The organism is Rhodococcus sp. NPDC077669, assembly GCF_040686915.1.
GTDB lineage: Bacteria > Actinomycetota > Actinomycetes > Mycobacteriales > Mycobacteriaceae > Rhodococcoides > Rhodococcoides fascians.
In genome coordinates, this window is the sequence record NZ_JBFBMD010000021.1 from 1 (window position 1) to 57,671 (window position 57,671).

The 57,671-nt window shown below is 64.9% G+C and carries 48 protein-coding genes and 1 pseudogene (1 of these 49 running past the window's edge); 23 read left to right on the forward strand and 26 right to left on the reverse strand.

What is annotated here, in order from left to right; all coding sequences use genetic code 11:
- Positions 1–263: 263 nt before the first annotated feature.
- The 6 genes from AB0P23_RS19685 to AB0P23_RS19710 form a co-directional block, all read right to left on the reverse strand.
- Entirely contained in the window at positions 264–4,076 is a 3,813-nt protein-coding gene (locus AB0P23_RS19685; RefSeq protein WP_363798911.1) for a multifunctional oxoglutarate decarboxylase/oxoglutarate dehydrogenase thiamine pyrophosphate-binding subunit/dihydrolipoyllysine-residue succinyltransferase subunit, read from the reverse strand.
- A gap of 110 nt (positions 4,077–4,186) precedes the next feature.
- Complete coding sequence (locus AB0P23_RS19690) at positions 4,187–7,924, reverse strand: ABC transporter ATP-binding protein (RefSeq protein ID WP_363798964.1); 3,738 nt, start codon at positions 7,922–7,924, stop codon at positions 4,187–4,189.
- Positions 7,925–8,175: 251 nt separating this feature from the next.
- Positions 8,176–8,946, reverse strand: coding sequence for an ABC transporter permease (locus AB0P23_RS19695; protein WP_363798913.1), 771 nt, complete (start codon positions 8,944–8,946; stop codon positions 8,176–8,178).
- Complete coding sequence (locus AB0P23_RS19700) at positions 8,943–9,983, reverse strand: ATP-binding cassette domain-containing protein (RefSeq protein ID WP_032375502.1); 1,041 nt, start codon at positions 9,981–9,983, stop codon at positions 8,943–8,945. The genes AB0P23_RS19695 and AB0P23_RS19700 overlap by 4 nt, the downstream gene beginning before the upstream one ends.
- 105 nt (positions 9,984–10,088) lie before the next feature.
- Positions 10,089–10,928, reverse strand: a complete 840-nt coding sequence (locus AB0P23_RS19705; RefSeq protein ID WP_032375503.1) for an LLM class F420-dependent oxidoreductase — start codon at positions 10,926–10,928, stop codon at positions 10,089–10,091.
- 43 nt (positions 10,929–10,971) lie between these two features.
- On the reverse strand, positions 10,972–11,691 hold the full coding sequence (locus AB0P23_RS19710; RefSeq protein ID WP_032365401.1) for a hypothetical protein: 720 nt from the start codon (positions 11,689–11,691) through the stop codon (positions 10,972–10,974).
- A 97-nt stretch (positions 11,692–11,788) separates the two neighbouring features.
- Here AB0P23_RS19710 and AB0P23_RS19715 point away from each other — a divergent pair, with 97 nt between their 5' ends.
- Together AB0P23_RS19715 and AB0P23_RS19720 are read left to right on the forward strand one after the other, a co-directional pair.
- Entirely contained in the window at positions 11,789–11,923 is a 135-nt protein-coding gene (locus tag AB0P23_RS19715) for a hypothetical protein (RefSeq protein WP_257885960.1), read from the forward strand.
- Positions 11,920–12,300, forward strand: coding sequence for a VOC family protein (locus AB0P23_RS19720; protein WP_032365504.1), 381 nt, complete (start codon positions 11,920–11,922; stop codon positions 12,298–12,300). The genes AB0P23_RS19715 and AB0P23_RS19720 overlap by 4 nt, the downstream gene beginning before the upstream one ends.
- 9 nt (positions 12,301–12,309) lie before the next feature.
- On the opposite strand, the gene AB0P23_RS19725 is transcribed toward AB0P23_RS19720, so the two are convergent.
- Positions 12,310–13,323 carry a glutathione S-transferase C-terminal domain-containing protein gene (locus tag AB0P23_RS19725; protein ID WP_045840759.1) on the reverse strand — a complete coding sequence of 338 codons (1,014 nt, stop codon included), beginning with the start codon at positions 13,321–13,323 and terminating at the stop codon, positions 12,310–12,312.
- A gap of 63 nt (positions 13,324–13,386) precedes the next feature.
- Positions 13,387–14,130, reverse strand: coding sequence for a GNAT family N-acetyltransferase (locus AB0P23_RS19730; protein WP_080733434.1), 744 nt, complete (start codon positions 14,128–14,130; stop codon positions 13,387–13,389).
- Between the two features lie 194 nt (positions 14,131–14,324).
- Between AB0P23_RS19730 and AB0P23_RS19735 the strand changes: the two genes are divergently transcribed.
- The 3 genes from AB0P23_RS19735 (at position 14,325) to AB0P23_RS19745 (ending at position 16,877) form a co-directional block, all read left to right on the forward strand.
- A complete protein-coding gene (locus AB0P23_RS19735) occupies positions 14,325–14,528 on the forward strand; it encodes a cold-shock protein (protein ID WP_008714360.1) in 204 nt (67 codons plus the stop codon).
- Between the two features lie 271 nt (positions 14,529–14,799).
- Entirely contained in the window at positions 14,800–15,417 is a 618-nt protein-coding gene (locus AB0P23_RS19740) for a PadR family transcriptional regulator (protein ID WP_052054800.1), read from the forward strand.
- Entirely contained in the window at positions 15,414–16,877 is a 1,464-nt protein-coding gene (locus AB0P23_RS19745; protein ID WP_027498009.1) for a DHA2 family efflux MFS transporter permease subunit, read from the forward strand. The genes AB0P23_RS19740 and AB0P23_RS19745 overlap by 4 nt, the downstream gene beginning before the upstream one ends.
- Before the next feature lie 52 nt (positions 16,878–16,929).
- Here the strand turns inward: AB0P23_RS19745 and AB0P23_RS19750 are convergent.
- Positions 16,930–18,074, reverse strand: a pseudogene (locus AB0P23_RS19750) (acyl-CoA dehydrogenase family protein).
- 86 nt (positions 18,075–18,160) lie between these two features.
- On the opposite strand from AB0P23_RS19750, the gene AB0P23_RS19755 reads away from it, so the two are divergent.
- Positions 18,161–18,952 (forward strand): enoyl-CoA hydratase/isomerase family protein, encoded by a 792-nt coding sequence (locus AB0P23_RS19755; protein ID WP_032375185.1) that lies wholly within the window; start codon positions 18,161–18,163, stop codon positions 18,950–18,952.
- Between the two features lie 10 nt (positions 18,953–18,962).
- The gene (locus AB0P23_RS19760) at positions 18,963–19,904 is read left to right on the forward strand and encodes an adenosine deaminase (RefSeq protein ID WP_363798917.1); all 942 of its coding nucleotides are present in this window, start codon (positions 18,963–18,965) and stop codon (positions 19,902–19,904) included.
- A gap of 1 nt (position 19,905) precedes the next feature.
- Here AB0P23_RS19760 and AB0P23_RS19765 read toward each other — a convergent pair whose 3' ends face one another.
- Both AB0P23_RS19765 and AB0P23_RS19770 read right to left on the reverse strand, forming a co-directional pair.
- Positions 19,906–21,393, reverse strand: a complete 1,488-nt coding sequence (locus AB0P23_RS19765; protein WP_363798918.1) for a molybdopterin-dependent oxidoreductase — start codon at positions 21,391–21,393, stop codon at positions 19,906–19,908.
- 61 nt (positions 21,394–21,454) lie between these two features.
- Complete coding sequence (locus tag AB0P23_RS19770) at positions 21,455–22,768, reverse strand: D-arabinono-1,4-lactone oxidase (RefSeq protein WP_363798921.1); 1,314 nt, start codon at positions 22,766–22,768, stop codon at positions 21,455–21,457.
- Between the two features lie 75 nt (positions 22,769–22,843).
- On the opposite strand from AB0P23_RS19770, the gene AB0P23_RS19775 reads away from it, so the two are divergent.
- Both AB0P23_RS19775 and AB0P23_RS19780 read left to right on the forward strand, forming a co-directional pair.
- On the forward strand, positions 22,844–23,485 hold the full coding sequence (locus AB0P23_RS19775; protein WP_027498003.1) for a helix-turn-helix domain-containing protein: 642 nt from the start codon (positions 22,844–22,846) through the stop codon (positions 23,483–23,485).
- 83 nt (positions 23,486–23,568) lie between these two features.
- Entirely contained in the window at positions 23,569–24,783 is a 1,215-nt protein-coding gene (locus AB0P23_RS19780; RefSeq protein ID WP_363798923.1) for an alanine racemase, read from the forward strand.
- Here AB0P23_RS19780 and AB0P23_RS19785 read toward each other — a convergent pair.
- Positions 24,753–28,202: a TM0106 family RecB-like putative nuclease gene (locus AB0P23_RS19785; RefSeq protein ID WP_363798926.1), complete on the reverse strand. Its 3,450-nt coding sequence runs from the start codon at positions 28,200–28,202 to the stop codon at positions 24,753–24,755. The two genes, AB0P23_RS19780 and AB0P23_RS19785, sit on opposite strands and share 31 nt — an antisense overlap.
- Positions 28,203–28,283: 81 nt before the next feature.
- On the opposite strand from AB0P23_RS19785, the gene AB0P23_RS19790 reads away from it, so the two are divergent.
- Positions 28,284–28,901: an alpha/beta fold hydrolase gene (locus AB0P23_RS19790; RefSeq protein ID WP_032375181.1), complete on the forward strand. Its 618-nt coding sequence runs from the start codon at positions 28,284–28,286 to the stop codon at positions 28,899–28,901.
- Positions 28,902–29,007: 106 nt separating this feature from the next.
- On the opposite strand, the gene AB0P23_RS19795 is transcribed toward AB0P23_RS19790, so the two are convergent.
- Positions 29,008–30,795, reverse strand: a complete 1,788-nt coding sequence (locus AB0P23_RS19795; RefSeq protein ID WP_032375182.1) for a long-chain fatty acid--CoA ligase — start codon at positions 30,793–30,795, stop codon at positions 29,008–29,010.
- A 277-nt stretch (positions 30,796–31,072) separates the two neighbouring features.
- Between AB0P23_RS19795 and AB0P23_RS19800 the strand changes: the two genes are divergently transcribed.
- From AB0P23_RS19800 to AB0P23_RS19815, 4 genes are all read left to right on the forward strand, one after another.
- Positions 31,073–32,875, forward strand: a complete 1,803-nt coding sequence (locus AB0P23_RS19800; RefSeq protein ID WP_032364895.1) for a DEAD/DEAH box helicase — start codon at positions 31,073–31,075, stop codon at positions 32,873–32,875.
- A 98-nt stretch (positions 32,876–32,973) separates the two neighbouring features.
- Positions 32,974–33,474: a 2Fe-2S iron-sulfur cluster-binding protein gene (locus tag AB0P23_RS19805; protein ID WP_027497997.1), complete on the forward strand. Its 501-nt coding sequence runs from the start codon at positions 32,974–32,976 to the stop codon at positions 33,472–33,474.
- Positions 33,471–34,484, forward strand: a complete 1,014-nt coding sequence (locus tag AB0P23_RS19810) for a xanthine dehydrogenase family protein subunit M (RefSeq protein WP_032375183.1) — start codon at positions 33,471–33,473, stop codon at positions 34,482–34,484. Before AB0P23_RS19805 ends, AB0P23_RS19810 begins: the two co-directional genes overlap by 4 nt.
- Positions 34,481–36,547: a xanthine dehydrogenase family protein molybdopterin-binding subunit gene (locus tag AB0P23_RS19815; RefSeq protein WP_032375184.1), complete on the forward strand. Its 2,067-nt coding sequence runs from the start codon at positions 34,481–34,483 to the stop codon at positions 36,545–36,547. Before AB0P23_RS19810 ends, AB0P23_RS19815 begins: the two co-directional genes overlap by 4 nt.
- 16 nt (positions 36,548–36,563) lie before the next feature.
- On the opposite strand, the gene AB0P23_RS19820 is transcribed toward AB0P23_RS19815, so the two are convergent.
- From AB0P23_RS19820 to AB0P23_RS19835, 4 genes are read right to left on the reverse strand one after another with little or no spacing between them, the layout of a single operon-like run.
- Positions 36,564–37,310 carry an amino acid ABC transporter ATP-binding protein gene (locus AB0P23_RS19820; RefSeq protein WP_274611602.1) on the reverse strand — a complete coding sequence of 249 codons (747 nt, stop codon included), beginning with the start codon at positions 37,308–37,310 and terminating at the stop codon, positions 36,564–36,566.
- Positions 37,307–38,797 carry an ABC transporter permease subunit gene (locus AB0P23_RS19825; protein ID WP_363798934.1) on the reverse strand — a complete coding sequence of 497 codons (1,491 nt, stop codon included), beginning with the start codon at positions 38,795–38,797 and terminating at the stop codon, positions 37,307–37,309. The genes AB0P23_RS19820 and AB0P23_RS19825 overlap by 4 nt, the downstream gene beginning before the upstream one ends.
- Positions 38,798–38,836: 39 nt before the next feature.
- Positions 38,837–39,319, reverse strand: a complete 483-nt coding sequence (locus AB0P23_RS19830) for a RidA family protein (protein WP_032371653.1) — start codon at positions 39,317–39,319, stop codon at positions 38,837–38,839.
- Positions 39,320–39,333: 14 nt separating this feature from the next.
- Positions 39,334–39,888 carry a histidine phosphatase family protein gene (locus AB0P23_RS19835; protein ID WP_363798937.1) on the reverse strand — a complete coding sequence of 185 codons (555 nt, stop codon included), beginning with the start codon at positions 39,886–39,888 and terminating at the stop codon, positions 39,334–39,336.
- Between the two features lie 78 nt (positions 39,889–39,966).
- On the opposite strand from AB0P23_RS19835, the gene AB0P23_RS19840 reads away from it, so the two are divergent.
- Both AB0P23_RS19840 and AB0P23_RS19845 read left to right on the forward strand, forming a co-directional pair.
- Positions 39,967–41,142: an acyl-CoA dehydrogenase family protein gene (locus AB0P23_RS19840; protein WP_363798940.1), complete on the forward strand. Its 1,176-nt coding sequence runs from the start codon at positions 39,967–39,969 to the stop codon at positions 41,140–41,142.
- A 16-nt stretch (positions 41,143–41,158) separates the two neighbouring features.
- A complete protein-coding gene (locus tag AB0P23_RS19845) occupies positions 41,159–42,286 on the forward strand; it encodes an acyl-CoA dehydrogenase family protein (RefSeq protein WP_032375479.1) in 1,128 nt (375 codons plus the stop codon).
- Between the two features lie 69 nt (positions 42,287–42,355).
- Here AB0P23_RS19845 and AB0P23_RS19850 read toward each other — a convergent pair whose 3' ends face one another.
- Positions 42,356–43,165, reverse strand: coding sequence for an alpha/beta hydrolase (locus AB0P23_RS19850; RefSeq protein ID WP_032375544.1), 810 nt, complete (start codon positions 43,163–43,165; stop codon positions 42,356–42,358).
- A 158-nt stretch (positions 43,166–43,323) separates the two neighbouring features.
- Here AB0P23_RS19850 and AB0P23_RS19855 point away from each other — a divergent pair, with 158 nt between their 5' ends.
- Positions 43,324–44,235 carry a phosphodiesterase gene (locus AB0P23_RS19855; RefSeq protein WP_027497988.1) on the forward strand — a complete coding sequence of 304 codons (912 nt, stop codon included), beginning with the start codon at positions 43,324–43,326 and terminating at the stop codon, positions 44,233–44,235.
- Here AB0P23_RS19855 and AB0P23_RS19860 read toward each other — a convergent pair.
- From AB0P23_RS19860 to AB0P23_RS19870, 3 genes are all read right to left on the reverse strand, one after another.
- On the reverse strand, positions 44,232–45,653 hold the full coding sequence (locus AB0P23_RS19860) for a stealth family protein (RefSeq protein WP_032371933.1): 1,422 nt from the start codon (positions 45,651–45,653) through the stop codon (positions 44,232–44,234). The genes AB0P23_RS19855 and AB0P23_RS19860 overlap by 4 nt on opposite strands.
- Before the next feature lie 232 nt (positions 45,654–45,885).
- Complete coding sequence (locus AB0P23_RS19865) at positions 45,886–46,248, reverse strand: VanZ family protein (RefSeq protein ID WP_032401297.1); 363 nt, start codon at positions 46,246–46,248, stop codon at positions 45,886–45,888.
- Positions 46,249–46,258: 10 nt separating this feature from the next.
- Entirely contained in the window at positions 46,259–46,927 is a 669-nt protein-coding gene (locus AB0P23_RS19870) for a class I SAM-dependent methyltransferase (protein WP_206497802.1), read from the reverse strand.
- Positions 46,928–47,011: 84 nt separating this feature from the next.
- Between AB0P23_RS19870 and AB0P23_RS19875 the strand changes: the two genes are divergently transcribed.
- Complete coding sequence (locus AB0P23_RS19875; RefSeq protein WP_027497985.1) at positions 47,012–47,485, forward strand: phosphoribosyltransferase; 474 nt, start codon at positions 47,012–47,014, stop codon at positions 47,483–47,485.
- Position 47,486: 1 nt separating this feature from the next.
- Here AB0P23_RS19875 and AB0P23_RS19880 read toward each other — a convergent pair whose 3' ends face one another.
- Positions 47,487–48,521 carry an NADPH:quinone reductase gene (locus AB0P23_RS19880; protein ID WP_363798946.1) on the reverse strand — a complete coding sequence of 345 codons (1,035 nt, stop codon included), beginning with the start codon at positions 48,519–48,521 and terminating at the stop codon, positions 47,487–47,489.
- Between the two features lie 97 nt (positions 48,522–48,618).
- Here AB0P23_RS19880 and AB0P23_RS19885 point away from each other — a divergent pair, with 97 nt between their 5' ends.
- Positions 48,619–49,128: a DinB family protein gene (locus AB0P23_RS19885; protein WP_027497983.1), complete on the forward strand. Its 510-nt coding sequence runs from the start codon at positions 48,619–48,621 to the stop codon at positions 49,126–49,128.
- A 3-nt stretch (positions 49,129–49,131) separates the two neighbouring features.
- On the opposite strand, the gene AB0P23_RS19890 is transcribed toward AB0P23_RS19885, so the two are convergent.
- Together AB0P23_RS19890 and AB0P23_RS19895 are read right to left on the reverse strand one after the other, a co-directional pair.
- The gene (locus AB0P23_RS19890; RefSeq protein WP_032375476.1) at positions 49,132–49,626 is read right to left on the reverse strand and encodes an SRPBCC family protein; all 495 of its coding nucleotides are present in this window, start codon (positions 49,624–49,626) and stop codon (positions 49,132–49,134) included.
- Positions 49,623–50,447 (reverse strand): SDR family oxidoreductase, encoded by an 825-nt coding sequence (locus tag AB0P23_RS19895; RefSeq protein ID WP_032375475.1) that lies wholly within the window; start codon positions 50,445–50,447, stop codon positions 49,623–49,625. The genes AB0P23_RS19890 and AB0P23_RS19895 overlap by 4 nt, the downstream gene beginning before the upstream one ends.
- A gap of 101 nt (positions 50,448–50,548) precedes the next feature.
- On the opposite strand from AB0P23_RS19895, the gene AB0P23_RS19900 reads away from it, so the two are divergent.
- The gene (locus AB0P23_RS19900) at positions 50,549–51,595 is read left to right on the forward strand and encodes an iron-siderophore ABC transporter substrate-binding protein (RefSeq protein ID WP_052061705.1); all 1,047 of its coding nucleotides are present in this window, start codon (positions 50,549–50,551) and stop codon (positions 51,593–51,595) included.
- 179 nt (positions 51,596–51,774) lie between these two features.
- Here the strand turns inward: AB0P23_RS19900 and AB0P23_RS19905 are convergent, their stop codons facing one another.
- A complete protein-coding gene (locus tag AB0P23_RS19905) occupies positions 51,775–53,202 on the reverse strand; it encodes a DUF222 domain-containing protein (RefSeq protein ID WP_363798950.1) in 1,428 nt (475 codons plus the stop codon).
- A 279-nt stretch (positions 53,203–53,481) separates the two neighbouring features.
- Positions 53,482–54,954: a cryptochrome/photolyase family protein gene (locus AB0P23_RS19910; RefSeq protein WP_094716814.1), complete on the reverse strand. Its 1,473-nt coding sequence runs from the start codon at positions 54,952–54,954 to the stop codon at positions 53,482–53,484.
- Between the two features lie 127 nt (positions 54,955–55,081).
- Here AB0P23_RS19910 and AB0P23_RS19915 point away from each other — a divergent pair, with 127 nt between their 5' ends.
- The 3 genes in view from AB0P23_RS19915 to AB0P23_RS19925 are tightly spaced (at most 18 nt apart) and all read left to right on the forward strand, a layout consistent with a single transcriptional unit that may run on beyond the window.
- Entirely contained in the window at positions 55,082–56,734 is a 1,653-nt protein-coding gene (locus AB0P23_RS19915; protein WP_283551019.1) for an alkaline phosphatase D family protein, read from the forward strand.
- Between the two features lie 18 nt (positions 56,735–56,752).
- Positions 56,753–57,595: a rhodanese-related sulfurtransferase gene (locus AB0P23_RS19920; protein WP_222074028.1), complete on the forward strand. Its 843-nt coding sequence runs from the start codon at positions 56,753–56,755 to the stop codon at positions 57,593–57,595.
- Between the two features lie 3 nt (positions 57,596–57,598).
- A protein-coding gene (locus tag AB0P23_RS19925; protein WP_363798968.1) for a pseudouridine synthase crosses the window boundary here: on the forward strand, positions 57,599–57,671 show its start. 803 nt of this gene lie beyond the right edge of the window; the window shows 73 of its 876 coding nt (coding positions 1–73); the start codon lies at positions 57,599–57,601; its stop codon lies off the right edge, out of view.

Sequence of the window (57,671 nt, forward strand, 5' to 3'; positions counted from 1 at the left end):
TACGACTCGACGGCCTGAGCCCGGTGCAATACCGAGCCCAGGCCCTCGCAGCCTAGGATTTCCATTAACCGGTCCAACCCACGGGGTCCAGTGCAACTGAATCCCGCATTCATCCGAAGTGCGGCCGAGGCCACAGCCGAATGAATGCGGCTTTGTTGCAGTCTGACCGACTGAATCCCACATTGATCCCAACCCGGGTGCGCCCAGAAACGACGAAAGCGGCCCACCCCCGAAGGAGTGGGCCGCTTGTCGCTGTCGGAGATCTAGTCTTCGCCGACCTTGTCGAAGGCCTCGTCGATGATTTCGAGTTGCTCGACGGCGTGCACCTTGCTCGATCCCGAGGACGGTGCGGACATGGCGCGACGGGAAATGCGCTTGATGCCGACCAGCTTTTCGGGCATGAGTTCGGGCAGTGCGAGACCGAAGAACGGCCAGGCACCCTGGTTCGCAGGCTCTTCCTGAACCCAGCGGAATTCCGTTGCGTTCGGGTAGCTCTCGAGTGCTTCCCGGATTCGACGCGTCGGCACGGGGTAGAGCTGCTCGATTCGGACGATGGCGACGTCGTCGCGGTTGTCCTTCTGCTTGCGAGCGAGGAGCTCGTAGTAGAGCTTGCCGCTGACCATCAGCACGCGCTTGACCTTGCTGCGGTCGCCGGTGCCGGTGTCGTAGGTGGGCTCGTCGAACACCGAGTGGAACTTGCCGTCGGTGAAGTCCTCGATGTTGCTCACTGCTGCCTTGTTGCGCAGCATCGACTTCGGGGTGAAGACGATCAGCGGGCGACGGATTCCGTCACGCGCATGCCTACGCAGCAGGTGGAAGTAGTTCGCGGGGGTCGAGGGGAGTGCGACGGTCATCGATCCTTCGGCGCACAGCGTCAGGAAGCGTTCGATGCGTCCGGACGTGTGGTCCGGGCCCTGACCCTCGTGGCCGTGCGGGAGCAGCAGCACGACGTCGGAGAGCTGTCCCCACTTGGCTTCACCGGACGAGATGAACTCGTCGATGATGGACTGGGCACCGTTGACGAAGTCGCCGAACTGCGCTTCCCACATCACCAGTGCGTCCGGGTTGCCCACGGAGTAGCCGTACTCGAAGCCGACGGCCGCGAACTCGCTCAGCGCGGAGTCGTAGACCATGAACTTGCCGGGGTTGTCGCTGCCGATGTTCTGCAGCGGCGTGTACTCGGAACCGGTCTTGCGGTCGATGATCACCGAGTGCCGCTGCGTGAACGTGCCGCGGCGGGTGTCCTGGCCCGAGAAACGAATGTTGCGTCCCTCGTCCACGAGCGAGCCGAGTGCGAGCAGTTCGCCGAAGGCCCAGTCGACCTTGCCCTCGTACGCCATTTCCCGACGCTTCTCGAGCACCGGCTTGACGCGGGGGTGCACATTGAATCCCTCGGGGATGTCGAGGTGCGCATCACCGATGCGGTGCAGGACGGCCTTGTCGACGGCGGTGGTGAGCTTGGTCGGCAACTGCTGGTCGAGTTCGACCGATTCGCTGGGCTCCGGGGTGTACTTCTCGAGTTCGCGTACCTCGTTGAAGACGCGTTCGAGCTGCCCCTGGTAGTCGCGGAGCGCGTCCTCGGCTTCCTTGAGCGAGATGTCGCCACGGCCGATGAGCGATTCGGTGTAGCTCTTGCGGACGCTGCGCTTGGTGTCGATCACGTCGTACATCGCCGGCTGGGTCATCGATGGGTCGTCGCCCTCGTTGTGTCCGCGACGGCGGTAGCAGATCATGTCGATGACGACGTCCTTGTGGAACTTCTGACGGAAGTCCACTGCCAGCTGAGCCACCCAGGCACATGCCTCGGGGTCGTCGCCGTTGACGTGGAAGATCGGCGCGGCGATCATCTTGGCCACGTCGGTGCAGTACTCGGACGAGCGCGAGAACTCCGGCGAGGTGGTGAAGCCGACCTGGTTGTTGACGACGATGTGCACGGTTCCGCCGGTGCGGTAGCCACGCAGATCGGACAGGTTCAGCGTTTCCGCGACGACGCCTTGGCCTGCGAAGGCCGCGTCGCCGTGCAGCATCAGCGGCAGCACGGAGTAACCGCCCTGGCCGGTGCCCTTGTCCAGCAGGTCCTGCTTGGCCCGGACGAGGCCTTCGAGAACGGGGTCGACGGCTTCGAGGTGCGAGGGGTTCGCCGTGAGCGAGACCTTGATGTCGTTGTCGCCGAACATCTGGATGTACGTGCCCTCGGCACCGAGGTGGTACTTCACGTCACCGGAGCCGTGTGCGGCAGCCGGGTTCATGTTGCCCTCGAACTCGGTGAAGATCTTCGAGTACGGCTTGCCGACGATGTTGGCTAGCACGTTCAGGCGACCGCGGTGCGGCATGCCGATGACGACCTCGTCGAGGGCGTACTCGGCGCTCTGGTCGATGACGGAGTCCATCATCGGGATGACCGACTCGGCACCTTCGAGCGAGAAGCGCTTCTGTCCGACGTACTTGGTCTGCAGGAACGTCTCGAAGGCCTCGGCTGCGTTGAGCTTGCTGAGGATGTACTTCTGTTGCGCCACAGTCGGTTTGACGTGCTTGGCTTCGACGCGTTCCTGCAGCCACGAGACCTGCTCGGTCTCGAGGATGTGGGTGTACTCGACGCCGACGTGGCGGCAGTACGAGTCGCGCAGGACGCTGAGCACGTCGCGCAGCTTCATCTTGTCCTTGCCGTGGAATCCGCCGACCTTGAACTCGCGGTCGAGATCCCACAGCGTCAGGTCGTGGCTGATCACGTCGAGGTCCGGATGCATCCGGAACTTGTCCTTGGTGAACTGCAACGGGTCGGTGTCGGCCATCAGGTGACCGCGGTTGCGGTACGCCGCGATGAGCTCGAGCACGCGGGTGTTCTTGTCGACGGTGCCCTCGGGCAGATCCTTGCGCCAGCGGATCGGCTCGTACGGGATCTTGAGCGAATGGAACAGCTCGTCGTAGAACTCATCGCTGATCAGCAGATTGTGGATCGTCTTGAGGAAGTCGCCCGACTCCGCACCCTGAATGATGCGGTGGTCGTACGTCGAGGTCAGCGTCATGAGCTTGCCGACGCCGAACTCGGCGAGACGCTCGTCGCTGGCACCCTGGAACTCCGCCGGGTACTCCATGGCACCGGCACCGATGATGGCACCCTGGCCGTTCATCAGGCGCGGGACGGAGTGGACGGTGCCGATTCCGCCGGGGTTGGTCAGCGAGATCGTGACGCCCTGGAAGTCCTCGCCGGTGAGCTTGCCGTCGCGGGCGCGCCGGACGATGTCCTCGTACGCGTTGTAGAACTGCGTGAACGTGAAGTCCTGCGTGTTCTTGATGGCCGCGACGACGAGGGAACGATTGCCGTCCTTGCCGGGAAGATCGATCGCCAGACCGAGGTTGATCGACGCCGGAGTGACGGCATTGGGCTTGCCGTCGACCTCGGCGAAGTGGCGGTTCATGTTCGGGAACGCCTTGACGGCCTGCACGATGGCGTAGCCGAGCAGGTGCGTGAACGAGATCTTGCCGCCGCGGGTACGCGCGAGGTGGTTGTTGATGACGAGGCGATTGTCGACCATGAGCTTGGCCGGGATGGCTCGCACGCTGGTAGCTGTCGGAATCTGCAGCGAAGCGGACATGTTCTTGGCAACCGCTGCAGCTGCGCCGCGCAGAATCTTGCTCGACTCTTCACCGAATTCGGCAGCGGCGGGCTTGGCCGGGGCTGCCTTCTTCTCGGCCGGCTTGGCCGGGGCCGACTTCGCCGGAGCAGGCTTGGTTTCAGCAGCCTTGGGAGCTGCGGCCTTCGCGGGGGCTTCGGTCTTCTTGGGAGCTTCGTTCTTCGGGGCTTCGGTCTTCGCGGCCGAGGCGGCGGGCTTCGCAGGAGGCGCGGGTGCTGCGGGAGGAGCGGACTTGGCCGAGCTGCCGTTCGAGGCCGAGCCGTTGGAACCGGACTTACCGTTGGAGATGGGGTTCTCGTCGATCACGGCTTCGGGGTCGTAATCGGTGAGGAACTCGTGCCAGCTCGCGTCGACGGAGGACGGGTCCTGCTTGAACCGCTGGTACATCTCGTCGACCAGCCATTGATTTTGTCCGAATTGGGTAGTAGAGCTGCTGCTCACGGCAGTAGTTCGCCTCGTTTCTGTCTTCGTTCCCGATCAGCGCGCGTACGACTCCAGGCTAGACCTCCGGTCGAGATCGCGTGCGTCCGGGACGTAGCTGTGATACGTACTCACCGGTAACCATCGGCCTCGTTGTCGATGACCCCGTTGACTATCGAATTATTCCCCCGGTTCGTTTCGGCTGCAGCCCACAATGTGGCGTAGAAGCCGTCCCGTTTGCGAAGTTCGGAATGTCGTCCGACTTCCACGATACGACCACCGTCGACGACCACGATCAAATCCGCTCGTGCGGCGGTGGCCAATCGGTGCGCGACGACCACTGCGGTGCGGGTTCGCGCAACGGCGTTGCTGGCTTCGAGGACCTTGCGTTCGGTGGCCGGATCGAGGGTCGCGGTCGCTTCGTCGAGCAGGAGTAGATCGGGATCCACCAGTTCGGCGCGGGCCAGCGCGATCAGCTGTCGCTGGCCGGCCGACAACCCTTGGCCGCGTTCTCCGACAGGTTGCTGCATACCGCCGCGAAGTGCAGCGATGGTGTCGAGGGCTCCGACCGAGCGTGCCGCGTTCTCGATGTCGGCCCTGCTGGCGTCGGGCCTGCCGTACGCGATGTTCGACGCGATGGTTCCGGTGAACAGGTGGGCTTCCTGCGGTACGACGCCCAGCCGGTGGCGGTAGTCCGACAACCGGTAGTCGCGAAGGTCGTGGCCACCCACGCGTACCGATCCCGAGGTCGGGTCGTAGAACCGAGCGAGCAGCTTCACGACGGTGGATTTGCCTGCTCCGGTGCGACCGACCAATGCGACGGTGGTGCCGGCCGGGATGCTGAGAGATACCTCACTGAGCGCGTCGGAGTGAGCTCCGGCATACCGAAAGCTGACGTCGACGAGGTCGATGTCGGCGTGCAGGCGATCGCCGACGACTGCACCGGACCCGGTCGCTGTCGCTGTTTCGATCGAACTCGTCGTGCGTAGGAGGTCTCCGATTCGGCCGACGCCGACGCGGGCCTGCTGGTAGCCGTCGAATACTTGCGAGAGTTGCTGGATCGGGCCGAAGAGGAGTCCGAGGTACAACACGAACGCCACCAGGGTGCCCGCGGTGGCGGTGCCCGTGGCGATCTGATGCGCACCGACGAAGACGACGACGGCCAGCGCGACATCCGAGAGCAGCGTGATGAACGGGAAGAACACCGAGATCGCGGTCTGCGATCGCATGCGGCTCGCTCGGTAGCGGTTGCTGCGTTCGGCGAAGCGGGAGGCTGCGTACTCCTCACGTCGGTATGCCTGCGCTGCGCGCAGTCCGGTGACGTTCTCCTGGAAATCGGCGTTGACGATGGAGATGCGTTCGCGCGAGGTCGAGTACGCAGCCGAGGAGATGCGTCGGAAGACGACGGTTGCGACGGCGAGCGGCGGCACGACCGCCAGGGCGACCAGCCCGAGTGTCGTATCCGTGACGAGCAGCGCGATCGCGATGCCGACGACGGTCAGCACGCTGACCACGGCCGTGGACGCGCCGGTCTGGATGAACGACGACAGCGCATCGACGTCGGTGGTCATTCGCGTCATGATGCGCCCGGACAGCTCGCGCTCGTAGTAGTCCAGCCCGAGTCTCTGAATGTGCGCGTAGCTGCGTACTCGCAATCCGAACAGCACCCGCTCGCCGGCTCGTGCGGTGAGCACGGTCGTCGCGCAGACCACGAACCAGCTGGCAGCAGCCAGGGCGACGCCTATCGACGTTGCGATCCATAGGGTGTCGGAGTCCCCGCGGGCCACGCCGCTGTCCACCGCGTACCGGACGAGTGAAGGGAAGGCGATGGAGGCGATCGAGTCGAGCGCCAGCAGCACCACGACACCTGCCAGCAGCAGCCGGACAGGACTCAGCAGTCGTGAGAGCCGGAATTCCGGGTCGGGTCGACGCAACTGTTGTCCCGATCCGCCTGGTTCCTCCGTTGCCGGTGGCAGGGCTGCCACCGCGTCGGAGATGGCCTGCGTCGGTGCCAACGAGCCGAATGCGCCGGCCATCGCTGCGCCGTGGGTGCCTCCGCCTCCGGCACCTGCGGGCGGCATCGCGCCACCGGGGTTCGATGCGGCTTCCAGAGCATCGTCCGGCCAGAGCATCGCCGCCGACGGTTCCGTGCGCGGTTCCGGTGCGGCGTCGCTGTGTTCGTTCTCGTCTCCGCCGGCGAGGAGAGCGCGGAACAGTGGGCAGCGCTCGTCGAGTTCGTCGACTGTGCCGGTGTCGATGATGCGTCCACCGTCGAGGACGGCTACTCGGTCGGCCAACGTCAGTGTCGATCGGCGGTGTGCGAGGACGAGGGTCGCCCGGGTACGCACGCCGCGCAGTGCGTCGAAGATGGCGGCCTCGGTCTCGGCGTCGACGGCGGAGGTGGCGTCGTCGAGGACGAGAATCCGCGGCTCGACCAACAGGGCGCGAGCCAGGGCGATGCGTTGGCGTTGCCCGCCCGAGAGGGTGAGGCCGCGTTCGCCGACGAGACTGTCGTAGCCATCGGGCAGAGCGTCGATGAAGGTCGAGGCCTGAGCCAGCCGAGCCGCGTGTTCGATCTCCTCCGCGCTTGCCTCGGGCCTGCCGAGCGCGATGTTGGCGGCGATGGTGTCGGAGAACAGAAACGGCTCGTCGAAGACCAACGACACCGCTTCGCGCAGTGACGCGGAATCCAGGTCGTCGATGTCGATGGACGTGTCCCCGGAGGTCACCGCGATCCGGCCGCGAGTAGGGCGATAGAAGCGGGGGAGCAGCAGGGAGAGCGCGGTCTTTCCCGAGCCCGCGTGTCCCACGACGGCCACCGTCTCCCCGGGGGCGATGCTCAGGTCGAGGTCGCTGAGAACGTTGCGCTCTGCCTCGAATCCGAACGTGACGCCGGTGAGGTGGAGGCCGAGGGGGCCGTCGGGCAGTGCGATGGGGTGCGCCGGTTCCGGTGCGGTCGGCTCGGTGTCGACCACTTCGTAGACGCGCTCGACGGCCGCGCGGGAGAGCTGCGCCATGATCACCACCGACGACACGGTTCGGGTGACGGCCGACAGCGTGGCCACGTAGGTGGCGAAGGCGAGGAAGGTGCCGATGGTGATGTGGCCGTGCAGTGCCAACCAGCCGCCGAGAGCGATGACGCCGACCAGTCCGAGCTGAGGAATGGTTGCCATGGTCGGTGCGAACCGTGAATTGATGCGGGCCGAGCGCATACGTTCGGCGAACAGCCTGCGCCCGAGAGCTTCGATGCGATCCACCGCACGCGCTTCCTGCCCGAAGCCCTTGACCACCCGGACTCCGGTGACGGTCTCCTCCACGTGCTGGGCCAGATCGGCGGCGCGCTGTTGTGCTGACCAGGTGGCAGCGAAGAGGGTGGGTCGCATCCGGTAGACGACGACGCTGACCGCGGGAACGATGACGACCGCGACAAGGGTGAGCAGCGGTGAGAGGTAGGCCATCACGACCAGGGCCAGGACGAACTGCAGAATTGCCCCGGCCGACAGCGGCACCATGGCGAGCAGACCCTGCACCAACTGCAGGTCGGTGATCGATCTCGACACGACCTGGCCGGTTCGGATTTCGTCCTGCTTGCGACCGTCGAGTCGCTGCAGCGACGCCAGCAGGTCCATCCGCAGATCGTGTTGGACATCGATCGACAGGCGCCCGGCGAGCATGCGCCGACCGAACTGGCAGGCGAACCGGAGAGCACCCAGCAGTGCGATGGCTATCGCGACTCCGGCGATCACGTCGTTCTTGCCTGCGCTGGCGTCGTCGATCGCGAGGCGCGTCAGCAGCGGAAACGAGATGTCGATGAGCGCGGCGATCATCGTCACGCCCAGTGCGCCGAGTGCCGTCCGCCGGTGCAACATGCACTGCGCGAGCAGACGTCTGATCCAGCCACGCCGTGTGATCGACGACGCGGTGATCGACGACGCGGTGGTCGGCCGGGAGTCGGTGGGTACGCCGGACGAGCCGGGGGCGGTTTCCAGCAGACGGGTACTGCCCGTATTGCTGCCCGACGCTGCTCGATCCTTCACGTATTCGCTGTGTGCCATCGATTCACACGGTAGACCCGGCTACCGACAGCAGGATCGGGCGAACATCCCCACCGATGCGGTGGTCAGTCGATGTCCCGGGTACGGGCGAGGAACCAACCGCCACCGGTGAGGATCACGGCCCACAGGGCAAGTCCGAGCGGAGCCCACGGCCACGACGCGAGGTCGCCCGCATCGTCCAATTGTGTCGCGGCCATCGTCGGCAATGTCAGGTTCGACGGCAGCGCGGTTGCCACCGGTCCGAAACCGACTCCGAACAGAATCAGGGACCGCAGTCCTTCACCGAACGGCAGCCAGGCGACGAGCACGATGGCGGCCCAGGTCGGGGATTTGAGCAGCAACCCCAGCCCGGCTCCGATGAGCGACCACAGCACCACGGCGAGCAAGCACGACGCGACGACGCCGATGAAAGCGCCGTCGAGGACGATTGTTCGTTGGCTGAAGATCAGCAGACACACCAGGCTCGCCAGGAGCACGACGAGGCCGTACCCCAGGCCGAACAGGGCGGTGACGATGAGTTTGGCGGCAACGACGCCGTCCCTGCCGCGGGCCGTCAGGAAGCTGGTGGTGATGGTCTTGTGTCGAAACTCGGTTCCGGCGTTGACCGCGCCGAAGATGCCGGCGAACAGGATGGCGGCACCCGCGGCGACGTACAGGCCGATGGAGGCGACACCGCCGGCGATCTGAAGATCTTCCTCGAACTCGCCCAGCTGGTTCGCGATCACCGAGGTGATGACGGACGCGAACACGCCGACAACGATCGGTGCGATCGCCAGCGCCCACCAGAACTTCAGTGTGGTGACCTTGCGGATCTCGGATGTCAACAGCGCGTTCATCGCGAACCCCCGTTCCAGTTCTGCGGTGGTCCGTAGTTCTGTGGCGGCGGTGAGTACCCCTGGTTGTATCCAGGCGGCGGCCCGTATCCCGGAGGCGGTCCGTATGCAGTGGGTTGGACGGGTGCTGCGGTGTACTGACCGGCGGTCATGGAGAGGAACACCTGCTCGAGGTCGACGTGTTCGCTGGTGGTGCCGAAGACCGTGACCCCACCGTCGGCCGCGATGCGCGTGACGGTGGCAGCGTCGGCACCTGCGACGCCGATGCGTCCGTCGGGCAGCAGTTGGGTGTCGGTGAGTCCGGTGGACGCCAATGCCAGGGCTAGTTTCGCCGGGTCGGACGCGGCGACGAGCACGCGGCTCGGGCGGGTGGATCGCAGCTGAGCGATGGATCCCTGGTACATCAGGGTGCCGGCGCTGACGATGACGAGAGTGTCGACGGTCTGCTCGATCTCGCGCAGAATGTGGCTCGATACCAGGACGGTTCTCCCCGATGCCGCGAACGCTTTGAGGAAGTCTCGAAGCCAGGCGATCCCCTCGGGATCGAGGCCGTTCGCGGGTTCGTCGAGTACGAGGATCTCGGGATCGCCGAGTAGAGCTGTTGCCAACGTCAATCGCTGACGCATGCCGAGAGAGAACCCGCCTGCTGCGCGGTGCGCGGCGTCGCCCAGACCGACGAGGTTCAGGACGTCGAGGGCGCGGCTGTCGGGTACCCCGATCGCCGCGGTGTAGATCTTCAGGTGGTGCTCGGCGCTGCGTTTGGGGTGCAGACTCAGCGAGTCGAGAACGGCCCCGACGGTACGGGCCGGATGGGTCGCCGTACGAAACGGAACGCCGTTGACGAGGCCGACGCCCGAGGTCGGGGCGACGAGGCCGAGCAGCATCCGCAGTGTCGTGGACTTGCCGGAGCCGTTCGGCCCGAGAAATCCGGTGACGGTTCCGCGTGGAACGACGAAGCTCAGGTCCGAGACCGCGCGAACGGTACCGAATTGTTTCGTCAGAGCCTGCGCTTCCAGCGCCGGAGCCGAGTAGCTGGTCATCGTGCGGTGTCCCCCTGGCCGTCGGTGCACCTCGTGTGCCGGTTGCTTTGCGGCAACCGGTACACGAGGTTACGGGGTGGGACCGACGGGCGGGATGACCCGGTTTCAGCGATGCAACGCCGCAGCGATCTCCCGGTACGTCTCGAGCGGGTCGGCGTCGTCGGGCAGCGAGTGCAGCGTCACGTGCGACGCGCCTGCAGTGAGGTGCTCGTCGAGTCGCGCCGCGATGGCGTCGGCATCGCCGTGTGCGACGAGCGCGTCGATCAGTCGGTCACTGCCGCCGTCGCCGATTTCCTCGTCCGAGTAGCCGAGCCGGTTCAGATTGTTGGTGTAGTTGCGCAGATGCAGGTAGGGATTGTTCACCGGTGGCCGACCGATCGCGCGTGCCTTCTCCGGATCGGTCTCGAGCACCACCTTGTGCTCGGGAGCGAGAATCTTGTTCGGTCCCACTGCTTCTCGGGCTTCACGGGTGTGTTCGGGAGTGGTCAGATAGGGGTGTGCGCCTGCGGTACGGCTCGCGGCCAGCGCGAGCACCTTGGGGCCGAGCGCGGCGAGGACCCGACGCTCCATCGGGACTCCGGCCTCGTCGAGGTCGTCGAGGTAGCTCACCAATGCGTCGTACGGCTTCCGGTATTCCTGGGTGGCCTCGGGGTGACCGGCACCGATGCCCAGGACGAACCGTCCGGGGTGCTTGCTCTCGATGCGGTGATACGACGCGGCGACGTCGGCGGCTGCATCGGACCAGATGTTGACGATGCCGGTGGCGACGACGATGGTGTCCGTGGCGTCGAGGATCTCCTCGGTGGTCGTCAGGTCCGCGGGCGGGGATCCGCCGAGCCAGATGGTCCCGTAGCCGAAGGACTCGATGGCGCGGGACAACTCCGGCGTGAACGCCGAGTGCAGTCGCCAGACGCCGTACTTGCCGAGTTCAGGTGTGGAAGTCATGTTCGAAGTCAACGCAGCAGCCTCTCGAAGATTCCGGGCATTCTCATTCGTCCGGTTCGATGATGCGATTTTCCGGGAACCGTGCGGGCGGCGGGCCGAAGGCGTCACGGGCGTTCTTGATGACGCCTTTGCCGACCACTCGGTTGCCCGCGCCGCCGATCGCCGCGCCGATTCCGGCGGGAAGCATCTTGCCGACCAGCAGTGCGCTGCGCTTGGCCAGGTATTTGGTGACGAACTTCTTCACCAGCGATTTGTTCATGCTGGCCATCGAGCCGCCCGGAATGCGTGAGGTGATGAGCGGGCCCCAGTTCTTGGCTGTCTTGCCCACTGTTCGTTGAACGATCTGCATGCCTGATTCGCCCAGTGCCACCGAGAGCACCAGCGCGCGTCGCTGCTGGTGATTCTCGACGGGAATGCCGTGCACGGACGCGACCGACAACGTCAGCAGAGCCGACGACTCGATGAAGAACGCGGTCTCGGCACCGACGGCGGCGAGCGATGCGACCGTACCGATTCCGGGGACCGCCGCTGCGCCTCCCACTGCCGATCCGCTGCCGGTGACCGCCAGCAGGAATCGCTTCTCGAGCCGTTCGATGATCTGGGCCGGGGTGTCGTACGGGTGTGCTCGACGCACGTGCGCGACGTATTTGTCGACGGCGGGTCCCTGTAGGCGGCTGGCGTTGTCCAGGATGTTGACCAGGGCCCGTTCGAGCTTGCCTCCGCTCGAGATCTCGACCTGAGCGTCGTCCTTCTTGCCTGCCATCGGTACCTCTTTCGGTTGCGAGCGTCGGTGACGCTGGTCGGGGGAGTTACCCGCGAATTCTTCGTTGCACACGTACGGGGCAATTTAGACTCGTGGCGTGCAGATTCCTCCGAGCGAGGTGGTGTCCGGTGGCGCGCGCCGCGTCGGGGTGCGGGCGTGTTCGAGACCCTGGCGAGCGGCATCGCGGCCGGTGACGATCCGCGCGGCAGACGAGGAAGGTATGGCGTCATGACGACACACGTTTGGCCCACTCTGAAGTACGACAACGCACGCGACGCGATCCGATTCATCGTCGACGTGTTGGGATTCGAGGAGTGCGCGGTGCACGGCGAAGGTGACCGCGTCGATCATGCGGAACTGCGCTGGCCCGACGGAGGCGGGGTGATGCTGGGCAGTGTTCGCGACGGGAGTGCCATCGGCGAACTGCCGCCGGGTGTCGGGTCGATCTACATCGTCACCGACGACCCCGACGGCATCCACGATCGCGTCGTCGCGGCGGGCGGCACCGTCACGCAGGGCCTGCGCGAGGAGGACTACGGCAGCCGCGGCTTCACCTGCCGCGACGCCGAGGGGGTCTACTGGAGCTTCGGCACCTACGCCGGGGCATAGCCGTCACTGTTACACCCAGTGCTCGGGCGGGACCAGTTCGTCCGGCTTCGGCGGCTGCGGCGCGGTGCCGTCGCCGAAGGGCGATCCGCCGAGTGATTCGCGTCCGTGCGGTTCGAGCCAGCCGGCCAGATCGGGCCCCTTCGGCACGATGCCCGACGGATTGATGTCGGTGTGCACCTCGTAGTAGTGCCGCTTGATGTGATCGAAGTCGACGGTGTCACCGAATCCGGGGGTCTGGAACAGGTCGCGTGCGTAGTTCCACAGCACCGGCATCTCGGTGAGCTTGCTGCGGTTGCACTTGAAGTGGCCGTGGTAGACGGGATCGAAACGGACGAGGGTGGTGAACAGTCGCACGTCGGCCTCGGTGATGTGCTCGCCGACGAGATACCGCCGGGTGGACAGCCGTTCGACGAGCCAGTCGAGGCGAGCGAACAGGCGGTCGTACGCCTTCTCGTATGCCTCTTGCGAGCCGGCGAATCCGCAGCGGTAGACGCCGTTGTTGACGTCCTTGAACACCAGATCGGCCACCTCGTCGATCTCGCCGCGGAGCGCCTCCGGGTACAGATCGGGCGCGCCCTCGCGGTGGTACTGCGTCCACTCGGTGCTGAGGTCGAGGGTGATCTGTGGGTAGTCGTTGGTGACGACCTGGCCGGTGGGAACGTCGACGATCGCCGGCACGGTGATGCCTCGTTCGTAGTCCGGGAACCGTGCGAAGTAGGCGTCCTGCAGCCGAGGGATCTGTAGAACCGAGTCGACGCCGCCCGGCTCCTCCTGGAAGTTCCAGCTGCGCGGGTCGTGGGTCGGACCCGGAATGCCAAGGGACAGAACATCTTCGAGCCCGAGGAGTCGACGCACGATGATGGATCGATGGGCCCACGGGCAGGCCCGCGCCGCGATCAACCGGTAACGCCCGGGCTCCACCGGATACCCGTCCCGGCCGTCGGCGGTGATGCGCGTCGGGATGTAGTTGGTATCGCGCTTGAATTCCTCGCCCGGCTTCACGTAGGTGGCGTCCTCGGCCATGATCGAACTCCTCACATCGGTCGGTCTCACGAACGCTACCCAGTCCGGACCGGATTCAAGCGCCTAGGTTCGACGCACGGCGGTGTGGCAGGCGCCGATCTCCACGTAGTCGAGCCGGGCGGCAAGGCGTCGAGCGGTCGTGTTCTCCGGTCGCGCTCGCCACTGCGGTATCAGGCCGTCGTCGATGGCATCGTTGGTCGCGAGCCGCCCGACGACCGCGGCGTATCCGTGTCGTCGGTGTTCCGGGTCGGTGAGAACGCGCATGTCGGCCAGGATCATATTTTCTTCCGAGTACCCGGCCGAGGCCAGGGATCGCGCCGAATCCGCGGGTCGGTCGTCTCCGAGCAAAGTGAACCAGTGCCGCGACACCGGCTCGCCGAATGCCTCCGTCACGTCGGCCTCGCTGCAGTGCTCCGCCAGAGCACGGGCGTGCTCTGCGTCGTGGGAGATCAGCGGATCGTGGACGTCGATGGTGTGGCCGATCTCGGATCCGTAGGCCAGCGTGTGGGAGTCGATCTCGTACTGCTCGACGCGATCGCCCAGCAGCGTCGCCAACCACGTCCGACCGGTGTCTGCCTGGCCCTCGATGCCGCGTGCGGCGTCCACGGCCCAGGACGGCCCGACGATCAGAGTGGTCTGCGCCAGTCGGAGTACGACGATGTTCTCGGTGTCGGTCCGATGTTCGACGCGGTCTGCGGTGGTATCGAGGGCACGGTCGTCCAGCGACAGCCGTCGGCACCAGGCGAGTCGGACGATGTCGAGTCGGTGGGGATCGAATCGGTCGGCATCGTAGGCAGGCAATTCCACGGTTCGACAGTAGCGACGGCGCCGGAACCGACGGGCTGCGGCAGCTGTGGCGGCATTTCTGTTTCACCGTCCCAAAGCAATCTTTCGAACTTTTTCGCCCCCGGTGTTTCGCTCAGCGCCGATAGATGGCAGACTCGGTTTTGAGATTAGAGCTTCGACGTGAAGATCTAGCTCGCTTACAGAAGGTTTACAGAATGACGCAGGGCAGTGTGAAGTGGTTCAACGGCGAAAAGGGCTTCGGCTTCATCGAGCAGGATGGTGGCGGACCGGACGTTTTCGTTCATTACTCGGAGATTCAGGGTAGCGGCTTCAAGTCGCTCGACGAGGGCCAGCGCGTGGAGTTCGAGGTGGGCCAGGGTCAGAAGGGCCCCCAGGCTACCGGCGTCCGCGCCATCTGATTCAAGCTTCGTAACCCGATTTCTCCTGGTGGACTGAAACTCTAGACTTTTTCAGCACCAGAAACTCGGTGACAGGGCCGGATACACGGAAGTAATTCCGAGTATCCGGCCTTCGTCTGTTCGGTGAGGGCATCGACCGCGGTCGGTGCCCATTCTGTGTCGAAAGACGCCTTTGTCCCCTGGTGGGCGCATTGTCCGGGTTGCTCCGAGGCTACCGCCGGCCCTATATTCCAGTTGGAATAATTCGTGCGGGATAGGTGACGGGGGATCGATGCGAGCCGGAACCGTCAATCCGCTGGGCGTCTCGATTCTGGCTCTGCTCTCGGAGGGCCCGATGCATCCCTACGAGATGTATCAATTGCTGCTCTCCCGCAAGGAAGATCGAATCGTCAAGATTCGCCCGGGTTCGCTCTATCACGCGGTCGCACGTCTGCACGAGCAGGAACTGGTCGACGAGGTCGGAACCGACCGGGGTGGCAACCGTCCGGAGCGCACCACCTATCGGATCACCTCGGCCGGACGGCACGTGCTGACCGATCGGCTGACCGAAATTCTGAGAACCCCGGTGCGTGAATACCCGCAGTTCGTCCTCGGCCTGTCCGAAATGCACAACCTACCCGCATCCGACGCGACCGCCCTGTTGCGGGAGCGAATCGTGGACCTGACCGCGGACATCGACGAACTGTCGGGCTATCAACAGCTCGCAGCAGATCGCCAGATATCCGAAATCTATTGGGCCGGAATCGATTACATTCACCACATGCTGCGCGCAGAAGTGCAGTGGCTGACGCGCTACCTCGATCGGATCGACAGCGGCGAGCTCGACTGGCCGCATCACATCTCCGCACATCACACGAACCCGACTTCGGGGATAGGGAGCGCTACATGAATTCCGTCGAGACTGCCCCGTCGCAGCACGAGATCAGACCGTGGCCGGCGCTGTGGGCACTGTGCTTGGGCTTCTTCATGATCCTGGTGGACACGACGATCGTCGCGGTCGCGCAACCTGCGATCCTCACCGGGCTGAACACCGACATCAACAACGTCATCTGGGTCACCAGCGCGTATCTCCTCGCCTACGCCGTTCCACTGCTGGTCACGGGCCGATTGGGTGACAAGTTCGGTCCGCGGAATCTGTACATCGCCGGCCTGGTGCTGTTCACTCTCGCGTCCGTGTGGTGTGGGCTGTCGGGATCGATCGACATGCTCATCGCGGCGCGCGCGGTTCAAGGTCTCGGCGCGGCGATGATCACCCCGCAGACGATGGCGGTGATCACTCGTGTGTTCCCGGCGGAGAAGCGCGGAACGGCGATGGGGGCATGGGGTGCCGTCGCAGGCGTCGCTACGCTCGTCGGGCCGATTCTCGGCGGTGTGCTGGTCGACTCGCTCGGCTGGGAATGGATCTTCTTCATCAACGTGCCGGTGGGCATTCTCGCAATTGCGTTGGCGCTGAAGTTCGTTCCGGTGCTGCCGACCCACGATCACAAGTTCGATCTGCTGGGCGTTGCGCTCAGCGCTGTCGGACTCTTCTGCATCGTCTTCGGTATCCAGGAAGGTCAGAAGTACGACTGGGGTACCGGCGTGTGGATCCTCATCGGTGTCGGTCTGCTGGTCTTCGCGGGGTTCGTCTACTGGCAGTCCGTGAATACCAGCGAGCCGCTAGTGCCCTTGGCCCTGTTCCGCGACCGCAACTTCTCGCTGTCCAATATCGGTATCGCCGCAATGGGTTTCGCGATGTCCGGCATGATGCTGCCGATCATGTTCTACGCGCAGAGCGTCACCGGTCTGACGCCCACCCGATCGGCACTGCTGTTCGTTCCGATGGCGCTGCTCACCGGACTGCTCGCACCCAATATCGGCAAGCTCGTCGACAAGACGCATCCGCGGTACATCGCCGGATCGGGACTGTTCATCCTCGCCGCGTCGCTGCTGTGGTTCGCCTACGAGATGACGCCCACGACGGCCATCTGGAAGTTGCTGCTCCCCGTCGCTGCAATGGGTGTGGCGAATGCGTTGATCTGGTCTCCGTTGGCAGCGACGGCCACTCGCAATCTTCCGATGAGCCAGGCGGGTGCCGGTTCGGGAATTTACAACACCACCCGCATGATCGGCTCGGTTCTCGGTAGCGCGGGCATCGGCGCGCTCATCCAATCGCGCTTGGCCGCCGAACTACCTACCGGTGGATCGGCTTCGGGGGCAAACGAATTCGCCGGCCGAGTGCCCGAGATGCTGCGTGACGGCTTCACCACCGCCATGGCGCAGTCGCTGATTCTGCCCGCCGTCGTGCTCCTGGTCGGCATGGTCGCGGTCTGCTTCTACGCCCGGCCCGCGTTCGAGAAACCCATGTGAGTGGAACCTCGACCCCTGCTACGAAGTTCCACTCACATGCGGCGAAGCCGCTCTACAGCCCCAGATCCCGGCCGATCAGTTCCTTCATGATTTCGTTCGATCCGGCCCAGATCTTGGTCACGCGAGCGTCTTTCCACGCGCGGGCGGCGCGGTATTCGTTCATGAATCCGTAGCCGCCGTGCAGCTGGACGCAGTGGTCGAGAATTTCGTTCTGCACCTGCGAGCTCCACCACTTGGCCTTGGCTGCATCGATGGCCGTCAGCTCGCCCTGGCCGTGGGCGACGATGCAGTTGTCGATGTATGCCTGTGCCACATCGAGTTTGGTGACGAGCTCGGCGAGCAGAAACTTGTTCCACTGCAGCGAGCCGATCTGCTGACCGAATGCCTTGCGGTCCTTGGCGTACTGCAGCGTCTCTTCGAGAATGGGCCGTACGTGTCCGAGGTTGGCCACCGAGCAGCTGATGCGTTCCTGGGGGAGCAGCTGCATCATGTGGATGAAGCCGCCGTCGAATTCGCCGATCATGTTGGCGCTGGGTACTCGCACGTTCTCGAAGAACAGTTCCGCGGTGTCGGATTCGGGCTGGCCGACCTTGTCGAGTTTGCGGCCGCGGGTGAATCCCTCGGTTCCTTCTCGACGGCGAACAGCGTGATGCCCTTCGCCTTCTTCTCGGGCGTCGTGCGCGTGGCGACGATGACGAGGTCGGCGGAATTGCCGTTGGTGATGAACGTCTTCGAGCCGTTGATGATGAAGTCGTCGCCGTCCTTGACGGCGGTGGTCTTCAGCGCGGCCAGGTCCGAGCCGCCGGAGGGCTCCGTCATGGCGATGGCGGTGAGGATCTCGCCGCTGCAGAACCCGGGCAGCCAGCGCTTCTTCTGCTCCTCGGTGGTGAGCTTGACGAGGTAGGGCGCGACGATGTCGACGTGGATACCGAAGCACGACGCCACCGCGGCACTCGAGCGGGCGAGTTCCTCACCGAGGACGGCGTTGAATCGGTAGTCCTCGGCTCCGCTGCCGCCGTATTCTTCGGGCACCTCGAGGCCGAGGAAACCGTTGCGTCCTGCTTCGAGCCAGATCTCGCGGTCGATGTATCGCTGTTCGATCAGCTTTTCCTCGGCCGGTGTGATCGTCCTGGTGACGAACTCGCGTACCGATGCGCGGAAGTCGTCGTGGTCGGACTCGAACAGGCTGCGCTTCACTTACTTGTTCCTCTCGGTAACGGCTGATACGCGCACAATACTCGTCGGTAACTACGCCCCGGAACGCGTATGGCACTATGCGAGGCATGGCTGACGCACCTACCTCGCTCGTCCGATCGACCACTGCGGCCGGCGCCGAGGTCGCTGTCCTGACGTTCGATCACGGCCCCCTCAATCTGTTCGATCAGGCAATGTTCGACGCGGTGGCCGCGAACGTTGCCGATCTGGCCGCGAACCCGCCGCGTGCGGTTCTGCTGCGTGCCGAGGGCAAGGTCAACTCGGCGGGCGTCGACGTGCACGTGTTCGAGGGATTGTCCGCGGCCGAGGGTGCCGATCTGTGGCGTGGGTTGTTCGCCGGCATCATTCACCCGCTCGAGGCGTTGCCGTGTCCGGTGATCTACGCCGCGCACGGTTTGACGCTCACCGCGGCGTTCGAGATCTCGCTGGCCTGCGACATCGTTCTGGCCGGACCCAAGGCGAAGTTCGGTCTGGTCGAGACCGTCGTCGGGTTGACGCCGTCGATGGGCGGACCGCAGCGTCTGGCCGAGCGGGCCGGGTCGGGTCGGGCACGTGAATTCGTCATGACCGGTGATCTGTACGACGCCCAGACGTTGAAGGAGTGGGGCGTGGTCAACCAGATCCACGACGACGTCGATGCCGCGGCGCTCGCGTTGACACACCGACTGGCCGACGGCCCTACCGTCGCCCATGCGGCCACGAAACAGATTGTGGCGGCGTGGCGTTCGGGCGGTGTGGCGCACGCGGACGACATCACGTCGGAGGTGTCGGGCGCATTGTTCGAGACCGATGATCTGCGCGGTGCGGTGACGAGCTTCCTCGAGGTCGGCCCTGGTAAGGCGACGTACACCGGCAAGTAGAATCGTATGAGTGAGTAATGATCAACTGGCCGAACTGCACCTGCACATCGAAGGGTCGCTCGAGCCTCCGCTGATCTTCGATCTTGCCGAGCGCAACGCAATCACGCTGCCGTACAACGATATCGACGAACTGCAGGCGAAGTACGAGTTCACCGACCTGCAGTCCTTCCTCGATCTGTACTACGCGAACATGGCCGTGTTACGCACCGCCGAGGACTTCGCCGATCTGGCGCGCGCGTACTTCCGCCGCACCGCGCAGGCCGGGGTGACGCATGCGGAGATCTTTTTCGATCCACAGGCGCACACCGAGCGCGGTGTACCGCTCCAGGCCGTCGTCGAGGGATTGGCCGACGCCTGCGCGACCAGTGAGCGCGAATTCGGCGTCACCAGCGGGTTGATCGCGTCGATCCTGCGAGACAAGCCGGTGCTGTACGCCAACCAATTGCTCGACGACCTGTTGGCGATGAAGGCACCGATCATCGGTCTCGGTCTCGACTCCGCCGAGGTCGGCTACCCGCCCTCGCTGTTCGTCGACGTGTTCGCCAAGGCGCGCGCGGAGGGCCTGCACGTGGTCGCCCATGCCGGTGAGGAAGGCCCGCCCGACTACATCTGGCAGGCGTTGGACCTGCTGAAGGTCGAGCGCATCGATCACGGCGTCCGGTGCTTGGAAGACGAGGCGCTGGTGAATCGACTTGTCGAGGAACAGATTCCGCTCACCGTCTGCCCGTTGTCCAACGTTCGGCTCAAGGTGATCGACGACGTCGCGCAATTGCCGCTACGGCAGATGCTCGAACGTGGGTTGTCGGTGTCGATCAATTCCGACGACCCCGCTTATTTCGGCGGGTACGTCGACGACAACTTCTCGGCGCTCGAAGAGGGCATGGGTCTGACCGCGGACGAGCGCACACAGTTGGCGGAGAATTCGGTTCGCGCCAGCTTCGCGACAACCTGAATCAGTTCGCCGTCACCGAGATCTTCGGGTAGCCGGTTGCTCCGTCGGGGACGGTGTCTGCAGTCTTGTTGGTCTGCAGCTCCCCGGCGGAGTTGGTAGCGCGGGCGCGGATCGCGTGCTGGCCCGCCGGCAGGTCGAGCTCGATCATCCACTGCCTCCACGTGTCCTTGGAGTACTCCTCCGACAGGGTTGCCGGCACCCAATTGCCCTCGTCCACTTGCACTTCGACGGCCTCGATGCCGGTGTGCTGATCCCAGGCGACGCCCGCGAACACGGTCTTACCCGCGGATACGGAGCTGCCCGACCGCGGGGTGTCGATGCGGGCAGCTGTCTTGATCGGACCGAGTGCGCCCCAGCCGCGGTCGGTCCAGTAGGCCGTCACCTTGTCGAATCGGGTGATTTCGATGTCGGTGACCCACTTGGTGGCCGAGACGTATCCGTACAGTCCGGGCACGACCAGTCGGGCCGGGTAACCGTGCTCCACGGGTAGCGGGGCGCCGTTCATCCCGACGGCCAACAGTGCGTCGCGGCCGTCGAGCAGCACCTCGAGGGGAGTGCCCGCGGTGAAGGCGTCGCTGCTGGACGACAGGGCCATGTCGGCGTCGGGGGAGATGCCCGCTTCTTCGAGGATGTCCTTCACTGGGTAGCCGATCCACGTCGCGTTGCCGACGAGGTCGCCGCCGACGATGTTGGACACGCACGTCAACGTGACTGTTTTCTCCACCGCCTGACGCTGCGCCAGATCGGCGAACGTCAACTCGATCTCGCGGTCCACCATGCCGTGGATCCGCAGCGACCACGTATCCGACGCCACGCGTGGCACGACCAACGCGGTGTCGATGCGGTAGAAGTCCTCGTTCGGGGTGATGTACGACGCGAGGCCGTCGATCTTCAGGTCCGCCCCCGCCGGTATCGGCGTTTGCGGCGTCGGGGTCGGGAGCATGAAGCCGAGTCGATCGGCGGTGACCGCTCGCGCCGAGGTGAGCATTCGTCCGGCCGTCCCTGCGACGACTCCGAGTACTGCGGCACCGGCGGCGAGGGTCAGAAAACTGCGTCGGTTCATTCCGTCGGTCGCCGGGGTGGCGGATCCGATGAGGGCGTGCAGCACGACGATGCCGACGATGACGCCGCCGACGGTCGGGACTGCGTAGAACACCGTCGCGTCGGGTCGGGTCACCGCGGCGAGGACGCCGATTACGCCCAGGGCGGCGAACACCGCGGCCCCGATCGGTTTGCGAGCGATTCCTGCCGCGGCGGCGATAGCACCGATGACCACGGCCATGCCGATGAACAGGGCGAGCTTGTCGGAGGTGCCGAACGTGTCGATGGCCCATTCACGGACCGGTGCCGGACTGTTGTCGACCGCCGAGGATCCGACGGCGGTCAGTGGTGACGAGTTCGGTCCGATGGGGACGGCGATCAATTCGCCGACGCCGAGGACGACTCCGGCGGCGATGATGCCGGACAGCGCGCGTTTTCCTGTGCTCACCGAGTCCAATGTAAGCGAATCCGTCGTGCGCGGTATTTCGTAGCAGGGTACGAGATACCGCTCACGACAGCAGGTGGTCCAGATAGTCGTTGCGGAACAGCTGCGTCGGGTCCAGTGAATCTCGGATGCGCAGGAAGTCGTCGAAGTGTTCGTAGGAATCACGCAGTTCGGCGCTGCCGAGAGAGTGCAGTTTGCCCCAGTGCGGTCGACCTCCGACACTGCGGCAGATGGTCTCGACGGCGTCGAAATACTCCCGGTGATCGCGGCGGTGGTACTGGTGCACGGCGATGTAGGCCGTCGGGCGTCCATAGGCCGTGGAGAGCCAGATGTCGTCGGCGGCGGCAAATCGTACTTCGACGGGGAACGCGATGGAGATCGCCGAACGCTCGAGCCAGCGATCCACCTCGCGCAGCACCCAGGCGATCTCGGAGGCGGGCACGGCGTATTCCATCTCGACGAACTTGACCGTCCGCGACGACGCGAACACCCGATACGAGCGGTCGGTGTACTCGCGGGCCGACAGTGCTCGGGCCGAGACCGCGTTCACCCTGGGAATCAACGCAGGCACTCGCGTCACCACTCGGTTGAGGCCCTCGAAAACCGTGTTGGACAGCAGTTCGTCGTCGAGATACGAGCGCACCTTGCCCAGCGGACGCAGATCGGTGTCACCGGGCAGGCGGGTGTTGCGTTTGGTGAGCACACGATCGGTGTGCGGAAACCAATAGAACTCGAAATGGTCGACGCCGGCGACGGTGGCATCGAGATCACGCAACGTCGCCGTCAGCGTCGACGGCGTCTCGACGGCCTGCAGCGCGAACGCCGCGACGCAGTTCAACGTCACACGCGTGATGACGCCGAGAGCGCCGAGACCGATGCGGGCCGCGTCGAACAGTTCTGTGTTCTCGTCTCGGGAGCACTGCACCGACTGTCCGTCTGCGGTCATCAGCTCCAGCGCGTGCAGCTGGGTGGCGATGCCGCCGAATCCGGCACCGGTTCCGTGAGTGCCCGTCGAGAAGGCCCCGGCGACGGACTGCTCGTCGATGTCGCCCAGATTGGTCATCGCCAGCCCGAGCTCCCACAACCGCGCCGACAACTCCCGGAGTCGAGTGCCGGCCAGCACCGTCACCTGGGCAGATCCGTCGTCGTCGCGTTCGACGGATTCGATACCGCTCAGCGCATCCAAGCCGATCTGGATACCGTCGGTGACGGCAATGGGAGTGAAGGAATGCCCTGCCCCGACGCAGCGCACCGGCAGAGACCGTTCGGCGGCATCGCGCAGAATCGCACGCAGCTCCTCGACCGACGAGGGCTCGGCTCGACGCGCCGGGAATGCATGTTGATTGCCCGCCCAGTTCTGCCACGACCGCTCGATCATCGAATCACTATCTCGCAGCGCGCTCCCCTGGGGCAATCCAAGGCACAGATGTCGACCGCGACCTAGTATCGGGTCATGCAATCGAGGCTGCCCGCCGACGTGCGCCGCGCACAACTGGTGCAGTCGGCAATCGACGTCGCCGAGCGGGTCGGTATCGAGTCGCTCACCGTTCGGGCGCTGTCGGAATATGCCGACGTCACCAAAGGCATCGTGCAATACCACTTCGAGACGAAGCAGGATCTGGTGATCGCGATGGGCGAGCACCTCATCGTCGACGTCACCGAGATACTGCACGCCGCGTTGGACAGCGCGGTCGGAACACACGAACTACCCGGTGTTCGGGGGCTGCGCGAGCTGGTGCACAGCGGGCTGAGCGCGGTGTGGCTGCTGATCGAGAAATCGCATGGTCGTCAGCTGTTGGCGTACGAGATCAAGACGTATCTGTTGCGGCATCGCGCACTGGGTTCGGCCACGGCCGCCGAGATCGCCAGCGGGCAGTATCGAATCCGGGATTCCGAGGCGCAGCTGTTCTTCGAGAATTGTTCCGACCACACCGGCACGCGGTGGCTCGAACCAGTGGAGTCGATCGCCCGCTTCGGGATGGCGACTCTCGACGGTTTGGTGCTGCGGTGGTTGGTCGACGGCGACGATCTCGAAGTGTTGGCCCAGATCGACGACCTGTCCGGGTTGATCGCCGCGAAGGCAGAAGATCGCTGAGTGGAAAATCGCTCGACGGGACTTCTCGGCTGCGGAGTGTTTGACTGTGTCGGCCCGGCAACGACGACGAAGGAATGTGCCGAATGAGTTCGATCGCCGGTGACACCACCACCGCAACGACCCCGCTGTCCCGCATTGTCGCAGCCACCGAGGGTCTCGAATCTCCTTCGGCAGCAGTCGATCTGACAGCTCTCGATGCCAATGCTGCAGCCCTGCGCGCACGCGCGAACGGTGTACCGATCAGGATCGCCAGCAAGTCGGTGCGGTGCCGAGCCGTGTTGAATCGGGTCCTCGCGGCGCAGGGTGTATCCGGAGTGATGGCCTATTCGCTGCGCGAAGCGATCTGGTTGGCGCGGGCCGGCGTCGACGACATTCTGATGGGGTACCCGACGGTCGATCGAACGGCGCTCGCCGAGGTGGTCAACGACCGCGTGCTGTCGGGGCGCATCACGTTGATGGTCGACGACGTCGCGCAACTGGACCTCGTCCGAGACGCCGCTCGGAGCGATCTGCTCAAGCCCCGCATCTGTATCGACGTGGACGCATCGTTGCGGGTGGGGCCGCTGCACATCGGGGTCAGGCGCTCTCCGCTTCGGGATCCGGAGCAGGTGGCGCAGTTCGCCCGTCAGGCTCGCTCGCGGGGGTTCCGGGTGGTGGGGTTGATGTTCTACGAGGCGCAGATCGCCGGTGTTCCCGACGCCAACGTCGCAGTCGAGCTGATGAAGTCGCTGTCGTCTCGTGAGATCGGTGCGCGGAGAACAGCAGTGGTGGACGCCGTGACCGCGGCGATCGGGCCGCTCGAGATCGTCAACAGCGGTGGTACCGGGTCGATCGATTTCTCTGCCGCGGATCCGGCTGTCACCGAGGTCACCGCGGGCTCGGGTCTGTTCGCGCCGACCCTGTTCGATCGGTATCGCGCCTTCTCGGCAGAACCCTCGCTGTTCTTCGCACTGCCGGTGGTGCGCAAGCCGACTCCGCGGATCGCCACCGCGTTCGGCGGCGGCTACATCGCGTCGGGCCCGGCATCCTGGTCGCGATCACCCCGACCGGTCGGCTGGTCCAGGAGGGCAGCGGGCGTTGTCACGTCGGGCCTGAAACTGCTGCGCAACGAGGGCGCGGGGGAGGTGCAGACCCCGGTGAGCGGCGCCGAGGAGGTGCGCATCGGCGATCGAATCTGGTTCCGCCACGCCAAGGCCGGGGAGTTGTGCGAGCGGTTCGACACTCTGGCTCTGGTGCATTCCGACGGATCGGTCGACGCCGTTCCCACCTACCGCGGCGAGGGTATGGCGTTCGGCTGACGTGCGTTCTCGCACAGCCGCATGAACGTGCCGAGCGTGACGAGTCCGTCCGGGGTCGACGGCAGATAATGGGTCAGCGCGCGCGAGCGCACCAGGATCGCGGCCCACTGGCCGCGGGAGATGGCGACGTTGAGTCTGTTGCGCGACAACAGGAATCCCATTCCGCGGGGCACGTCCTCGATGGCCGACGCTGCCATGGAGATGAGGACCACCGGTGCCTGACGGCCCTGGAATTTGTCGACGGTCCCCACCGACACCTCGTCGAGCCCGGCGGCTTCGAGTTGCGCGACGATGACGGCGACCTGTGCGTTGTAGGCCGCGACCACCAGAAAGTCGGACTGCTGCATCGGGCGCGGGTCGCTGCCGTGTGCGGGGTCCACCCACGGCCGACCGAGCAACGACCGCACGCGCGTGACGATCTCGTCGGCTTCCTCGATCGAGTCGGTGGAATTGCCGTGGTGGTCCAGAAGGACGACGTGCAGGCCCGGTTCCAGACCCGACAGCGAACGTGACTGTGTCACATCCTTGTTCGATTCGAGCTTGCCCTCGTACGACAGCATCGACACCGGCGCGCACAGATCCGGATGCATCCGCCACGTCGTCGCCAGGAAGTAGCCGCGGTCGGCGGGCAGGGTAGCGTGCCCGGTCGTCAGCCATCCGAGGGCCGATTCGTCGACGGGCTCGGGGTGGGTGCCCTGACTGACCTGAGGGAGCTGCGCCGGGTCGCCGAGAAGCAGCAGATTGCGCGCCGATACCGAGACCGCGATGGTGTTGGCGAGGGAGAACTGACCGGCCTCGTCGACGACGAGTAGATCGAGGGAGCCGGGTGGAATTCGGCCGGGGTTGGAGAAATCCCAAGCGGTGCCGCCGATGACGCAGCCCTCGTCGGCCTCGGTGACGAAGTGCGAGTATCCGGCGATGTCCACGACGGTGTGCGTGGTCGGGGCCTTCTTGCCCACTTTCGAGGCGTCGACCCCGGCCCCGACGATGGTGTCGAGCAGGTTGTTCACCACGTGATGCGACTGGCCGACCACCCCGATCCGCCAATGATGTGTGTTCACCAGGTGTTCGATGACGCGCGCCGCCGTGTAGGTCTTCCCGGTGCCGGGCGGGCCCTGCACCGCGACGTACGAATTGTCGAGATCGAGCAGCGCGGCCGTGATCGCATGTGCGTAGTCGTTGTCGTGGACCACGGGAAGGCCGGCGCCGGAACGGGTTCGAGGCGTCGAGCGCGTCAGCAGATCGGCGACAGCCGTACGCGGTAGTTTCGGCAACCCGCCGAGAACCTCGGTCGCGACGGAGACGATCGCCTGCTCGAGATGCTTGGTGTTCGGCGGCGGCTCGGGCGCGGTGGCAACCGGGAAATCGGTGTACTCCTCCACACCCTTGCGTAGATTCTCCTGTACGACAACCACATCCAGGGTCCCCTCGTACCCGGTCTGCACAATCTCGACCGATGTGGTGGCCCGATGCGTCGGTTGCTGCTTCGTCAAACCCTCCGGCGCCGGGTTCTCGTACAGCAGCTTCACCTTCGAGCCGGACAGCACGCCGTTGCTCAGGTGCCCGACCAGTTTGACCTGACGACGCAGCACCCGTTGTCCGGGTGCAGTTTTCATCCAGTCGTGCACCAGCTCGGCGCGCTCGACCTTCAATACGTCCGCGGCGTCGGCCCATTCGTCGAGCGGATGGGTCAGACGGTCGTAGTGGCCCCACCAGAACGGCTTGTTCTCTCGTCGGTGATATCCGATGGCACCGGCGAACAATCCGAGCGCGTGCTGCGTCGGCGTGCGATCCCACGGCAGTCCGGCGTGCTCGGCCAGTTCGAGTTCGAGTGGGGTCGCGGTGCGGTCGACGACGTCCTCGAGGTCCAGCTGCTGCGGGGGCCGCGGTGCCACCCCGGCGTCCGATGCCCGATCGAGCAACCAATCACGCAGTCGCAGTGTCGATTCGCAGTCGGTGCGGTTGTACTCGGCAATGTCGGCGAGCAGAGCTGCCGCCTCGGCGTCCTTGCCTCGATCGCGCAGTTCGCACCAGTGCGCGTATTCGACGATCGACGCCGCCGCGTCGGTGACGTCTCCGTCACGGGCCGCGGGCATGTACAGCGGTTCGAGTTTCTTGATGCTGTACGAGCGGGCACCGATCCGAACAGCCGACCGCACGACGGGGTAGAGATCCACGAGAACGTTCTCCCGCAGCAGATCGTCGACGGCGTCCTCGCCCACTCCGTACCGGCCGGCCAGCCGCAGCAGGGCCGTCTTCTCGTACGGCGCATAGTGATACACGTGCATCTTCGGATGCTCGGCTCGGCGGGCGGCGACATAGTCGAGGAAGTCGATGAGCGCACGACGTTCCTGCGCACGGTCGTGCGCCCAGAACGGCAGGAAGTCGCCGTCCGCGGTGTAGACGCCGAACAGGTACTCGAGACCCCAGTCGGACGAACCGGACTCCGCGTACAGCGGATCTCCCTCGAAGTCGAAGAAGATGTCCCCGTCGTCGGGCTCGGGAATCACCCCCAGTGCCTCGGCGTCGAAGATCTCGAATTCGGCTGCCCCGCTGCGCTCTTGGCGTACCTGTAGGGCCGCCTGCGCGCGCAGGTTCTCCAGTGTGCGGGAGGACATGCCGTCCACCGGGGTACTCGACTCGGCGAGCTCGTCGATCGACGAGATCCCTGCGTCCAGTAGGCGGTCCCTGGTGCTGCCGCGCATGCCGGCGACGAGCACCAGATCGCGATGCTGCTCCACCTCGGCGGTGCAGGCATCGCATTGCCCGCATCCCGAATACCGCGGATCGAACCACTCGACGACGGAGCCCTCGGCGTGATGCTCGTCGAGAATGTGCTGCAGGTGTGCTCTCGACTGCCGGTAGACCGGAAGAATGTCGGCCAGCGCGTGCGCGGAGTCGCTGCCGTCGCCGAGCATCAGATGCACCTGTTCGCTCGGAGTGATACCCCCGGTGTGCAGCGCGTCGGCGTACGCGGCCAACTGCAGCAGCGCCGGCACCTTCGCGTGTCTCGACAGTTTCGTGTCGTAGACGGTGTAACGAGAACCGTCGGCAACCAAGAAGTCGCAGAAACCGAGAAACCGTCCGTCGAAGAAGGTGGCCTGATAGAGCACCGGCGTGCGTGAGGTCAGGGCAGTGAAGGTCGCCCACGCCGCGTCCGCCAGTTCCTGTGCGGTACGGCCCGGTCGGTCCATGGTCAGGACGCCACCGGGAAAACGCTGCTCGAACGCCTCGAGTTGGCGTCGTTCGTGCTCGAATCCGAGCGTGGACGTGCGGTCGAGCATCGGGTCGGCTGCGACGCTCTGCCGGGGGATCAGGCCGGTGACAGCGTCCAGTCGTCGGAGCAGGCCGAATTCGCAGGACGCCGCCGCAGCGAGGTCGCTGGCGCTGTAGACGACCTGATCGCCGAGGAGGAACACAAGCGTCCACCCTAGCGACCCGCGACAGCGGCACCGGTCACGTTGCGCGCGGAAGCCGGCGGGAACAGGCAAAATGATCCAATGCCTTTTTTCGACGGAGCCACCGGTGCTGTCCACTATCGAACCTGGACCGTCGCCGACGCTCGATTCGGTCTCGTTTTCCTGCACGGTCTCGGCCAGAACAGCGCCCATTACCACCGCTTTGCGCGGCTGCTGAACGAGCGTGGGGTGGACGTGTGGGCGGTCGATCACGTGGGGCACGGCCTGACCGAGGGTGAACTGACCGACGCAGCACAGATCCCCGGCCTCGCCCAGAACGCGCTGCAGTTGATCGACATCGCCGAGGCCGAGCACCCCGAGCTGTCGTTCGCCCTGATGGGCCACTCGCTCGGTGCCGCGACGGCCATCGCAGCGCTGGGTGCGCATCCCGAGGCCGTCCGATGCGCAATCCTGTGCGGCACGCCCAAGTCCGTGACCGGTTCTGCCGACGACCTGTCCGACAACGTCATTCCATTGCTGGCCGTGCACGGGGTCGACGATCGTCTGGCACCGGTCGATGCCGTGCGTGAATGGATCGGACGCGTTCCGCAGGCGAGCCTGCGCGAGTTCGAGGACGGCGGACACGATCTGCTGCACGAAAAGATCCACCAGGCCGTGACCACGGTGGTCGCCGAATTCCTCGACGACCACATGCACTGACGACCACATGCACTGACGATGACATGCACTGACGATCACATGCTGTACGACGAAGGGCCCGACGCGATTGCTCGCGTCGGGCCCTTCGGCACTCGTGCTGGGCGATCTACGAGTAGATGGCCTCGATGTCGCTGCCACGTTCGGTGTGGATGATGTTGCGCTTGAGCTTCATCGTCGGGGTCAGCTCGCCGGTCTCGACGGTGAAGTCGTTCTCGAGGATCGTGTACTTCTTGATCTGCTCGGGGTTGGAGACCTTCTTGTTGGCCTCGGCCACGGCCTTGTCGATTTCGGCGACGAGGTCGGCGTTCTTCGACAGCTCCGAGAACGGGATGTCGGCAGCGAGGTTGTGGCGTTCGAGCCAGCCCGGCATTGCTTCGGGGTCGAGGGTGATGAGCGCACCGATGAACGGCTTGGCGTCACCGACGACGAGGCACTGGCTGATGATCGCGTTGGCGCGCAGCGCGTCCTCGAGCACCGCGGGGGCGACGTTCTTGCCGCCTGCGGTGACGATGATTTCTTTCTTGCGGCCGGTGATCGAGACGAAGCCTTCCTGGTCGATCGAGCCGAGGTCGCCGGTGTGGAACCAGCCGTCGACGATCGCTTCGGCGGTGGCCTTCTCGTTGTGCCAGTAGCCGCTGAACACCACCGGCCCCTTGAGCAGCAGTTCGCCGTCTTCGGCGACCTTGACCGCGTGGCCGTCGATGGGCTTGCCGACGGTGCCCACGCGCTGTTCCTTGGTGGTGTTGACGGTGACGGCCGCACTGGTCTCGGTCAGACCGTAGCCCTCGTAGACCGGTACCCCTGCGCCGCGGAAGAAGTGGCCGAGGCGAGCGCCGAGGGGGCCGCCGCCCGAGACCGCACGATCGCAGTTGCCGCCGAGCGCAGCCCGCAACTTGGAGTAGACGAGCTTGTCGAAGACGGTGTGCTTGAGATTGAGGACCAGGCCTGCGCCGCCCTTCTCCTGGGCCTCGCTCCACTCGATGGCCGTCGCGGCGGCCTTGTCGAAGATGCTGCCCTTGCCGCCGTCGTGCGCCTTCTGCTTGGCCGAGTTGTAGACCTTCTCGAACACGCGCGGCACCGAGAGAATGAAGTTCGGCTTGAAGACGGCGAACTGATCCACCAGGGTCGATACGTCCGAGGTGTGACCGACGGTCACCTTGGACTCGAACGAGCCGAACGACACCGCGCGGGCGAACACGTGCGCCATCGGCAGGAACATCAAGGTGCGGTTGCCCTCGCGCATGGAGTCGTGCAGCGCGATCTGGGTGGCCTGGACCTCGGCGTAGAAGTTCGCGTGTGTCAGCTGCACACCCTTGGGGCGGCCGGTGGTGCCCGAGGTGTAGATCAGGGTCGCGGGGGAGGCGGCAGTGACCTGGTGTCGACGGGTATGGACGTCCTCGTCGCTGACTCCTGCGCCGCGCGTGGTCAGCTCGTCGATGGCTCCGGCGTCGATCTGCAGTACCTCACGCAGGTCGGCGGCCCCGTCGGTGACGTCCTTCAGGTTCGAGACGTGAGACGCGGTCTCGACGATCAGCAGCTTGGTCGCGGAGTCCTCGAGGATCCACTGCGCCTGATCGGGCGACGAGGTCTCGTAGATCGCGACGGTGCACCCGCCGGCGGTCCAGATGGCGTAGTCGAGGACGACCCACTCGTAGCGGGTCGCGCTGAGGATCGCGACGCGGTCGCCGAGTTCGACGCCCGACGCGATCAGGCCCTTGGCCACGGCGGTGACCTCTTTGGCGAACTGACCCGCGGTGACGTCGGTCCAGGTGCCGTTCACCAGGCGCTGGAACGGGACGAAGTTCGGTGATTCCTTCTCGTACCGGAAGACGGTGTCGGCCATGGATGCGTCGTCGGGAATGGTGAATGACGCCGGCACAGAATATTCGCGCACTGCTGGACCCCTTACGGATAAATAGCGTGGTAGTTGTGCATTTCATCACACCCGAGTCCGTAACGCACCACCGAGGTTGTCCGCTTTGTGAATTTTCGGTCGTTTTTCGGGGGAGGTGAGTGTGACTCGGGGTACAACATAACGGTGTCCGGTCGTGTGTCTCCGTCGGGTCGCCCTCGCAGGGCCGCGTGTGCGTGCCCCCATCACCGCTGTTTTCGTCACCTGATCAGCGCAGAAGGAGTCGCGGGGGCCGGGCAGGTACTAAACTCGGGTGTATATGAGCACTTCAGAATCTGATCAGGATGCCGCCGTGACGTCTGACGAGACGAGTTCGTCCCCTCCCGTCCACGCAGGTGAGTCTTCTTCGACAGCGGATGACGACATCACTTTTGCCGATCTCGGAATAGACGAGCGGGTCCTGAAGGCCCTGCGCGACGTCGGATACGAGAGCCCGTCGCCCATCCAGGCGGCCACCATCCCGCCGTTGATGGCGGGGAACGACGTCGTCGGCCTCGCGCAGACCGGAACGGGTAAGACCGCCGCGTTCGCGGTGCCGATCCTGTCTCGTCTCGATGTCTCGCGTCGGACGCCGCAGGCCTTGGTGCTGGCACCGACCCGCGAGCTCGCGTTGCAGGTGGCCGAGGCGTTCGGGAAGTACGCCACCCACATTCCGGGTCTGCACATTCTGCCCATCTACGGCGGTCAGGCGTACGGGATCCAGTTGTCCGGCCTGCGCAAGGGTGCCCAGATCATCGTCGGAACCCCGGGCCGTGTGATCGACCACCTCGAGAAGGGCACACTCGACCTCTCCGGGCTCGAATACCTCGTGCTCGACGAGGCCGACGAGATGCTCAAGATGGGGTTCCAGGAGGACGTCGAGCGCATCCTCTCCGACACTCCCGAATACAAGCAGGTCGCGTTGTTCTCGGCCACGATGCCGGCCGCGATTCGCAAGATCTCGAAGCAGTATCTGCACGACCCGGTGGAGATCACCGTCAAGACCAAGACGTCGACGGCACCGAACATCACCCAGCGGTACGTGCAGGTGGCGCATCAACGCAAGCTCGAGGCGCTCACTCGAATCTTCGAGGTCGAAGAGTTCGAGGCCATGATCATGTTCGTGCGCACCAAGCAGGCCACCGAAGAGCTCGCCGAGAAGTTGCGCGCACGGGGATTCTCCGCCGCCGCGATCAACGGCGACATCGTGCAGGCACAGCGTGAGCGCACCATCGGCCAGCTCAAGAACGGCCAGATCGACATTCTGGTGGCCACCGACGTTGCGGCTCGTGGTCTCGACGTCGACCGCATCTCGCACGTCATCAACTACGACATCCCGCACGACACCGAGTCCTACGTACACCGCATCGGCCGTACCGGCCGCGCGGGTCGCGCCGGTCAGGCTCTGCTGTTCGTCGCGCCCCGGGAGCGTCACCTGCTCAAGGCCATCGAGCGCGCGACGCGGCAGCCCATCACCGAGATGCAGCTCCCCAGCGTCGACGACGTCAATGCGCAGCGCGTGACGAAGTTCAAGGACTCCATCACCGAGAGCCTCGGCAACGAGAATCTGGCGCTGTTCCGCCGTCTCATCGAGGACTACGAGCGCGAGCACGACGTGCCTTTGGTCGACATCGCAGCAGCTCTGGCCATCCAGTCGCGCGACGGCGAAGCCTTCCTGCTCAAGCCCGAGCCGCCTGCCCCGCCGCGGGCACCCCGCGAGCCTCGTGAGCCGCGGCCACCGCGGACGTTCGACGAGGATGCGGCCAGCTCGCATCACCGCAAGACCGGCCAGGAGATGGCGACGTACCGGATCAGCGTCGGTAAGCGTCATCACGTTGCTCCCGGTGCCATCGTCGGTGCCATCGCCAACGAAGGCGGTCTGCGTCGAAGCGACTTCGGGCACATCAGCATTCGCCCCGACCATTCGCTGGTCGAGTTGCCTGCCGACCTCGCCGACGAGACAGTCGAGGCGTTGCGTCGTACCCGCATCAGCGGTGTGCTGATTCAGCTGCAGCCCGATTCCGGTCCTCCCGGACGTAGCGGCGGACCGCGCGGCGGCGGAAAGTTCAAGGGCAAGCGCTAGCACCACGTGCGCGGAACTTCGTAGCCTGCTACGAAGTTCCGCGCACGACCCGCCGGCTCGAGCGTTTGATGGCTCAGGCCCCGGGTATCCGCACGTGCATGACCAACGTCACTCTGCGTGTCAACGGAACCGATCGTGAGATCGACTGCGACACTCGATCCACTCTGCTCGACGCACTTCGCGAGAACCTGGATCTCGTCGGGGCCAAGAAGGGGTGCGACCACGGTCAGTGTGGTGCCTGCACCGTCCTGGTCGACGGCCGGCGAATCAACAGTTGCCTCACGTTCGCCGTCGCGCAGGTCGGGCGCGAGATCACCACCGTCGAGGGACTGTCCGACGGCGACACTCTGCATCCCGTACAGCAGGCTTTCGTCGATCGTGACGCCTTTCAGTGCGGGTACTGCACGTCCGGGCAGATCTGCTCGGCGGTCGCGGTGATCGAGGAGGCAAAACAGGGCTGGCCCAGTGCGGTCACGGAAGACCTCGAGGCCACCGATGTCGAACTCGACTCCGGCGAAGTGCGCGAGCGAATGAGCGGCAACCTGTGCCGCTGCGGTGCGTACGCGAACATCGTTCCCGCAGTGCAGGACGCGTCATGAAAACATTCGATTATCGAACCGCCACTGCGGTCGACGACGCTCTCGAACGCCTGGCGGGGGACGAGAACGCGATGTTGCTCGGTGGCGGCACCAATCTGGTCGATCTGATGAAGCTGGGTGTGGCGGCACCATCGGCGTTGATCGATGTCACGCGATTGCCGCTGCACGACATCGACGTCGCCGACGACGGAGCGTTGCGGATCGGATCCGGGGTGTCCAACAGTGATCTCGCGGTGCATCCGGTTGTCCGCCAGCGGTATCCGGTGCTCTCGCGGGCAGTGCTGTCCGGGGCCTCGGGCCAGCTACGCAACATGGCCACCACCGGTGGAAACCTGTTCCAGCGCACCCGATGCGTCTACTTCATGGACGCATCCAAGCCGTGCAACAAGCGCGAACCCGATTCGGGTTGTCCGGCACGTAACGGCGAGCATCGAAACCTCGCCATTCTCGGTGCGTCGGAGGCCTGCGTGGCGACGCATCCGTCCGACATGGCCGTTGCGCTTTCGGCTCTCGACGCGCGCATCGTCGTTCGCGGAGTCGACGGTGAACGGAAACTCGAGATGGACGAGTTCTACCGATTGCCCGGCGATGATCCGACGCGAGACAACACTGTCGCCCGAGACGAGATCGTCACCGCCATCGAAATTCCGAAGGCTGCCGACGGCACTGTCTCGACGTATCGGAAGGTACGGGACAGGCAGTCGTACGCGTTCGCGGTCGCGTCGATCGGCGCTGTGCTCGACGTCGAGGACGGAATCGTACGTGGGGTGTCGATCGCGCTGGGCGGCGTTGCGCACCGACCGTGGCGGGCCCGAACCGCCGAACATGCATTGCTCGGAACCGCTCCCGACGAGGCGTCGTTCCGGGCTGCGATCACCGAGGAGCTGCACGCAGCAGAGCCGTTGCGAGACAACGCCTTCAAAGTTCCGCTGGTGACAAACCTGGTGACGCGCACTCTGGTGGAATTGGCAGAGCTGGGCACACACGAAGAGTTGGGAGATCGGTCATGACGGCATCGATCGGCCAGTCGATTCAGCGCACCGAGTCCGTCGACAAGGTCACCGGCCGAGCGCGCTACGCGGCCGAGCAGCCGCCGATCGCCGGCCAGGTGTACGCCTGGTACGTGCCCGCGACGGTTCCCGTCGGGACGGTCGAGAACGTCGAACTCGCTGACGGGGGCCCGTCGGTCCACGCGCTCCTGTGGCACGGCAACGCCGAGAAGTTGGGCGACGTGGAAGATGCGGAACTACATGTGCTGCAATCGAATTCCGTTGCTTACCGCGGCCAGATCGTGGCCGTCGTTCTGGCCGAAACCCTCCAGGATGCCCGCGCGGCTGCCGCCCGAGTACAGGTGCGTTACGCCGACGTTCGCTCACCCGACAACACCCTGAGCGCCGATCACAGCTCGCTGTATGCGCCCGAGTCCGTCAACGCTGGGTTCCCCACCGACGTCACGGTCGGTGATCCGGACGCTGCATTGACGACGGCCGAGCACGTCGTCGACAACTGGTACTCGACGGCTCCGATGCACAACAGTCCGATGGAACCGCACGCCACCACGGCGCAATGGTCCGATGGTGTGCTGACGGTCTGGGATTCGACGCAGGCACCGTCGGGCGTTCAGGGCGATCTCGCCACGGCGTTCGGGCTCGAACCCGAGAACGTTCGTGTGATCGCAGAGAACGTCGGCGGAGGCTTCGGAGCGAAAGGCAGTACACGGCCCAACGCGGTTCTCGCTGCGATGGCGGCGCGAGCAACCGGCAAGACCGTCAAGCTGGTCCTGCCGAGGCAGGCCCTGTTCGATGTGGTCGGATACCGCACCCCGACCCTCAATCACGTTCGGCTCGGTGCAGATTCGGGTGGCAGGCTGCAGGCCATCGCTCACGATTCCTTTCAGCAGACCAGCACGATCTTCGAGTTCTGCGAGCAGACGTCGGAATCGACCCGGCACATCTATGCCTCGCCCAACCGCGCCACAACGCATCGCCTCGCGTCGCTGGATGTCGGCACCCCGCGCTGGATGCGAGCCCCGGGTGAGGCACCCGGCATGTTTGCCGTCGAGACGGCGATCGACGAATTGGCAACGGCCACCGGAATCGATCCGATCGAGCTCCGGATCCGCAACGAACCCGACGTCGATCCCGCGAGTGGGAATCCGTTCAGCTCCCGCAGTGTGGTGCAGTGCCTGCGCGAGGGTGCCGAGAAGTTCGGCTGGGATCGTCGAGACTCCACGCCGGGCCGACGCCGAGAAGGCAACACTCTGCTCGGAATGGGCGTCGCCACAGCGAGTTACCCGGTGCTGATCTCGCCGAGTACCGCGGCGGCTCGCGTCGAGCAGGACGGCACGATCACGGTGTCCGTCGCTGCATCCGACATCGGAACCGGTGCGCGGACCGTGCTGCGACAGATTGCCGCCGATGCGCTCGAGGTCGACGCGGATGCCGTCACACTGGAACTGGGCGACAGCGCTCTGCCCAAGGCCCCCGGTGCCGGTGGATCCTCGGGCACCTCCTCCTGGGGCTGGGCGGTCACCAAGGTCTGCACCGCGTTGCGGGACCAGGGACCGTTGCAGCCGGGTAACTCCGCCGAGGCCGATACAACCGACGACGTCGAAGCCCAGAAAGAGTTGGCGCGCATGGCGTTCGGTGCCCAGTTCGCCGAGGTGGCAGTCGACGTCGACACCGCTGAAGTACGCGTGCGCCGGATGCTGGGGGTGTTCGGCATCGGGAAGGTGATGAATCCACGACTGGCCCGGTCGCAGCTCATCGGCGGCATGACGTTCGGACTCGGAATGGCGTTGATGGAGAGCGGCGTCGTCGATCACGAATTCGGCGGCTTCGCCAACCACGACCTCGCCGAGTACCACATCCCGGCCTGTGCGGACGTCACCGATCTCGAGGCCGTGTGGATCGAGGAGGTCGACACCGAGCTCGCACCGATGGGCGGTAAGGGAATCGGTGAGATCGGTGCGGTGGGCTCGTCGGCAGCCATCGGCAATGCGGTCTACAACGCCACCGGCGTCCGAGTCCGCGACCTACCGATCACCCTGGACAAGGTGCTACCGCACCTCTAGAACGGGCGCAGCCCCTCTACGCCAAGATTCGCTGTAGGAACTGTCGGGTACGGGGCTCGGTCGGGTTCGCGAGAACCTGCTCGGGTGTCCCGCGTTCGACGACGACTCCGTTCTCGAGGAACAACACCTGATCGGCCACTTGCTGGGCGAAGCGGATCTCGTGGGTGACGATCACCATCGTCCATCCTTCGGCGGCAAGGCCCTTGATGACGCCCAGTACTTCGCCGACCAGTTCGGGGTCGAGTGCGGAGGTCGGCTCGTCGAACAGCATCAGTTTGGGGCGCAAGGCGAGGGCCCGGGCGATTCCGACGCGTTGCTGTTGGCCGCCGGAAAGCTGGAACGGGTACTGATCGGACTTGGCGTCGAGACCGATCTGGTCGAGGATTGCGTGAGCGTCGCGAATCGCGTCGTCCTTGGCCCGCTTCTGGACGATCACCGGTCCCTCGATGATGTTCTGCAGCACGGTCTTGTGGGGGAACAGATTGTGGCTCTGGAACACCATGCCGCTCTGTGCGCGGAAATGGCGTAGTCGCGCGGCATCCACGGGCTCGGCGAAATCGACGGACACGTCGCCGATGCGGATCAGGCCGGCATCGGCCCGGTCGAGAGCGTTGAGCGTGCGCAACACCGTGGTCTTGCCGGAGCCGGACGGCCCGATGATGACGGTGACGGTGCCCGACGGCACGGTGAACGAGACGTCCTTCAATACCTCGATCGGCCCGAACGATTTCTTCAGTGCGGATACTTCCAGCAGGTCTGTCATTTCGCCACGTACCTGTCGAGTCGGACTTCGAGTTTGCCTTGGAAGGACGAGAGAATTATGCAGATCACCCAGTAGTACAGGGCGGCAACGGAGTACAGCGTGAAGAAGTCGAACGTCGGGGCCGCCGCCAGCTGCGCGACGCGCAGCAGCTCGGTCACCAGGATGGTCGATGCCAGCGAGGTGTCCTTGACCAGCGAGATCAACGTGTTCGACAGCGGGGGCACGGCGGTGCGCAGTGCTTGCGGAAGCACGATGCGCTGCAACGTGGTTCGGTAACCCATGCCGATCGTCTGCGCGGCCTCCCACTGGCCCTTGGGCACGCTCAGTATCGCAGCGCGAATGACTTCGGCGGCGTAGCCGCCGACATTGAGCGAGAACGCCACGACGGCCGCCGGAAACGGCGAGATCACGACGCCGAACTGCGGCAGGCCGTAGAAGATGATGAACAGCTGCAGCAGTAGGGGGGTGCCGCGAATGATCGAGACGTAGAACCGGGCCACTGCGGCGAGCGGTGTGATCGACGAAATCCGGGCGAGTGCCACAGCGAGCGCGATGACCAGTCCCACAACGAAACTGATTGCGGTCAGCGGGATCGTCATGGTTACTGTCGCCTTCAGCATCGGCCACAGGTTGTCGAGCACCAGCTGCATCTTCGACGGTGCAGTGGTTCCCCCGTCCTCGCTCACCGGTGCCGCGGTGTCGGCTGTCGGTGCCGCGACGTCGCTGCCGAAGTACTTCTTCGAGATCTCGGCGATGGTGCCGTTGTCGCGGAGGGTGTCGATGGCGGCGTCGACCTCGTCCATCAGGCCACTATTCTTGCGGGCCACGAAGGACTGCAGCGTCGTGTCGCCCGTGTTTCCGGAGACCCGCACTCCCGTGTCGCCGGTCTGCTGCAGGTATTCGGCGATGGCGAGCGAGTCGTTGACGGTGGCGTCCACCCGGCCGTCCTTGACGAGGGCGACTGCTTGGACGAATCCCTCGACCGCCTCGACGTTCGCGCCCGCGTCGGCAGCGACCTCGGCCCAGTTGCTCGTCGACGATTGGGCGGTGGTCTTGCCGGCCAGATCGGCCGTCGAGGTGATCGTGGTGTTGTTCGCGGCGGTGAGAATCTGGCCTTCGGACACCGTGTAGGGCTTGGACAGGTCGTAGGTCGATTGCCGGGCGGGGGTGATCGACACCTGGTTCGCGATCAGGTCGAAGCGTTGCGATTGCAGCCCGGCGAAGATCGAGTCGAAGGGGGTCTGCACGAAGTCGACGCGGACGCCCAGTTCGTCGCCGACCGCGTTGATGACGTCGATGTCGTAGCCGGTGAGTTGGCCGTCCCCGCCCTGATAGCTGAACGGGCTGTACGTGCCCTCGGTGCCGACGACGAGTACACCGTCGTCGCGCACTCGGTCCAGGAGGGATTGCGACGACGAACTACACCCGGACAATCCGAGTATGCCGATCAGAATCGCGACCAGAACCAGAGTGGATCTGCGCACCATCTAGGCCTGCTTTCGCTGTAATGACGAGTGGAGAAAAACCTACCCGTCGATCTCCAGTTCCGCTGACACGACGACGGTGTTGTTCATCGGCAATGCGGCCGCTCCCAGCGCAGTCCGCGCATGCGCACCGACCTCGGGTCCGAAGATCGCCAACACCAGATCGGAGAACCCGTTGACGACGGTGGTGGTCTGAGTGAAGCCGTGATCGGCGTTGACCGAGCCGGTGACGGTCAGCCACGCGCTGATTCGATCGAGATCTCCGATGGCACGGGCGAGGCTGCCCAATACCGCGAGGGCGGTGTCACGCGCGGCGTCGGTGGCGGCGTCGAGGTCGACTTCGGACGGCACCGCACCGAACGGACCGGCGAGGGTTCCGTCCGGTGCGAGCGGCGAATGACCCGAGACGAAGACGCGGTTGCCGCGCACGCGAACCCAATCGAAGGAGAACTCGAATCCCGGTGGTGCGCTCGGTTCACCGGGCAGCTCGAAGCCGAGTTCGGCGATGCGACGTTCGATCTCCATGAACGAAAATCCTGTCAGACCGCAACGCCGTTGATGGTGCGAACCGTCCATCGGGTGCCGTCGTGTTCGAGTGTGGACACACCGGCGTTGAGTATGCGGGGTGAGTGTCGTCGACGGATGGCGTCGAAGATGGCTCGTATGACGCCGCCGTGGGCCACGGCGATCACCGCGGAGTCGGGGTAGCGCGAGGCGATCTCGTCGACGGCTCGCACGCCCCGGACGATCAGATTCGATCGTGGCTCGAGGCCCGGGTATCGGCCGTCCGGCCAATGCGAGTACGCGTCCCAGTCGGTGAATCCCTCGGCGTCACCGAAGTGACGCTCGGCAAGATCCGGGAATTCGGCGGTTCGGTTCAGGCCCAGATGGGTCCCGATGATGTCGGCGGTTTCTGCGGCTCTGACCAGCGGCGAACTGACCAGGTGATCCCACGTACGGAACTCCAGTTCGTAGCCTGCCTTACGGGCCTGAGCTCGTCCGGTGTCGTTGAGGGGGATGTCCGAAGAGCCCTGCAGGCGGCCGTGCAAATTCCAGTTCGTTTCACCGTGCCGAACCAGCGCCAGAAAAGTCATAGTGAGCGGAGAATATCCCAGAGTTACCAGGGAGTACGGTCGATACCGAGATAAGCGAACGAGCACGGAGGATTGTCGATGAATCTTGCCCTGACAGAAGAAGAGGCCGCGTTCCGCGACGAGATGCGGACGTTCTTCACCACGAAGATCCCCGCCGAGATTCGCGAGAAGAACGCGACGGGTCAGGAGTTGAGCAAGGACGAAGTGGTCACGACCATGCGAATCCTGAACGAGAACGGCCTGGCAGTACCGCATTGGCCTGCGGAGTTCGGTGGCCGCGATTGGTCTGCGGTCCAGCGTCACATCTGGCTCGACGAAATGCAGTTGGCCTCGGTACCCGAGCCGCTGGCGTTCAACGCGTCGATGGTGGGCCCGGTCATTGCGACGTTCGGGTCGCAGGAGATCAAGGAGAAGTTCCTGCCGAAGACGGCGAACCTCGACATCTGGTGGTGTCAGGGGTTCTCCGAGCCCGAAGCCGGTTCGGATCTCGCCTCGCTGCGTACCACCGCCATTCGGGACGGTGACGACTACATCGTCAACGGCCAGAAGACGTGGACCACTCTCGGCCAGTACGCCGACTGGATCTTCGCGTTGGTACGCACCAACCCCGATGCACCGAAGAAGCAGGCCGGAATTTCGTTCCTGCTCATCGATCTGAACACCCCCGGCATCGAGATGCGTCCCATCAAGCTGGTCGACGGCAGCGTCGAGGTCAACGAGGTGTTCTTCGACAACGTCCGCGTCCCGGCCGAGAACCTCGTGGGCGAGGAGAACCAGGGCTGGAGCTACGCGAAGTTCCTGCTCGGCAACGAGCGCACCGGCGTCGCCCGCGCCGGACACACCAAAGTTCGACTGGGACAGGCTAAAAAGCACGCCGCGCAGACGAAGGTCAGCACCGGGACGCTGCTCGAGGATCCATTGTTCGCGGCCAAGCTGGCCGAGGTGGAGAACGAACTGCTCGCCCTCGAGCTCACCCAGTTGCGGATGGTCTCGAGCTCGGACGACGGCAAGCCGAACCCGGCATCGTCGATTCTGAAGCTGCGGGGTTCCGAATTGCAGCAGACCACAACCGAATTGCTGATGGACATCGCCGGGCCGGACTCCTTGCCCTACGAGGCAGGCGAGGACATCGAGAGCGACGGTTGGGCGCAGCGGTCGGTACCGAACTACCTCAACTATCGCAAGGTCTCGATCTACGGCGGCTCGAACGAGGTTCAGCGCACCATCATCGCGTCGGCGATTCTCGGACTGTAAGGGAGCATCTGAAGACATGGATTTCGAACTCAACGAAGAGCAGAAACTGCTGCGCGACACCACCCGTGAGGTTCTCTCGCGCGCCTACGACACCGAGAAGCGCAACAAGATCGTGGCCGGTGAGCTGGGGTGGAGCACCGACGTCTGGAAGCAGCTGGCCGAGGTCGGTCTGCTGGGTCTGACGTTCAGCGAGGACGACGGCGGTATGGACGCCGGTCCCGTGGAGATCATGGCGGTCATGACGGAGGTCGGACGACGGCTCGCGCCGGAGCCCATTCTCGACGCCGTTCTGGTGCCCGGCGGGCTCATCTCCGAGCTCGGCTCAGCCGATCAGCGCAAGCGACTTCTGCCACCCGTGGCCGAGGGCTCGTCGATGTTGGCGTTCGCGCACAACGAATCCGGCAGCCGCTGGCCCAACGTCGAGGTCGCCACCACGGCGACCGAGGACGGTGGATCGTGGTCGATCAGCGGTGTCAAGAACCCGGTTCCGCACGGCGGCAGCGCTGACGTCATCGTCGTCAGTGCCGTGCTTCCCGGCGGTGGAACCGGATTGTTCGTCGTCGACGGCGACGCGACCGGGCTGACCCGCAAGTCGTACGCCACCCACGACGGGCAGCGCGCCGCGCAGATCGAATTCTCCGACGTTGCTGCAGAACCGCTGGGTTCGGCCGAGAACGCAGCCGCTGCGATCACCGGTGCCGAGGTGCGCGCACAGGCCGCACTGTGTGCCGAGGCAGTGGGAGCAATGGAGGAGGCGCTGCGGCTGACCACCGATTACCTCAAGCAGCGCAAGCAGTTCGGGGTTCCGCTGGCCAAGTTCCAGGCGCTCACCTTCCGTGCGGCGGACATGTACGTGCTACTCGAGCTGGCCCGCAGCATGAGCCTCTACGCCACGATGTCGTTGGCGGACGGCAATGTCGACACGACCATCGCCTCGCGCGCCAAGCTGCAGATCTCGCGTTCCGGTCGCAAGATCGGCCAGGAGGCAATTCAGCTGCACGGCGGAATCGGCGTCACGGCCGAATATCCCGTCGGGCACTACACCAGTCGGCTCGTGGCCATCGAGCACACTCTCGGTGGGGCCGACGAGCACCTGCGCATCCTGTCGGACAAGGTCGGCGATCACGACCTCATCGGAATCTGATCCGGTAGAAGGACACGGGCCCGGCCACCTCGTCCAGGTGGTCGGGCCCGTTCTCGTCTCTCGGACGCGTCAGCTACCCGAATCCGCCTGTACCACAAGGTCGGCCACAGCTGCGGGGTTGGAAACCAGAATCGCGTGCGAGCCCGGAACCTCGGTCACCCGGGCCCCGGCCCGCTGCGCCATGAACCGCTCGGCAGAGGTCGGGATGATCTGATCCTGCTGGGGGATCAGCGCCCACGACGGGGTGTGCGCCCAGGACGGCGGACCGCTCGGTTCGAGCAAGGCACCGGCAGCGATGGTCTTCTGGTGAGCGGCCATGCGGGCGGCCTGCTCCTCGGTGACGTCGGGGGCGAAGAACGGACGGAACAGCGCGGGCGTGATGTACGAGTCGACGTTCTTGCCGATCAGGTTGGTCGAATCGTCGACGATCGACAGCCCGATCACGGGTGGGACCAGAGCCGTCACGGGGAATCGGAACGGGTCGAGTTCGAGGGCGACGGGTTCGCCTTCGACCGGCATGAACGCCGCGACGTAGACCAGAGCCTCCACGTTGTCCGCGTGCACGTTGCTGATCACCGTGCCGCCGTAGGAATGGCCGACCAGCACCACGGGCCCGTCGATGTTCTCGACGACGTCGGTCACCGAGGCCGCATCGATCGCGGGGCCGCGCAGTGAGTTCTCGGCGGTGACGACGGGGTAGCCGCGGCCGCGTAAGTTGGCCGCGACACCGTCCCAGCTGGTGCTGTCGGCGAAGGCACCGTGCACGAGGACAACGGTCGGCAGGCCCTGCGCAGCGGCCGGAGCCACCCCGATCCCGAGCATCGTGCCCACGGTCAGTGCCGCGGCTGCGAGCAGGGAGGTCCACTTGGAAGACGTCATGTTCTCAACCTGCCACACGCCAGGAGTTTCCACGGTGATCACCGTCCGGATTCGACCAGCTTTTTCTCAGTGAACGCTCGTATGCTTGGCTTGTGGCAGTGGCGTTCGCCCGACCGGGTGATCGTGAAACGGTAGGTCCGATCGTGAGCGAGAGTTCGATGAAGTCTCGGATGGCCGAGTACCCACGTCCCCATCACTGCTTGTTGCACATCAGCGACACGCATCTCGTTGACGGCGGCGGTCGCTTGTACGGCGGCGTGGACAGTGAGTTGCGGCTCGAACAAGTGATGACCGATGTTCGGAACTCGGGGGTGCGGCCCGATGCGTTGGTGTTCACCGGTGATCTGACGGACAAGGGCGAGGCGGGTGCCTACGAGAAGCTCCGCGCTCTGGTCGAGCCGGTGGCCGAGGAGCTCGGCGCGCAGATCGTCTGGGCGATGGGCAATCACGACGACCGCGCGACGTTCCGTCGGACCCTGCTCGACGCGGAACCGAGCGGGCAGTCCATCGATCGCGTGCACGACGTCGACGGTCTTCGCATCGTCACCTTGGATACGACGGTCCCCGGAAAGCATCACGGTGAGCTCGCCGACGAGCAATTGGCTTGGCTCGCAGACACTCTCGCAACCCCTGCCGAGTTCGGCACGATTCTGGCGATGCACCACCCGCCGGTACCGACCGTGCTCGATCTCGCAGTTCTGGTCGAGCTCATCGATCAGCCGCGCTTGGCGGACGTACTGCGCGGCAGCGACGTGCGATCGATACTCGCAGGGCATCTGCACTATTCGACGACAGCGACGTTCGCGGGCATTCCCGTCTCGGTCGCGTCGGCCACGTGCTACACCCAGGATCTCAACGTCCCCGCCGGCGGGTTACGCGGTCGCGACGGAGCCCAGGGCTACAACCTGGTTCACCTCTACGACGACACCGTCGTCCATTCGGTGGTACCGACGGGCTCGTACGACACTGTGGGAGAGGCAGTGTCGGCAGAGGAGACCGCGCGTCGGCTCGATGCAGCGGGAGTGACCATTGCCGACAGCGCCCGTCGGAAGTTGTTCAGCGACGCCTAGTTCTGGGTGCGTTCCCACGGCGCGACGATGGGGAAGTACTTGTCCAGGAACTGCGTCACGGTGCGCGTGCGCAGATCGAGGTCGACCTCCGGGAAGCTGCCGTCGTTGAGGCAGAAGAAGTCGACCGATCGCTTGGGCAGCAGCTTCTCCATCAACTCGAGACCCGCGACGGACGTGGTGTCGATGTACCGGACCTTCGCGTCCTTCTGGACCACGGCGCGTCCGCTCATCAGCGCGTAGTAGTGGTACAGCGAATTCGTGACCGAGATGTTCGTACTCGCGCGGAATGCACTGGCAGCGGTGGAGGCGAACTCGTCGGGGAACTCGTTCTCCATTTCCTGCATCACGCTGCGGCGCAACGGCGTTGCCGCATGCTCGAGGTGCCGGGTGGTCGTCATCCCGAAGCGGTCCTGCAGGATCCGACGGTTCACGCGTGCCGCGTTCTCGAAGCCGCTGCGGTCGGCGTCGCTGTAGCCCAATCCGATTCGCGTCGTCGCCTCGATGAACATGCTGATTCCGCCGGGGGAGAAGAACATCGACGGGCTGACGGGGCGACCGAAGAACATGTCGTCGTTCGAGTACAGGAAGTGCTCGGACAACCCGGGGATGTGGTGCAGCTGGCATTCGACGGCCTGCGAATTGTGCGTCGGCAGTACGGAGGTATCGACGAAGAACGCCTCGCTCGGCACGAACGTCACCTTGGGATGGTCGGCGAGCCACGCCGGCCTCGGGGAGTCGGTGGCGACGAAGATGCGCCTGATCCACGGTGCGTACAGGTGAATCGACCGCAGTGCGTACTTCAGTTCGTCGATCTGCCGGTACCGGGCGGCCGAATCGTCGCCTTCGCCGACGACGTAGTTCGCCATCCGGCGGGCGCGTTGAGCCTGGAATTCCGCGGACGAACCGTCGACCCACGAGAACACGATGTCGATGTCGAAATTGATGTCCGACGCGTGGTCGGCGAACATGTTCTCGATGGTCGGCCAGGTTCGGCCGAAGCGCTCGACGGTGCCGCGGACGGCCTCGTCGGGCCGAATGTTGCGGCGAGTGAGCGAGTTCTCGATCGGCAACACGATCTCGGACGGTGAGAACGACCACAGCTCGATCTGCACCGCGGTCGATGCGCCGTAGTAGAGCCCGCTGAACGGCTCGACACGTGGACGGTAGAGCCGCACGATGCGTGCGTTCGACGACGGCGACAAGGTGCCGTCGGCTACCAGTACCGCTTTTCCGCGGGCGTCGACGGTCTTGGAGTAGAAGGGCTCGGCGCGGCAGGCATGCACCAGGGCCGTGGTCAGTGCCTCGCGAGCGGCCAGTTCTATGGCGATGACGGGACGCTCGTCGTTCCCACGCACCAGTAGGTACTTGATCCGCGCGGCGTCGAGCACGGCGCGCACGAACAGCAGATCTTCGACCATCGCCTGGTGCGGGGTGGTCGAGGTGATGGTCAGTGCGTAGCGGCCGTCGTGGCTGACGACGTCGGACCGTTCGCTCAAGCGCGCGGCGGCAGCGTCGGATTCTCGGGTGACGGCATCGTTGGTCTCGTGCTCCGGTGGAACGAGGTAGATATCGTGCGGGGCAGAAGACGAGGTGATGACGTTCCTTCCGGAGTGTTCGCGCTGGCCGAGGAACCCCCGGTGCCGTCTCAGTCTAGTGCAGGTGCGGTGCCTTTCGGACGCGCTGCGGTAGAACCCTGCTCGCTGCGACCAGGCCCAGTGCGATACCGACGACGTCGGCGAGTGCGTCGGCGGCCGATCCGGAGCGACCGAGCGGCAGGATCGCCTGCAGGAACTCCGATACCACTGCGAACGCCGACACCCACAGTGCGGTCTTCACCCAGCCGATGCCGGCGAGTCGGGAGGTGTAGGCGAGAGCAGCGAACAGGATGCAATGAATGATCTTGTCGCTGTGCTGAAAGCTGGAGGGCACCCCGGACGCGGGGGTGAAGAGAACGATCAGCGCGACGACGAACGTGACGGCCAGGGGAATTCGGTACGTCGACTGCGAGATCACTGCGAAGAGTTTACCGGCGCTGCAGCACCACCACTGTGTCGATTCGCTCGTCGCCGTCCGGCGTCGTCCGGGTGCGGTGTTCGGCGTGAATCACCTCGAACCCGTCGCCCGCCGCAGCGACGACCGGTTCCGGTGCGAACAGTCGGTGCTTGGCCGGGTGCTGCGAGGCGTGGCTGTCGCTGGGACTGTGACCGACGATCAGTAGACGGCCCTTCGGCGCGACCGCCGCGGCGAACCTGCCGGTGGTCAGTTCCAATTCGTCCGGCGGCACCTGCAAGAAGTGCACCGACACCAGATCGAACGCCGCGGCCGGGGGAGTCCAGTCCAGTACGTCTTCCTGACGCCAATCCACCGCGAGCGTCTGTGACCCGAGTGCCTGCTGTGCGGCGCGAGCGCGGCCCAGGGCCACATCGGAGATGTCGACGCCGGTCACGTTCCATCCTTCGCCGGCCAGCCAGAGTGAGTCGGCACCTTCACCGCAGCCGATGTCCAGGGCGCGGCCCGGAATCAGCTCGGACGCTTCCTGTACCAACACGGCGTTGGGATTTCCGCTCCAGATGGCGGTGCGTTGGTTGTAGAGGTTGTCCCAGAACGATTCGTCGAAGGCACCGTTCTCGAAATCCGGTTCCGGGTGGGTCGGGTCGGCTGGATGAGTGTGCGCAGGTGTGTGGTCGGCCATGGTTCGAGACTGCCCGCTGTCGTCCCCGAGCGCAAACGAATTTGCTCATTCGGCAAAAATAGGCCTTGGGTAAAGTAATCCGTCATGACCGAACCGGAACGCGAAGTACTGACGTGGGAGACCTTCGGAGACGCCTCGCGCGATCTGACGAAGAAGATCGTGGGCGACGGGTTCGTTCCGGACATCGTCATCGCGATCGCCCGCGGCGGACTCATCCCTGCCGGTGCCATCTCCTACGCCATGGGCGTCAAGGCTGCCGGCACCCTCAACGTCGAGTTCTACTCCGATATCGAAGAGACTTTGCCCGATCCTGTTGTGCTCGAACCACTTCTGGATACCGACGCGATCGTCGGCAAGAAGCTGCTCGTCGTCGACGACGTCGCCGATTCCGGCCGCACCCTGGCGCTGGTGATCGATCTACTGAAGGCGCACACGGCCGACGTGCGGTCGGCCGTGATCTACACCAAGCCCAGAACCATTGTGCAGCCGGACTACTCGTGGCGAGAGACCGACAAGTGGATCAATTTCCCGTGGTCCACATTGCCGGTCATCACCTGAATTATTCGCTGGAGACGTCGATCAGCACCTTGCCGACGGTTCCGTTCTCCACGGCGTCGTGTGCGGCCGCGGTCTCGCTCAGCGGGAAGCGGTGCAGTGGCAGGCCGGTGGCTTCGCCCACCTCCAGCACGCCTGCTGCCGCCGCTGCGCTGACGTCCGCCTCGGCGTTACGCAGAGCCTCGTCGCCCACGGTGTAGAGCAGCACGAACTGGTAGCGAGTGTTGAGCACCATGTTAGGCCGGACGTCGAGGGTGATGGTGTCGCCGCCGTTGTTGGCGTAGACGGCTACGGAGGCTCGGTTCGCTCCCACGGCCGCGTTGAGTGCGGCGTTCTGTGCGGGAGCGACCTCGACCACCAGATCGATTCCGCCGGGCACCAATTCGCGGATGTCAGCGGCGGCGTCTCCGGTCTTGTAGTTCACCACGTGGTGCGCGCCGGCAGCGGTGGCCAGTGCGCCCTTCTCCGGTCCGCTGACGGTCGTCACCACGGTCGCGCCTGCCCAGCGGGCCAATTGGATCGCGGCATGGCCGACGGCACCGGCACCACCGGCGACGAGTACCGACTTGCCTTCCAACGCGCCGGGATGCAAGCGAGACGGGCCGTCCTCCGACACCGTCAGTGCGCGGTGTGCCGTCATCGCGGGTACGCCGAGGCTCGCGCCGACGTCGAAGCTGACGCCGTCGGGGAGAGGAACGACTCGTGACGCGGGAAGGTTGGTGAACTTCTGCGCCGTTCCGGTCGGACGCTGATGCTGGGCCAGGTACACCCAGACGCGATCTCCTACGGCCAGCCCCTCGACATCAGGGCCCACGGCGTCGATCACTCCGGCACCGTCCTGGTTCGGAACCACCTCGTCGAACGCCAGCTTCTCGCCCGGTCCGGAACCGGTTCTGTTCTTCCAGTCCGTCGGATTGACGCCCGAGACCACGACGCGCACGCGCACTTCGCCTTGGGCCGGCTCGGTCACCTCGCGATCTTTCGGTTCGAGGACGGACGAATCGCCGGTGCGGGTGTACACAATTGCTGGAGAAGTCATACCGGGTTCAACGCGCCTGGAGGGCCCCGATGTTCCCTTCGAAGCAATCGGGGTATGCATGACTGGCTATCAGTGCTCGACGAAAGAGGCGTACTCGATGAACCACAACGACCTGCTGACCGACGCATTCGGTCGAATCAAGGAACTCGTTCACTCGGTGTTGGACGACATCCCCGCTGCCGCGTTGACCTATCGGCCCGACGCCGATGCCAACAGCATCGCGTGGTTGCTGTGGCACCTGACGCGTGTGCAAGACGACCACATCGCGGGTGTGGCCGGGAGCGAACAGGTCTGGACGTCGGACTCGTGGTTCGAGCGTTTCGGATTGCCGTTCGACAAGTCCGACATCGGGTACGGCCAATCGTCCTCCGACGTCGCTCAGGTCACCTCGAGCGCCGAGTTGTTGCGCGAATACCACGACGCCGTGCACTCGAAAACCGTTGCGTACCTGAGCGGTATCTCGACCGACGATCTGGACCGAATCGTCGACGAGAACTGGGATCCGCCGGTCACGTTGGGTGCGCGCCTGGTGTCCGTGGTCTCCGACGACCTTCAGCATGCCGGGCAGGCGTCGTACGTTCTCGGCCTGTACACCCGGCAGGCATAGTCGTCAGGCGTAACGCTTCTGCAGGTTCTCCAGCGTCTTTCGGATGTTGCGACGCTGGAACTGCGGGAACGTCTTGCCGCTGGTGACGATCTTGTCGAACACGAGCGCCAGGGCATCGGGCCATTTCGTTCTGTCGTCGGTCCAGGTTTCGGTGACCTTTGTGCCGCCCGCGACTGGCTCGAAGTCGTATCGCCAGGTTGCGTTAGCGCCCTTGATCTTCGGAGCGCTCTTACCGATGGCGTGGACGCGGAACTCGAAGGTCTTGCCCGGGTCGGCTGCGGTCACGGTGCAGCGAGTGATCCACTTCGCCCGGCCGCGCTTGTTGGTTCCGTCGAATACCATTCCCACGTAGGCGCTCTCGCGGGGATCGTGCACAGTGGCACCGGTATTTTCGGGACTCCACTGGCCCATCTTGGTGGGGTCGCTGATCGCAGCGTAGAGGGTGTCGGCGTCGGCGTTGACAACGACGCTGTCGGACACCGTGAACTCGCGGCTCATGAGGATGCGCCGTTCTTCAGGCCTGGATGAATACGAGTGAGCATGGGCACCAACAATGTTCGCGGGGTGATCTGGGCAAAGATCGATCCGATGCGGTTGGCGGGCCCGGGGATCGACACCATCCGTCCCTTGTCCATGTCGTCGACGGCGGTCTTGGCCACCGTTTCTGCCGACACCCACATGATCGATGGCAGTGCCTTCTCGGCGTCGTCTTTCGCGAAGCCCGCGGCCTCGCCGAAACCGGTCTGCACCGGTCCTGGGCACAGCGCGGTGGCGGTCACGCCGGTTCCGCGCAGTTCTCCGGTCAGAGACTGGGTGTAGGAGAGAACGAACGCCTTGCATGCGCCGTAGCCCGCCTGGCCGGGAAGCGGCTGGAACGCGGCGGTGGAGGCCACGTTCAGCAGAGCTCCGCGTCGTCGCTCGGTCATGCCGGGGAGGAAGCGAGTGCAGAGATCGGCGACGGCAACCACGTCGACCTCGATCATGTTCATCTCTGCTTCGGGGTCGGATTCGACGACCGGGCCGAGCGTCGACAGCCCGGCGTTGTTCACCAGGATGTCCGGTATCAGTCCGAGTTCGGTGATGCGCCCGAGCAATTCGGCGCGGGCGCTGCGATCGGACAGGTCTGCTGCGAGCACCTCGGCGCGAACTCCCCGCGAGCGGAGTTCGTTCGCAAGCTCGTCGAGCTTGTCGGCGCGGCGGGCGACGAGGGTGACTCCGTGACCTCGGGAGGCGAGTTCGCGAGCGATTGCGGCACCGATTCCGGAAGACGCTCCGGTCACGACGGCAGTCCGGTCGGGTGCGGGGCGAGGAAGGCTCATGCCCCCACCGTAGCGAACGCCCGCTGTGCAGCGCATTTGAATCCGGATGAGAGGTTAGCCTAGGGTTACTTTAAATTCCCTTTGCTTGTCGAAAGGTAACCATGTTCTTTGTTTCACCGACCGGCCGACGGACTGCTCGCCGCGCAACCCTGCTGTCCGCGCTCACGGTGTCGGCCCTTGTGGTCGGCGCGTGTTCGAGTACCGATACCGCGGAGGAACCACAGGCGGGCAGCGACTTCGCGGCCGTCACCATCGATTCGGCGTTGGGTCAGGCCATCATCACCGAGAAGCCGGAGCGCATCGTGACGCTCGGGCAGGGTTCGGCAGAGACGGCGATTGCGCTGGGTACAGTCCCGGTGGGCGTCGAGGAGTATTCCTGGGGTGCCGACGACACCGGCTACCTCCCGTGGGTGCACGACGCGGTCACCGAGTTGGGTGCCGAGCTTCCCCAGCAGTTCACGGGCGGAACCGAATTGAACATCGAGGCCGTCGCGGCTCTCGAACCGGATCTGATTCTGGCACCGTGGTCGGGCGTCACGCAGGATCAGTTCGACAAGCTCAGTGCCTTCGCCCCGGTGGTTGCATACGAGGAGAAGCCGTGGACCACGACGTGGCAGGACCAGATCACCGTCATCGGCAAGGCCATGGGCGAGGAGCAGAAGGCGGCCGAGGAGATCGACAAGATCGAGAACCGCTTCGCCGACGCTGCCGCCCAGCACCCCGAGTACGCGGACGTGAGTTTTTCGTACATCTACAACACCGGCCCCGGAACGCTCGGAGTGTTCCTCGCCGACGAGCAGCGCGTCGCGATGGTGCGCGGACTCGGGCTGCAGGTCGATCCGGTGGTGAACACGCTCGACGAGACCGAGGGCACCGACTCATCGGTCATCGGGTTAGAGAATGCCAATCTGCTGAATGATTCCGACCTGATCTTCACCTTCTACTCGGATCCCCAGAATCGCACCGACACCGAGAATCAGCCTGCGTACAAGCAGATTCCGGCCGTGTCCCGTGGGTCGGTCGTTGCGCCGACGGATCAGTCCTTCGTCACCGGGTCGTCGATCATCAACCCGCTGACAGTGCCGTGGGCACTCGAACGATACGTGCCGATGATCGACGAGGCGGTCGCGAAGCTCGACGCGAAGTAGGTCACCGGTCGCTCGATCGGAGCGGAGACGAACAGGATTGGCTTCACGCAGGTCGTGTACATGCGCAGGAAGCATGCAGTGTCTGATCGAAACACCCAGCTCGACAATCTCTTCCAGCCCCGCACCGTGTTCTCGGTGTGGGGCTGGTGCGTTTGTGTGGGGCTGGTGCGTTTGCGCGGCTATGCGATGTGAGGGCCTGCTCGGGCGTGGGATTGTCTCGGTTGTCGGTAGGGGTCGACCGTGGCGGGTGGGACGAACCACGGGTGGTTGTCGGTGCCGATGAACACTTCCCAGTCACTGTGGTGGATGAGTCGGTGGTGGAATCCGCAGAGTAAGACGAGGTTGTTCATGTCGGTGGGTCCGCCGTCGGTCCAGTGCCAGATGTGGTGGCCTTCGGTCCAGGCGGCGGGTTTGCCGCAGCCGGGGAACGCGCAGCCGTGATCGCGGGCGGTCAGTGCGCGTTTCTGTTTTGCGGTGACGGTGCGGGCGGTGCGGGCGAGGTTGAGTGGGTTGCCGTTCTCGTCCATGACGATGGCGGTGAGGAGGCAATCGCAGGCCAGTTGTCGGGACGTCTCGCGGGAGAGGGGCCCCATCCAGGGCAGCCACCCGACGGTGGTGCCATCGCCGAACAGGTCCCGATACGCGCTGCGATCCTGGCTCGGTCCGGCAGCGCTGCCGGTCTGGAGTTCATCCGCCGCGTCCGACTCGGTCAGGTCGGAGTGTATTGGGTCGGAGTGGATCGGGTTGCCGGCGTCGATGTCCACCGGGTCGGCTGGATCGGCGTTGTCGGATTCTGCTGCTGTGCGGGTGGTTTCGTCGTCGGTGATGTCGTCGGTGTTCTGACCGCTCAGGCTGTGGAGGTCCTGCAACCGGATGTGCAGGTTGATGTGCGGTCTTTCGCCGCCCTCGGTGGGGCGATCCTTGGTAGCAAGGTAGTGGTCGAGGATCTGCCCGAATGCGTCGGCGCGTCGCCTCGCAGGACTGCGTTCGTCGGGGGTGCCGTCGGCTGCGGGCCGAGGTTCGGTCAGCGGTGAGAGTGCGGTGACGAGCTTTTCCGCGGTGACGGCATCGAAGTCGGCCTTGAGGCACAGGCGTTGGTTGAGCATCTTCGATGCGAAGAGTTCGTTGCGGTCGGTGTCCTCAGGGGGCGGCTTGTCGCTGCCGTAGGTGTCTTCGAGTTTGGTGATCGCTTCACGGATCTTGTCGGTGCGTGCCCCAGGCCCGGTGGCGGCGGTGATCATCGCGGTGCGGGCGATATCGCGACCCTCTTGCGGGAGGTTCTTCGGTGGTGTTTCGGCGAAGGTGAGGATCAGGGCGGCGTGGTCGACGGACATGACGCCGGTGTTGACGGCGTCGGCGATGTCGGGGAAGTTCTTCAGTCCGCGGGCGAGGGCAACGATCTTGGTGGCTTTGCTGGGGGTGAGCAGGGTGGTGGAGGTGAGCCAACCGGCGGGCCCGGGGAAGCCGAGCTTCTCCCGGCTCACGCGGGTGTCGATGTCGGCGACCAGAGCAATCCGCCGTGCTTCGAGCAGTTGGATGTCGTGGGAGACCGCGGCAGCGTCGGCGAGCAGTTCTGCTTCGCTCAGTTGCCAGATCTCCGTGGTCATAGGAAGAAGTGTATCGAACGGGTGTTCGATGCGCAATGATGGTGCAATCGAAAACTATTGCTGTGCAGAAGGATTCGGGATACGGAACCTGTCAGTGGTCCGTGGTAGAGGCTCGATCTCCCCGACGATCGCACCAGACCGCCATTCTAAGGCGACAGGAGCTGTGGAACACGGCCGGCTCCCGTGTCAGCGCCTCAGTAATAGTGGTGCGCGTTGCGCAGTCGATACCAACAGAGACCACTCGACAGGGTCCGGCCGTGCACAATTTGCCGGGGCGCGTCAGTACACCTCGCGTTGACGTTCCTGTTCCAGCACCTGCTCCAGGTCGTTCAATCGGTTCATCGACGACACCTGTCGCGCGGTGCGGTGGTTCAGTGCCAGCATCTCGCGGTGTCGGTGGACGAAGGCCCAGTAGCCGGCGGTGAAGGGGCAGGCGTCGTCACCCAGCCTCTTTTTCGGATTGAATTCGCATGTGCCGCAGTAGTCGGTCATGCGGTTCAGGTACGCCCCACCCGAAGCGTAGGGCTTGGTGGCGATCACTCCGCCGTCCGCGTGCTGGCTCATGCCGATGACGTTCACCGGCATCACCCAGGCGAACCCGTCGACGAAAGCCGTCGCGAACCACTCGGTCAGCGCTCGTGGGTCCCAGGCATGTTGCAGCGCAAAGTTTCCCAGGATCATCAGCCGCGGAATGTGGTGCACCCAGCCGCGGTCGCGTACGCCGTCGACGGTACTGGAGAGGCATTTCGCCACCACCGCATCGCCGTCCAACTCGAGAAGCCAATCCGGTAGTGGCTCATGGGCTTCGAGTTTGTTCCGTTCGAGGTACTCCGGCCCCATATGCCAGTAGAGGTGCCACACGTATTCGCGCCAGCCGAGGATCTGCCGAACGAAACCCTCCACGCTCGCCAGCGGGGTGCCGTCGCGATGGGCGTCCTCGGCGGCGTGCGCCACGTCCAACGGTTGCAGCAGACCGAGGTTGAGCGGGACCGACAACAGCGAGTGCGACATCGTCCAGTCGTCGGCCATCACTGCGTCCTCGTATTTGCCGAAGTCGTCCAAGCGGTAATCGATGAAGTGCGACAACGCTTCCGAGGCCTCGGAGGCAGTTACCGCGAACACTCGTGGCCCGTCGACTCCGACTGTGTCCAGCTCCCACGAATCGAGATCGGCACGCACCTCGTCGTCGATGGCATCCTCGGTCGGCCACCACGGTTCTTCCACGCCCAGGGTCAGCCGTCCCTTCGGGGGTGGCGACTGATTCTCGGCGTCGAGGTTCCATTTGCCAGAGACCGGGTCGGCACCGTCCATCAGCACATCGAATCTTTTGCGCTGCTCGCGGTAGAACGTCTCCATGCGAAAGGTTCCGCGCTCGGCCGCCCAGTCGGCGAACTCGGCCCGGGGGAGCGCGAACATCGGCGTCGGCAGAATTTCCGAGACCAGACCCTCCTCGTGCAAGGCAGCGACGAACTTCTCCGCCGCATGCGAGGTGGGCTCGAACACCACCACGGGCTTGCCGTACTCGGCCAACGCTTCGCGATACGTCTCGGTCTGCAGATAAGTGACGCGATCACCCAGCTCGTCGGCCAGATGACGCATCCCCGACAGCACGAGATGGAGCTTCTGTCGGTGGTATCGCCGGCGTCGAAACACGCGCCGGGACTCGATCATCAGCACGTCTCGCTCGGCATGCTCGTCCACGGAGTGGAAGTGCGGGCCGAGCTGATCACCGAACAACCACAGAGCGTCCATTCTCGGAGTGTTCTCCCGCAGCGACGACGGCAAACCAGCGTCCGCAGCATGGCCGGCTGGTGAACACTGTGGCCGACCCAGGCGCGCCTTACTTGACCACCGACGATCCATCGCATGGACTGACCCGATGCCCGCTGATTCTGCGCTGTCCAGAAGAACGTTTCTTCGCTCGTCGTCGGTGGCCGTTGCCGTGGCCGGAGTCGTCACGACACTGCCGGCGGTCGCCCACGCCCAGGGCAGCGACCGAGGCTTTCTGCACGGGGTGGCATCGGGAGATCCGTTGCCCGACGCGATCATTCTGTGGACCCGCATCACCCCCACGCCCGACGCCACCCCAGGCTCCGGCGTCGGCCCGCAGGTATCGGTGACCTGGCGCATCGCCCGGAACGTAGACATGAGTGGCGTCGTCGCCTCCGGAACCGTCTCCACCGGCCCCGATACCGATCACACCGTGAAGGTCGACGTCGACGGCCTCAGCGCAGACACCACGTACTTCTACGATTTCCGCACGAACGACGCGGCGTCGGCCGTCGGGACCACGCACACCGCCCCGGCCAACGATGCCGACATCGATGCGATGCGTTTCGGCGTCGTCTCGTGCTCCAACTGGGAGTCGGGCTACTTCGGTGCCTATCGCCACCTGGCAGCCAGGGGAGACCTCGACGCCATCGTCCATCTCGGCGACTACATCTACGAGTACGAGACGGGCGGATTTCCGGGGCGCGACGGCGTCGTCCGGCAGCATTCGCCCACCCACGAGATCGTCACCGTCGCCGACTACCGCCAGCGGCACGGTCAGTACAAGTCCGACCCGGATCTGCAAGCAGCGCACGTCGACGTTCCGTGGATCTGCACGTGGGACGACCACGAGTCGGCCAACGACGCGTACGACGGCGGCGCCGAGAACCACACGCCGGCCACCGAGGGCGATTGGTACACGCGCAAGGCCAACTCCGAGAAGGCCTACTACGAGTGGATGCCGGTCCGCGCAGCAGGCACTGCCACCAACCGTCACCTGTACCGCAGGCTGCGGTTCGGCAACTTGCTCGAACTCTCGATGCTGGACCTGCGCACCTACCGCTCGCAGCAGGTGTTGCCGTTCAACGGCCCCGAGGTCGATTCACCGAACCGCACCATCACCGGTGCCGAGCAGATGCAGTGGCTCACCGACGGCATCGTGTCGTCGCCGACGCAGTGGAAGATCGTCGGCAACCCGGTGATGATCACGCCCACTCTGATCCCACCGCTCGATCGAGACGCAGCCAGGGCCGTCACCTCGCTCCTCGGAATCCCGGAGGGCGGCTTGCCCTACAACGCAGATCCCTGGGACGGATACACGGCCGACCGCCGCAAGCTGCTCGGTGCCATCGTGGACGCAGGCGTCGACAACACGGTCTTCATCACCGGCGACATCCACTCCGCTTGGGCCTGCGAGGTACCCCTCGACGCAGCGCACTACGCAACGACGGAACCGGCTGCCACCGAGCTCGTCGTCACCTCGGTGAGCTCGGCCAACATCGACGATCTGACGCACACTCCGCCGCACACGCTGGGCCGGGTCGCCGAGGAAGCGTTCAAGGCGCTCAACCAGCACGTGAAGTTCGTCGATCTCGACAGTCACGGTTTCGGCGTCTTCGAGGTCACCAAGACGGCGGCTCGGATGGACCACTGGTTCCTCACCGCCAAGGAGGATCCGAGGACCGGCGTGTACTGGGGAGCGGGCTACACCGTCGACTCCGGCACCCAGCGGCTTCGGGCGGCGGCACCGCCACTGGGCTGACCCGCCATACTGGACGGCGTGGCTGTACCGAAAATCGTCCTGTTCTACGTCTTCACTCCGCTGGCAGATCCCGAGGCGATCCGGCTGTGGCAGCAGACGCTGGCCGCGTCCAACAACCTGACCGGACGCATCCTCATCTCCGAACACGGCATCAACGCGACGGTGGGCGGCGACGTCGACGACGTCAAGAGGTACGTCCGCGGCACCCGCAGCTACCCGGCCTTCAAAGCGGCCGATATTAAATGGTCAGACGGCCTCGGGAACGACTTTCCGCGATTGAGCGTGCGAGTGCGCGACGAGATCGTCACGTTCGGAGCCCCCGGGGAACTGAAGGTCGACACCGACGGCGTGGTCGGCGGCGGAACTCATCTGAGTCCGGAGCAGGTGCACGAGCTCGTCGATTCCCGTGGCGACGACGTCGTCTTCTTCGACGGCCGGAATGCCTTCGAAGCGCAGATCGGCAAGTTCAAGAATGCAGTGGTCCCCGACGTGGAGACGACGAAGGACTTCGTCTCGCAGCTCGATTCCGGTGCCTACGACCACCTCAAGAAGTCCCCGGTGGTCACGTACTGCACCGGGGGAGTGCGGTGCGAGGTCTTGTCCTCGTTGATGGTGGCTCGCGGGTTCGAGGAGGTCTATCAGCTCGACGGCGGAATCGTCCGGTACGCAGAGACTTTCGGCGACGACGCGCTCTGGGAGGGCTCGCTCTTCGTCTTCGACAAGCGGATGGCACAGAACTTCTCCGACCACACCGCCGTCATCGGTCGCTGCAGTGCGTGCGGCAACCCGACGTCCCGGTACCAGGACTTCGACGGTGATGCCGGCCGTGGTTTGCGGTTGATCTGTCTCGAGTGCGCCTGAGTGATGCTGCCCTTTCGAGACGGTCTCGCGCCTCTGAGACTGCTTCTGCCGCATGGTGATCCGGCCACCACCATCG

Coding starts and splice junctions, on each gene's coding strand:
- AB0P23_RS19690 (WP_363798964.1), bottom strand. CDS start 7,924: ATGTTGCACCGGCGGACGGCACTCGGCGCACTGGGCGTGACGATGATC.
- AB0P23_RS19695 (WP_363798913.1), bottom strand. CDS start 8,946: ATGAACGCGCTGTTGACATCCGAGATCCGCAAGGTCACCACACTGAAG.
- AB0P23_RS19700 (WP_032375502.1), bottom strand. CDS start 9,983: ATGACCAGCTACTCGGCTCCGGCGCTGGAAGCGCAGGCTCTGACGAAA.
- AB0P23_RS19705 (WP_032375503.1), bottom strand. CDS start 10,928: ATGACTTCCACACCTGAACTCGGCAAGTACGGCGTCTGGCGACTGCAC.
- AB0P23_RS19710 (WP_032365401.1), bottom strand. CDS start 11,691: ATGGCAGGCAAGAAGGACGACGCTCAGGTCGAGATCTCGAGCGGAGGC.
- AB0P23_RS19720 (WP_032365504.1), top strand. CDS start 11,920: ATGACGACACACGTTTGGCCCACTCTGAAGTACGACAACGCACGCGAC.
- AB0P23_RS19725 (WP_045840759.1), bottom strand. CDS start 13,323: ATGGCCGAGGACGCCACCTACGTGAAGCCGGGCGAGGAATTCAAGCGC.
- AB0P23_RS19735 (WP_008714360.1), top strand. CDS start 14,325: ATGACGCAGGGCAGTGTGAAGTGGTTCAACGGCGAAAAGGGCTTCGGC.
- AB0P23_RS19740 (WP_052054800.1), top strand. CDS start 14,800: ATGCGAGCCGGAACCGTCAATCCGCTGGGCGTCTCGATTCTGGCTCTG.
- AB0P23_RS19745 (WP_027498009.1), top strand. CDS start 15,414: ATGAATTCCGTCGAGACTGCCCCGTCGCAGCACGAGATCAGACCGTGG.
- AB0P23_RS19755 (WP_032375185.1), top strand. CDS start 18,161: ATGGCTGACGCACCTACCTCGCTCGTCCGATCGACCACTGCGGCCGGC.
- AB0P23_RS19770 (WP_363798921.1), bottom strand. CDS start 22,768: ATGATCGAGCGGTCGTGGCAGAACTGGGCGGGCAATCAACATGCATTC.
- AB0P23_RS19775 (WP_027498003.1), top strand. CDS start 22,844: ATGCAATCGAGGCTGCCCGCCGACGTGCGCCGCGCACAACTGGTGCAG.
- AB0P23_RS19780 (WP_363798923.1), top strand. CDS start 23,569: ATGAGTTCGATCGCCGGTGACACCACCACCGCAACGACCCCGCTGTCC.
- AB0P23_RS19790 (WP_032375181.1), top strand. CDS start 28,284: ATGCCTTTTTTCGACGGAGCCACCGGTGCTGTCCACTATCGAACCTGG.
- AB0P23_RS19800 (WP_032364895.1), top strand. CDS start 31,073: ATGAGCACTTCAGAATCTGATCAGGATGCCGCCGTGACGTCTGACGAG.
- AB0P23_RS19805 (WP_027497997.1), top strand. CDS start 32,974: ATGACCAACGTCACTCTGCGTGTCAACGGAACCGATCGTGAGATCGAC.
- AB0P23_RS19810 (WP_032375183.1), top strand. CDS start 33,471: ATGAAAACATTCGATTATCGAACCGCCACTGCGGTCGACGACGCTCTC.
- AB0P23_RS19815 (WP_032375184.1), top strand. CDS start 34,481: ATGACGGCATCGATCGGCCAGTCGATTCAGCGCACCGAGTCCGTCGAC.
- AB0P23_RS19820 (WP_274611602.1), bottom strand. CDS start 37,310: ATGACAGACCTGCTGGAAGTATCCGCACTGAAGAAATCGTTCGGGCCG.
- AB0P23_RS19825 (WP_363798934.1), bottom strand. CDS start 38,797: ATGGTGCGCAGATCCACTCTGGTTCTGGTCGCGATTCTGATCGGCATA.
- AB0P23_RS19830 (WP_032371653.1), bottom strand. CDS start 39,319: ATGGAGATCGAACGTCGCATCGCCGAACTCGGCTTCGAGCTGCCCGGT.
- AB0P23_RS19835 (WP_363798937.1), bottom strand. CDS start 39,888: ATGACTTTTCTGGCGCTGGTTCGGCACGGTGAAACGAACTGGAATTTG.
- AB0P23_RS19840 (WP_363798940.1), top strand. CDS start 39,967: ATGAATCTTGCCCTGACAGAAGAAGAGGCCGCGTTCCGCGACGAGATG.
- AB0P23_RS19845 (WP_032375479.1), top strand. CDS start 41,159: ATGGATTTCGAACTCAACGAAGAGCAGAAACTGCTGCGCGACACCACC.
- AB0P23_RS19850 (WP_032375544.1), bottom strand. CDS start 43,165: ATGACGTCTTCCAAGTGGACCTCCCTGCTCGCAGCCGCGGCACTGACC.
- AB0P23_RS19855 (WP_027497988.1), top strand. CDS start 43,324: ATGAAGTCTCGGATGGCCGAGTACCCACGTCCCCATCACTGCTTGTTG.
- AB0P23_RS19860 (WP_032371933.1), bottom strand. CDS start 45,653: ATGGTCGAAGATCTGCTGTTCGTGCGCGCCGTGCTCGACGCCGCGCGG.
- AB0P23_RS19870 (WP_206497802.1), bottom strand. CDS start 46,927: ATGGCCGACCACACACCTGCGCACACTCATCCAGCCGACCCGACCCAC.
- AB0P23_RS19875 (WP_027497985.1), top strand. CDS start 47,012: ATGACCGAACCGGAACGCGAAGTACTGACGTGGGAGACCTTCGGAGAC.
- AB0P23_RS19880 (WP_363798946.1), bottom strand. CDS start 48,521: ATGACTTCTCCAGCAATTGTGTACACCCGCACCGGCGATTCGTCCGTC.
- AB0P23_RS19885 (WP_027497983.1), top strand. CDS start 48,619: ATGAACCACAACGACCTGCTGACCGACGCATTCGGTCGAATCAAGGAA.
- AB0P23_RS19890 (WP_032375476.1), bottom strand. CDS start 49,626: ATGAGCCGCGAGTTCACGGTGTCCGACAGCGTCGTTGTCAACGCCGAC.
- AB0P23_RS19895 (WP_032375475.1), bottom strand. CDS start 50,447: ATGAGCCTTCCTCGCCCCGCACCCGACCGGACTGCCGTCGTGACCGGA.
- AB0P23_RS19900 (WP_052061705.1), top strand. CDS start 50,549: ATGTTCTTTGTTTCACCGACCGGCCGACGGACTGCTCGCCGCGCAACC.
- AB0P23_RS19905 (WP_363798950.1), bottom strand. CDS start 53,202: ATGACCACGGAGATCTGGCAACTGAGCGAAGCAGAACTGCTCGCCGAC.
- AB0P23_RS19910 (WP_094716814.1), bottom strand. CDS start 54,954: ATGGACGCTCTGTGGTTGTTCGGTGATCAGCTCGGCCCGCACTTCCAC.
- AB0P23_RS19915 (WP_283551019.1), top strand. CDS start 55,082: ATGCCCGCTGATTCTGCGCTGTCCAGAAGAACGTTTCTTCGCTCGTCG.